Source organism: Aquibium carbonis, assembly GCF_003970795.1.
Classification (GTDB): domain Bacteria; phylum Pseudomonadota; class Alphaproteobacteria; order Rhizobiales; family Rhizobiaceae; genus Aquibium; species Aquibium carbonis.
The window spans coordinates 1-43,133 of sequence record NZ_RWKW01000007.1 but is presented as its reverse complement, the minus strand read 5'-3'; the positions used below and the strand labels follow the sequence as shown (position 1 = coordinate 43,133).

The 43,133-nt window shown below is 67.2% G+C and carries 42 protein-coding genes and 2 pseudogenes; 13 read left to right on the top strand and 31 right to left on the bottom strand.

What is annotated here, in order from left to right:
- Positions 1-192, bottom strand: a pseudogene (locus EJC49_RS26010) (uracil-DNA glycosylase); the annotation flags it as partial.
- A gap of 129 nt (positions 193-321) precedes the next feature.
- Between EJC49_RS26010 and EJC49_RS02995 the strand changes: the two are divergent.
- On the top strand, positions 322-693 hold the full coding sequence (locus EJC49_RS02995) for a DUF4258 domain-containing protein (RefSeq protein WP_126697979.1): 372 nt from the start codon (positions 322-324) through the stop codon (positions 691-693).
- On the top strand, positions 686-1,144 hold the full coding sequence (locus tag EJC49_RS02990; protein WP_126697978.1) for a helix-turn-helix domain-containing protein: 459 nt from the start codon (positions 686-688) through the stop codon (positions 1,142-1,144). Before EJC49_RS02995 ends, EJC49_RS02990 begins: the two co-directional genes overlap by 8 nt.
- A gap of 31 nt (positions 1,145-1,175) precedes the next feature.
- On the opposite strand, the gene EJC49_RS02985 is transcribed toward EJC49_RS02990, so the two are convergent.
- A complete protein-coding gene (locus EJC49_RS02985) occupies positions 1,176-1,829 on the bottom strand; it encodes a hypothetical protein (protein ID WP_245453239.1) in 654 nt (217 codons plus the stop codon).
- Positions 1,830-2,080: 251 nt separating this feature from the next.
- Between EJC49_RS02985 and EJC49_RS02980 the strand changes: the two genes are divergently transcribed.
- Positions 2,081-3,796: an electron transfer flavoprotein-ubiquinone oxidoreductase gene (locus tag EJC49_RS02980; protein WP_126697977.1), complete on the top strand. Its 1,716-nt coding sequence runs from the start codon at positions 2,081-2,083 to the stop codon at positions 3,794-3,796.
- A gap of 183 nt (positions 3,797-3,979) precedes the next feature.
- A complete protein-coding gene (locus EJC49_RS02975; RefSeq protein ID WP_170314586.1) occupies positions 3,980-5,152 on the top strand; it encodes a PQQ-dependent sugar dehydrogenase in 1,173 nt (390 codons plus the stop codon).
- Positions 5,153-5,168: 16 nt separating this feature from the next.
- Here EJC49_RS02975 and EJC49_RS02970 read toward each other — a convergent pair whose 3' ends face one another.
- From EJC49_RS02970 to EJC49_RS25540, 4 genes are all read right to left on the bottom strand, one after another.
- On the bottom strand, positions 5,169-6,146 hold the full coding sequence (locus tag EJC49_RS02970) for an endonuclease/exonuclease/phosphatase family protein (protein WP_126697975.1): 978 nt from the start codon (positions 6,144-6,146) through the stop codon (positions 5,169-5,171).
- A 66-nt stretch (positions 6,147-6,212) separates the two neighbouring features.
- Positions 6,213-7,712 carry an AMP nucleosidase gene (locus EJC49_RS02965; protein WP_126697974.1) on the bottom strand — a complete coding sequence of 500 codons (1,500 nt, stop codon included), beginning with the start codon at positions 7,710-7,712 and terminating at the stop codon, positions 6,213-6,215.
- 60 nt (positions 7,713-7,772) lie between these two features.
- On the bottom strand, positions 7,773-8,030 hold the full coding sequence (locus EJC49_RS02960; RefSeq protein ID WP_126697973.1) for a hypothetical protein: 258 nt from the start codon (positions 8,028-8,030) through the stop codon (positions 7,773-7,775).
- On the bottom strand, positions 8,030-8,197 hold the full coding sequence (locus EJC49_RS25540; protein ID WP_170314585.1) for a hypothetical protein: 168 nt from the start codon (positions 8,195-8,197) through the stop codon (positions 8,030-8,032). Before EJC49_RS25540 ends, EJC49_RS02960 begins: the two co-directional genes overlap by 1 nt.
- A 170-nt stretch (positions 8,198-8,367) precedes the next feature.
- Here EJC49_RS25540 and EJC49_RS02955 point away from each other — a divergent pair, with 170 nt between their 5' ends.
- Positions 8,368-9,090, top strand: a complete 723-nt coding sequence (locus tag EJC49_RS02955) for a glutathione S-transferase N-terminal domain-containing protein (protein ID WP_126697972.1) — start codon at positions 8,368-8,370, stop codon at positions 9,088-9,090.
- Between the two features lie 93 nt (positions 9,091-9,183).
- Here the strand turns inward: EJC49_RS02955 and EJC49_RS02950 are convergent, their stop codons facing one another.
- Positions 9,184-9,525 carry a DUF2147 domain-containing protein gene (locus tag EJC49_RS02950; protein ID WP_126697971.1) on the bottom strand — a complete coding sequence of 114 codons (342 nt, stop codon included), beginning with the start codon at positions 9,523-9,525 and terminating at the stop codon, positions 9,184-9,186.
- 428 nt (positions 9,526-9,953) lie between these two features.
- On the opposite strand from EJC49_RS02950, the gene EJC49_RS02945 reads away from it, so the two are divergent.
- Entirely contained in the window at positions 9,954-10,220 is a 267-nt protein-coding gene (locus tag EJC49_RS02945; protein WP_126697970.1) for an SEL1-like repeat protein, read from the top strand.
- A gap of 282 nt (positions 10,221-10,502) precedes the next feature.
- Here the strand turns inward: EJC49_RS02945 and EJC49_RS02940 are convergent, their stop codons facing one another.
- The 6 genes from EJC49_RS02940 to EJC49_RS02915 all read right to left on the bottom strand — a co-directional run bounded on the left by EJC49_RS02940 (position 10,503) and on the right by EJC49_RS02915 (position 16,124).
- Complete coding sequence (locus EJC49_RS02940; RefSeq protein WP_126697969.1) at positions 10,503-10,802, bottom strand: HigA family addiction module antitoxin; 300 nt, start codon at positions 10,800-10,802, stop codon at positions 10,503-10,505.
- Between the two features lie 4 nt (positions 10,803-10,806).
- Positions 10,807-12,762, bottom strand: coding sequence for an acetyl-CoA carboxylase biotin carboxylase subunit (locus tag EJC49_RS02935; protein WP_126697968.1), 1,956 nt, complete (start codon positions 12,760-12,762; stop codon positions 10,807-10,809).
- 136 nt (positions 12,763-12,898) lie between these two features.
- Positions 12,899-14,338, bottom strand: a complete 1,440-nt coding sequence (locus EJC49_RS02930; protein ID WP_126697967.1) for a class I adenylate-forming enzyme family protein — start codon at positions 14,336-14,338, stop codon at positions 12,899-12,901.
- Complete coding sequence (locus EJC49_RS02925; RefSeq protein ID WP_126697966.1) at positions 14,292-15,359, bottom strand: alpha/beta fold hydrolase; 1,068 nt, start codon at positions 15,357-15,359, stop codon at positions 14,292-14,294. The genes EJC49_RS02930 and EJC49_RS02925 overlap by 47 nt, the downstream gene beginning before the upstream one ends.
- A gap of 309 nt (positions 15,360-15,668) precedes the next feature.
- A complete protein-coding gene (locus EJC49_RS02920; protein WP_126697965.1) occupies positions 15,669-15,851 on the bottom strand; it encodes a hypothetical protein in 183 nt (60 codons plus the stop codon).
- Between the two features lie 66 nt (positions 15,852-15,917).
- Positions 15,918-16,124 carry a hypothetical protein gene (locus tag EJC49_RS02915; RefSeq protein ID WP_170314584.1) on the bottom strand — a complete coding sequence of 69 codons (207 nt, stop codon included), beginning with the start codon at positions 16,122-16,124 and terminating at the stop codon, positions 15,918-15,920.
- A gap of 524 nt (positions 16,125-16,648) precedes the next feature.
- Here EJC49_RS02915 and EJC49_RS02910 point away from each other — a divergent pair.
- Complete coding sequence (locus tag EJC49_RS02910; protein WP_170314583.1) at positions 16,649-18,232, top strand: outer membrane protein; 1,584 nt, start codon at positions 16,649-16,651, stop codon at positions 18,230-18,232.
- Between the two features lie 151 nt (positions 18,233-18,383).
- On the opposite strand, the gene EJC49_RS02905 is transcribed toward EJC49_RS02910, so the two are convergent.
- The 6 genes from EJC49_RS02905 to EJC49_RS02880 all read right to left on the bottom strand — a co-directional run bounded on the left by EJC49_RS02905 (position 18,384) and on the right by EJC49_RS02880 (position 23,102).
- Positions 18,384-18,752 (bottom strand): DUF2200 domain-containing protein, encoded by a 369-nt coding sequence (locus tag EJC49_RS02905; RefSeq protein ID WP_126697962.1) that lies wholly within the window; start codon positions 18,750-18,752, stop codon positions 18,384-18,386.
- A 31-nt stretch (positions 18,753-18,783) separates the two neighbouring features.
- Positions 18,784-20,391 carry a carboxyl transferase domain-containing protein gene (locus tag EJC49_RS02900; RefSeq protein WP_126697961.1) on the bottom strand — a complete coding sequence of 536 codons (1,608 nt, stop codon included), beginning with the start codon at positions 20,389-20,391 and terminating at the stop codon, positions 18,784-18,786.
- Positions 20,392-20,401: 10 nt separating this feature from the next.
- Entirely contained in the window at positions 20,402-20,785 is a 384-nt protein-coding gene (locus EJC49_RS02895) for a type II toxin-antitoxin system VapC family toxin (RefSeq protein WP_170314582.1), read from the bottom strand.
- Complete coding sequence (locus tag EJC49_RS02890) at positions 20,782-21,168, bottom strand: AbrB/MazE/SpoVT family DNA-binding domain-containing protein (protein ID WP_210211743.1); 387 nt, start codon at positions 21,166-21,168, stop codon at positions 20,782-20,784. The genes EJC49_RS02895 and EJC49_RS02890 overlap by 4 nt, the downstream gene beginning before the upstream one ends.
- A gap of 139 nt (positions 21,169-21,307) precedes the next feature.
- The gene (locus tag EJC49_RS02885) at positions 21,308-22,468 is read right to left on the bottom strand and encodes an isovaleryl-CoA dehydrogenase (protein WP_126697959.1); all 1,161 of its coding nucleotides are present in this window, start codon (positions 22,466-22,468) and stop codon (positions 21,308-21,310) included.
- A complete protein-coding gene (locus tag EJC49_RS02880) occupies positions 22,461-23,102 on the bottom strand; it encodes a TetR/AcrR family transcriptional regulator (RefSeq protein WP_126697982.1) in 642 nt (213 codons plus the stop codon). Before EJC49_RS02880 ends, EJC49_RS02885 begins: the two co-directional genes overlap by 8 nt.
- A 249-nt stretch (positions 23,103-23,351) precedes the next feature.
- Between EJC49_RS02880 and EJC49_RS02875 the strand changes: the two genes are divergently transcribed.
- Complete coding sequence (locus EJC49_RS02875; RefSeq protein WP_126697958.1) at positions 23,352-23,909, top strand: hypothetical protein; 558 nt, start codon at positions 23,352-23,354, stop codon at positions 23,907-23,909.
- 130 nt (positions 23,910-24,039) lie between these two features.
- Positions 24,040-24,408: a pYEATS domain-containing protein gene (locus tag EJC49_RS02870; RefSeq protein ID WP_126697957.1), complete on the top strand. Its 369-nt coding sequence runs from the start codon at positions 24,040-24,042 to the stop codon at positions 24,406-24,408.
- A gap of 18 nt (positions 24,409-24,426) precedes the next feature.
- Here the strand turns inward: EJC49_RS02870 and EJC49_RS02865 are convergent, their stop codons facing one another.
- The gene (locus EJC49_RS02865; RefSeq protein ID WP_126697956.1) at positions 24,427-25,536 is read right to left on the bottom strand and encodes a pyridoxal phosphate-dependent aminotransferase; all 1,110 of its coding nucleotides are present in this window, start codon (positions 25,534-25,536) and stop codon (positions 24,427-24,429) included.
- A 304-nt stretch (positions 25,537-25,840) separates the two neighbouring features.
- Between EJC49_RS02865 and EJC49_RS02860 the strand changes: the two genes are divergently transcribed.
- Together EJC49_RS02860 and EJC49_RS02855 are read left to right on the top strand one after the other, a co-directional pair.
- Positions 25,841-26,629, top strand: a complete 789-nt coding sequence (locus tag EJC49_RS02860) for a hypothetical protein (protein ID WP_126697955.1) — start codon at positions 25,841-25,843, stop codon at positions 26,627-26,629.
- Between the two features lie 178 nt (positions 26,630-26,807).
- Positions 26,808-28,379, top strand: coding sequence for a sensor histidine kinase (locus tag EJC49_RS02855; RefSeq protein ID WP_245453240.1), 1,572 nt, complete (start codon positions 26,808-26,810; stop codon positions 28,377-28,379).
- A gap of 21 nt (positions 28,380-28,400) precedes the next feature.
- Here the strand turns inward: EJC49_RS02855 and EJC49_RS02850 are convergent, their stop codons facing one another.
- The 7 genes from EJC49_RS02850 to EJC49_RS02820 form a co-directional block, all read right to left on the bottom strand.
- Positions 28,401-29,564: a serine hydrolase domain-containing protein gene (locus tag EJC49_RS02850; protein WP_126697953.1), complete on the bottom strand. Its 1,164-nt coding sequence runs from the start codon at positions 29,562-29,564 to the stop codon at positions 28,401-28,403.
- 119 nt (positions 29,565-29,683) lie between these two features.
- Positions 29,684-30,769, bottom strand: coding sequence for a porin (locus tag EJC49_RS02845; RefSeq protein ID WP_170314581.1), 1,086 nt, complete (start codon positions 30,767-30,769; stop codon positions 29,684-29,686).
- A 428-nt stretch (positions 30,770-31,197) separates the two neighbouring features.
- On the bottom strand, positions 31,198-32,289 hold the full coding sequence (locus EJC49_RS02840) for a porin (protein WP_126697951.1): 1,092 nt from the start codon (positions 32,287-32,289) through the stop codon (positions 31,198-31,200).
- A gap of 303 nt (positions 32,290-32,592) precedes the next feature.
- Positions 32,593-33,789 carry an efflux RND transporter periplasmic adaptor subunit gene (locus tag EJC49_RS02835; protein WP_126697950.1) on the bottom strand — a complete coding sequence of 399 codons (1,197 nt, stop codon included), beginning with the start codon at positions 33,787-33,789 and terminating at the stop codon, positions 32,593-32,595.
- 3 nt (positions 33,790-33,792) lie between these two features.
- Positions 33,793-36,156 (bottom strand): ABC transporter permease, encoded by a 2,364-nt coding sequence (locus EJC49_RS02830; RefSeq protein ID WP_170314587.1) that lies wholly within the window; start codon positions 36,154-36,156, stop codon positions 33,793-33,795.
- Between the two features lie 5 nt (positions 36,157-36,161).
- Positions 36,162-36,890 (bottom strand): ABC transporter ATP-binding protein, encoded by a 729-nt coding sequence (locus EJC49_RS02825; protein WP_170314580.1) that lies wholly within the window; start codon positions 36,888-36,890, stop codon positions 36,162-36,164.
- A gap of 77 nt (positions 36,891-36,967) precedes the next feature.
- Positions 36,968-37,657 (bottom strand): phosphoribosyltransferase, encoded by a 690-nt coding sequence (locus tag EJC49_RS02820; protein ID WP_126697948.1) that lies wholly within the window; start codon positions 37,655-37,657, stop codon positions 36,968-36,970.
- 215 nt (positions 37,658-37,872) lie between these two features.
- On the opposite strand from EJC49_RS02820, the gene EJC49_RS02815 reads away from it, so the two are divergent.
- Positions 37,873-38,643 (top strand): SDR family oxidoreductase, encoded by a 771-nt coding sequence (locus EJC49_RS02815; RefSeq protein WP_126697947.1) that lies wholly within the window; start codon positions 37,873-37,875, stop codon positions 38,641-38,643.
- A gap of 169 nt (positions 38,644-38,812) precedes the next feature.
- Here EJC49_RS02815 and EJC49_RS02810 read toward each other — a convergent pair whose 3' ends face one another.
- Positions 38,813-39,361: a DUF982 domain-containing protein gene (locus EJC49_RS02810; protein WP_126697946.1), complete on the bottom strand. Its 549-nt coding sequence runs from the start codon at positions 39,359-39,361 to the stop codon at positions 38,813-38,815.
- Positions 39,362-39,615: 254 nt separating this feature from the next.
- Here EJC49_RS02810 and EJC49_RS02805 point away from each other — a divergent pair, with 254 nt between their 5' ends.
- Positions 39,616-41,070 (top strand): protein adenylyltransferase SelO, encoded by a 1,455-nt coding sequence (locus tag EJC49_RS02805; protein WP_126697980.1) that lies wholly within the window; start codon positions 39,616-39,618, stop codon positions 41,068-41,070.
- Positions 41,071-41,162: 92 nt separating this feature from the next.
- Here EJC49_RS02805 and EJC49_RS02800 read toward each other — a convergent pair whose 3' ends face one another.
- From EJC49_RS02800 to EJC49_RS02790, 3 genes and pseudogenes are all read right to left on the bottom strand, one after another.
- Positions 41,163-41,765 (bottom strand): invasion associated locus B family protein, encoded by a 603-nt coding sequence (locus EJC49_RS02800; RefSeq protein WP_126697945.1) that lies wholly within the window; start codon positions 41,763-41,765, stop codon positions 41,163-41,165.
- A gap of 278 nt (positions 41,766-42,043) precedes the next feature.
- Positions 42,044-42,380: pseudogene (locus EJC49_RS02795) on the bottom strand (tyrosine-type recombinase/integrase); the annotation flags it as partial.
- Between the two features lie 101 nt (positions 42,381-42,481).
- On the bottom strand, positions 42,482-43,133 hold a 652-nt coding region (locus tag EJC49_RS02790; RefSeq protein WP_170314579.1), incomplete at its 5' end, for a porin.

Genomic DNA, 43,133 nt, shown 5'->3' with positions numbered 1-43,133 from the left:
CCCGTCGGCGGCAGCCCGGTCGCGGGTCGGTGGCCCCTCCTGCTGGAGCGCCCCGCCGGAGGCGCCGGCCGCCCGCCGCAGCGGCACGCTCTCGGCGAAGCGGTCGACGGGCGAATCCTCCAGCGCCTCGTCGGCGCCGGCATCGGCGTAGAAGAGCAAGAGTTCCCTGAGATCGGGCAGGCCGGAGTCCATCGCTGGGTTCTAGACGGTTTTGGCGAGCGAGGGAAATGGCTTCGCCAGGTCGAGCCGATGCCCGCACTTGACTACAAACTTCCATGAAAGTATCATGGTGATACACATAGGTGTGGGGGGAGGAGCATCGTGGCCATCCTGGAGCCATGGCTCCCCGACCGCGCAACGAGCAGGATCCGCTCCATCGCGCGCGATCCCAGGCTCAGCCTATCCTACAGGCTCCACGCGCGGGAGAGACTCGCCGAACGAGGGCTGGTGATTTCGGACATCCTGCATGCTCTCAAATTCGGGAATGTCCATCAGCCGCCAAAGCCTGCATTCGCTCCGGGAACGTACCGCTACCGGGTGGACTGCAAGACACCAAACAGCGGCAGCCGATCGATCGGAGTCGTCGTGATTCCCGCCGAGGCTGAGCACCTTCTGAAGGTGGTCACTGTCATGTGGATCGACGAGTTCGAGCGCAAGGCTGGCTCGATCATGGGAGTTGAAGACGATGAATAAGGCACATCACTACACGGAAAGCGGTCTGCTCAACGTCTACATCGAGGGAATTGCCGTCGAGACCGACGAAGATGGTGAGGAGATCGTGACGATCCCCGCCATCAACGAGTTGCATCGTATCATCGCGCTCGGCATCGTCAGCCATGCCCAGGGCATTGCGGGCGAGGAATTGCGCTTTCTCCGCACCGAGATGGGCCTGACGCAGGCGGAACTCGCTGTGCTCGTCCATCGCGACAAGCAGACCATCGGCCGCTGGGAGCGCAACGAGATCGAGATCGACAGTTCGGCGGAAGCGCTGCTGCGGCGCTTTGCGATCGAGAAGCTGGACCTGCCGACCGATACCGGGATCGACGAGTTGTCGCGTCGCAGCGTGCCGACCGCCAAGGAACAGCCGATCAAGATCCAGAAAATGAACGACGACGCGCGGCCCTACGAACTGGTTGCCGCCTGAACCGGCGGCCGAAACGGCGGGCACCGCGCCCTCACGAAGCGGGGATGCGCGGGTCCTGAACGAGGTAGAACTCGGCGACCGGCGTGAAGTCGGAAATCAGGAACTCGAAGCGGGCCTGTTTGCCCGGATCGACGAAGCCGTCTTCGAAGCGCAGCCGGTCATGGGGCTCGAAGGCGCGGTCGAAACGGGCGAAGGCATCGGACACGATGCTGTCGCCGTCGCGGCGGCGCTGGTCGAACGACAGCCCGTCGCTGTAGCCGCTGGGCGTGCCGAGCACTTCCTGCAGCTCGAATTCGAACTCGGTCCAGGCGAGGCCGCTGCGATTGACGGCGACCACCACCATGCGGATGAAGCCGTTGGCCACGCCCTCTTCATGGGCAAAGGCCCGGACCGGACCGATGGCGCGGATCGTCAGCGTCACCGGGCTGGCGGAGTGGAACGCCTGCACCAGCACGATCGGATCGCCGCGCGTGCCGCGCCCGGAGGCCGACAGGATGCTGAACCCGCCGAGTTCGTCGGAAAAGGCGTAGGCGCCGGCCTGCCACTGGCCGTCGTCGGTTCGCACCGCCGCCGCGGTCCTGCCGCCTGATGTGTTCTCGGCAGCCTGGCCGAGCGGCGAAGACGCCGCCATGGCGATCGCGATTGCGCCCAGCCTTGCCGCCAGCCCAGCCTGGGGGAACCACATCGCGGTGATCCTCCTTTCCCGTGAGTATGAAGCAGCGGGAAATTCCCGCAACCGGCGTTTTCGGGAAAGGGGAGGAATGCAATGTCGCATTGACGTTTACGTCAAGGTAAGTAATTTACCCTCTGCCGGGGCGGCCAACCGGCTGAAATTTGACGCTTGCGACACCTGTGCTATCGCAATCCGCAACCGTTGCAGTAAGACCGCCGAAGACAGATGCCATCCGGCGACGGCCGGAAAGCTGGAGGACGACGATGAGCGAAGTTGAACGCGAGAGCATGGAATTCGACGTGGTGATCGTCGGCGCGGGCCCGGCGGGGCTTGCCGCGGCGATCCGCCTGAAGCAGGTGAACCCCGAGCTTTCCGTCGTCGTGCTCGAGAAGGGCGCGGAGGTCGGCGCGCACATCCTGTCGGGTGCGGTGGTCGATCCGGTCGGTGTCGACAAGCTGCTGCCCGACTGGCGCTCGGAAAGCGACCATCCGTTCAAGACGCCCGTCACCGACGATCATTTCCTGGTGCTCGGGCCGGCAGGCTCGGTGCGCCTGCCCAACATGCTGATGCCGCCGCTGATGAACAATCACGGCAACTACATCGTTTCGCTCGGCAATGTCTGCCGCTGGCTGGCCGGCCACGCCGAGGCGCTGGGCGTCGAGATCTATCCCGGCTTCGCGGCGGCCGAACTGCTCTTTGACGACAAGGGCGCGGTGACGGGTGTCGTCACCGGCGACATGGGCGTCGAGCGCGACGGCAGCCGCGGGCCGGGCTACGCGCCAGGCATGGCGCTGATGGGCAAGTACACGCTGATCGGCGAGGGCGTGCGCGGCTCGCTCGCCAAGCAGCTGATCGCCAGGTTCGGCCTGTCCGACGGGCGCGAACCGCAGAAGTTCGGCATCGGCCTCAAGGAACTGTGGCAGGTGGCGCCCGAGAAGCACAGGCCAGGCCTCGTGCAGCACTCCTTCGGCTGGCCGCTCGACAACGCCACCGGCGGCGGCTCCTTCCTCTACCATCTGGAGGACAACCAGGTCGCGGTCGGCTTCGTCGTCCACCTGAACTACAAGAACCCCTACGTCTCGCCCTTCGAGGAATTCCAGCGGTTCAAGACGCATCCGACGATCAGGGACACCTTCGAGGGCGGCAAGCGGCTCTCCTACGGCGCGCGCGCCATCACCGAGGGCGGCTGGCAGTCGGTGCCGAAGCTCACCTTCCCGGGCGGCGCGCTGATCGGCTGCTCGGCGGGCTTCGTCAACGTGCCGCGCATCAAGGGTTCCCACAACGCCGTGCTGTCGGGCATGATGGCGGCCGAGCACGTCGCCGAGGCGATCGCGGCAGGCCGCTCGGCCGACGAGATTTCCGGCTACGAGGCGGCCTGGCGCGATTCCGAGATCGGCAAGGACCTGAAGACGGTTCGCAACGTCAAGCCGCTCTGGTCGAAGCTCGGCCTCTGGCTCGGCGTCGGGCTCGGCGGCCTCGACATGTGGATGAACTCGCTCCTCGGCTTTTCGGTCTTCGGCACGATGAAGCATGGCAAGACGGACGCAGCCTCGCTCGAGCCGGCCGCGCGCCACAAGCGCATCGATTATCCCAAGCCGGACGGCGTCCTGACCTTCGACCGCCTGTCGTCGGTGTTCCTGTCGAACACCAATCACGAGGAGAACCAGCCGGTCCACCTGCAGGTCAAGGATCCGGCGTTGCAGAAGGCGTCGGAATACGGCGTCTATTCCGGACCCTCGACGCGCTATTGTCCGGCCGGGGTCTACGAATGGGTGGATGCCGACGGCAATGCGCTGGCGGGCGGCCCCGGCGCATCGGCCAAGGGTGGCGAGGTCTCGCACAGCAATCCCGAGGCCCGCTTCGTCATCAACGCGCAGAACTGCGTGCACTGCAAGACCTGCGACATCAAGGACCCGAACCAGAACATCAACTGGGTGCCGCCCCAAGGCGGCGAAGGACCGGTCTACCCGAACATGTGAGGTGACGGGCTCCGTCTCGTCAGGGACCCGGCTCCGGCGGACGAAAAACCCTTCGGCGTGGCGTCTTCATGGCTCGTTCGTGGGGAGAAGATGGCGCGTCCGGGATCCCTCGGGAATTTCGGAACATCGTGGCCGGGACGCGGTTGGGCTGGGGTACAGCAACCAACCTGTCAGGAGAAACCCATGACGTTCCCGATACGCCTTGCCCTCGTTTCCCCCCTCGCGCTGGTTTTGGCATCGCCCGCGCTGGCCGAGTACGACCCGGTCTCCACCGAGCATTATTCCCTGTCGGTGGAGACCGTGGCCGAAGGTCTCGACCATCCCTGGGGGTTCGCCTTCATTTCCGATGACCGCTTTCTGGTCACCGAGCGCAACGCCGGCACCCTCCGCGTCGGTTCGCGCGAGGGTGGCGTCTCGGAGGCCATCTGGGAGGCGCCGGACCTCTTCCGCTACGATGGCGAGACCGGGCGAAGCCAGGCCGGCCTGTTCGACGTCGTCCTTCATCCCGAATTCGACGAAAACCGCTACGCCTATGTCAGCTACTCGCGCGAGACCGAGCGCGGGGCGGCGGTCGTGGTGGTGCGCGGGCGCGTGGTCGACGAGGACGGCGACATTCGATTCGACGACGTCGAGGACATCTTCGTCATGAAGGAAGACGACCAGGATTCGAGCGGCCTGCATTTCGGCGGACGCATGGCCTTCGATCCGGCGACCAGCCATTTGTATCTCAGCATCGGCGAGCGCCGGAATCTCGAGCGGGCGCAGGACGCCGCCGACCAGGCTGGCTCCGTGCTGCGCATGACCGACACCGGCGACGTTCCCGACGACAATCCGCAGTTCACCGCTGAGGAAGGAGAGCCTGATCGCTATATCTTCTCGATGGGAAGCCGCAACATCCAGGCACTGGGCGTCCATCCCACGACGAACGAGGTCTGGGCCGCCGACCACGGGCCTCAGGGCGGTGACGAGATCAATCTGATCATCGCCGGCAACAATTACGGCTGGCCGTTCATCACCGGCGGCGAAGATTACTCCGGGGCGCCGCTCGGCGTCGGCACGGCGATGGAAGGAAAGATCTCGCCGGTTCACATCTTCGAGGACACGCTGGCGCCTTCCGGCCTCACCTTCGTGGCCGACGGCTCCAGTTTCGGCGACTGGACGGGCGACATGCTGATCGGCGGCCTTCGCGGCGAGGGCGTCGTTCGGGTGACGCTTCAGGACGGTCAGGTGGTCAACGAGGAACTGATCGAGATCGGGCGGCGGATTCGCGACGTGAAGATCGGCCCGGACGGCGATCTCTGGGTGCTGACCGAGCATGGCGACGGCGAAGTCCTGCGCCTGAGCCCGCAGAGCTGACGACGGCGCAGCGCGCCTACCGCGCGGCGACCGCGAAGGTCTGCCGCGCGGGGGGCCGCTCCGGCTTCAGCATGAAGTCGACGAGCACCGGCAGATGGTCGGAGCCGACGCCGTCGAGGCGGCGGGCGTCGAGCAGCACCACGCCCGGCTTGGCGAGCACATGGTCGATCGGCAGGCCGATCCAGCGCCGCAGCGCGTCGGGCGCCGAGTAGACGAGCCAGGTCGGGCCAAGCCGCGGCGCAGCCGTAAACCCGCCTGCATCGGCAATCCGGCGCACCGTTGCGCTCCACTCGGCCGCGTTGAAGTCGCCGGCCAGCAGCGCCTTGTCGCCGAGTTCGGCCAGCGCCGGCGCCAGCGTTCGCACCTGGTCGGGCTGGGAAAAGGGCCAGGGCCACAGAAGGTGCAGGCTGGCGACCTCGACCGGATGGCCGCCGAAATCGACCGTCACGAGGCCGAAACGCCCGTCCAGCCCGCAGGAACCATGGTCGAGGAACGGCCGCCGCGACAGGATCAGCACGCTGCCCATCGACCGCGGGTCGGGGCAGGCGAGCCGATGGGGGTAGGCCGCCGAGATCGCTTCGAGGCTCTGCCGCCAGGCGGGATACGTCTCGTTCAGCGTGACCACGTCCGGACGTGTGCGCCCGATCAGCGACAGGACTTGCGCCGGCCGGGACGCGCCCAGGTTGAGGTGCAGCAAGCGGTAGCGCGGCGCCTCGATGGCGGTCGCGTCGGAATGGGCGAAGGCCTGCCCGGGCATGGCGCCGAGCGTGGTGGAAAAAGCGCCGGCGGCGAGCATCAGCCCGGCCGCCCCATGCAGCCATTGCCGCGTCGCCACCAGCAGCAGCGCGGCCAGCCCGAGCAGCACCGCCAGATGCGTGCGGAAATGCGAGAACGAGTCCAGCGCCGGGTGCATCCAGCCGAGGAAGCCGGCCACCAGCGGCAGCGAGATCGCAAGCGTGACGAGCAGCGCGAGGGTTTTCGCCAGGTTGGCCATGGCACGATCGGGAGACGGAGGCATCGCGCAGCGGTGCCTCCAAATCATGTCGGTTTCAAGAACCCGCTACTGGAACGCCGTCTCCGAGAAGCTGCGCAGCTTGCGCGAATGCAGCCGCTCGACCGGCATGGCGGCCAGCCGCTCCAGCGCCTTCATGCCGATGATGAGATGCTGGGCGACCTGGCGCTTGTAGAAATCGGTCGCCATGCCGGGCAGCTTCAGTTCCCCGTGCAGGGGCTTGTCGGAAACGCACAGCAGCGTGCCGTAGGGCACGCGGAAGCGGAAGCCGTTGGCCGCGATGGTGGCCGATTCCATGTCGAGCGCGATGGCGCGCGACTGCGACAGCCTCTGCACCGGCCCGCGCTGGTCGCGCAGTTCCCAGTTGCGGTTGTCGATGGTGGCCACCGTTCCGGTGCGCATGATGCGCTTCAGGTCGTAGCCGGACAGGCCGGTCACCTCGGCAACCGCTTCCTGAAGGGCCACCTGCACCTCCGCCAGCGCCGGGATCGGCACCCAGACCGGCAGGTCGTCGTCGAGCACGTGGTCCTCGCGCACATAGGCATGCGCCAGAACGTAGTCGCCCAGCGCCTGGGTGTTGCGCAGGCCCGCGCAATGGCCGAGCATCAGCCAGGCGTGCGGCCGCAGCACCGCGATGTGATCGGTGATGGTCTTGGCGTTGGACGGGCCGACGCCGATGTTGACCATGGTGATGCCGCCATGGTCGGGGCGGGTGAGGTGATAGGCCGGCATCTGCGGCATGCGGGCGATGGCGACCGGGTTCTCGTCGGGCTCGCCCGGCAGGGTGACGATGTTGCCCGGCTCCACGAAGCTGGCATAGCCTTCGCCGCCGCGCGCCATCATCGCGCGCGCCAGCGCCGCGAACTCGTCGATGTAGAACTGGTAGTTGGTGAACAGGACGAAGTTCTGGAAGTGCGACGGGCTCGTGGCGGTGTAGTGGGACAGCCGGTGCAGTGAGTAGTCGATCCGCTGGGCGGTGAATGGCGCCAGCGGCGTCGGCTCGCCGGGCGCCGGCTCGTAGGTGCCGTTGGCGATGTGATCGTCGGTGCCGTTCAGGTCCGGCACGTCGAAGATGTCGCGCAGCGGCCGCTTGATGCGGTCGGCGACCGAGGCCTCGACATGGGTTCCTTCCAGGAATGCGAAGTGGACCGGGATCGGCGTTTCGGATTCGCCCACCGTGATCGGAACCCCGTGATTGCGGATGATGTGCCTGAACTGCTCGACGAGGTAGCTCTCGAAGAGATCCGGCCGGGTGATGGTGGTGGCATACTGGCCCGGCGACGGCATGTGTCCGTAGGCCAGCCGTGTGTCGACCGAATCGTAGCTCGCCACGGTGACGCCGACCTCGGGGTAATAGGCGCGGAACCGTCTGTCCGGCGCGCCGGAACCCGACAGCCCGTTGAAGGCCTCGCGCAGGAAGGTGGTGTTGCGGTCGTAGAGCGACTTCAGCGCCGCCACGGCTTCTTCCGCCGTGGTGAAGCTCTGGCGGGCAAAGGGCTCCGGACGGTCGATCGTTTCGATGGGTCGAGGATAGATTCGCTTTTCCATGTCCCATTATAGGGGCACGATCATGACAGTGCGAGGGGGACCATGCAGGCTCGTCGTGGATTATCGCGCGCGCTGAAGGCCGAACATGATGACCAGGCCGGCCCCGTTCGACCGCTGGATCTCGGTGCCCACGAAATTGCCGCCTCCCGAGCCGTTGCCGGCCAGCGCCAGCATGGGGGCCGAGAGGATCAGCAGGACGAGCGCGATGCGGGCGAGCGCGGCGCCGAGCGCATGGGCTTGAAGGGGAAAGGGAAGGGCAGTCATCAGCATCGTCCTGATCGTCTTGCCGCTCCGGCGGCCGGTCTCGTTGGCGGGCATCAGTGCCTCGGCGGGCGGCAGACCAGGCCCTCTTCGAAGACACAGGGAATGTAGAGCCCGATCTCCCAGGATTCGGCGCGACGGCTGGTTTCGGCCACCAAAACGGTCACCGCCGCGCCGGCGGCGAGAACGGTCAGGCTGGCGATCGCGAGGCGTCGTGCTGGCATGGTCTGTCCCTCCATGCTGGCGTTTTCGCATGGCCGGGCTGAACCGCCTCTGAGGAGGCCGTTCATGTGGCGTTCAAACACGTTAAGATGACTGCTGGACCAGTCGAGCGGCCTTGCCTTCGCGAACGCGAACGCCTTTCTTGGCGCCGAATCCAACAACGGAGGGATGCATGGCCACCCAGACCACGCCGATCGATCTCTACTACTGGCCGACGCCGAACGGCTGGAAGATCACCATCATGCTGGAGGAACTCGGCGTTCCCTACGAGGTGAAATACGTCAACATCGGCAAGGGCGAGCAGTTCGAGCCCTCGTTCCTGGCGATCGCGCCCAACAACCGCATGCCGGCGATCGTCGACCCGGAAGGCCCGTCTTCAGATGGAAAATGGGGCGGCGAGCCGATCTCGGTGTTCGAGTCCGGGGCGATCCTGCAATATCTCGGCCGCAAATTCGGCCAGTACTACCCGGCGGACGAGCGCGCCCGCGTGGCGGTCGACGAATGGCTGTTCTGGCAGATGGGCGGCCTCGGGCCGATGTGCGGCCAGGCGCATCATTTCCGCCAGTACGCGCCGGAGAAGGTGCCCTACGCGATCGACCGCTACACCAACGAGGTGAACCGTCTCTACGGCGTGATGAACCGGCGGCTCGCCGACCGCGACTTCCTGGCCGGTGGCTATTCGATCGCCGACATGGCCTGCGTGGGCTGGGTGAAGCCCTACAAGAACCAGGGACAGGACATCGACGATTTCCCGAACCTGAAGCGCTGGTTCGAGACGGTGATGGCGCGGCCCGCCGTCGAGCGCGCCATGGCCGTCGGCCAGGAGCATCGCCGCAACCTCGCCGACGACAAGGATGCGCAAAAAATCTTGTTCGGACAGAAGGCGCGCGCCTGATCGTCACCGCGCCCCATGCTTCAGGAAGCCCGGGTGATGCCTTCGCGTCGCCCGGGCTTTGTCTTGCCTGGCCCGTGCCGGCCGGGTCGGGCTCTACAGTTTCGACCAGGTTTCGGATCGGCAGAAGATGGCCGCCACGCAGCCTTTCATCGTCAGCGAACGGCCTGCCACCTTGCCGGACCCGCTGTAGGTCTTGTCCTCGCTCGGGTCGGTGATGGTCCCCTTGTAGGCATTGGCGCCGTTGACGCCGAACTTGCCGATCTGCTTGCCCGCGTGCTTGCCGGTCTTCAGCTTGATGCAGAAATCGCCGCCGCAGGGCGCGATCACGGCAGTTTCGCCGGACGCCGTCTTCCAGTTTCCCTCGATCGGGTCCGCGAAGGCCGCACCGGCTGACAAGACCAGCGCCGCAATGCACGGTCCAAGAATACGCTTCATGATGTCCTCTCCCTCATCTGGCCGGACGGGCGTCCGGCGAAAGCTTACGCGAACGTCAACGTAATCCAAGGCGCCGGGGCGCGGAAGCAGTGCCGCAGCGGAAGTCGAGGGATTATTTTCGTGCCCGGATCGTCGTTTTCTCGTCCCGACGATCGGCCGCGCCATCGCCCGACCGTGTCGGGTGGTTAGCGAAGGGTTTTCGCGGCTCGATTGCATTTGACACGAAATTTCGTCGAATCCGCGGAATCCGGCCATTTCCATCCTTAACGAAATCTCGCCTTTACCTCTTGTTTTAGTTTTGTTTTCTCCAGGTTAAGCAAGCCATTTAACGACGGATTCAAGGCTTCCCGGCATCCTGTGAAGCATCGGAAGAGCGGCGGAAGACGAGAAAAACCGCCCCTTCCACGAGACCAACGGGGACTGGAACAATGGCACGCTTCGAAATGCTCGACGCCGGTTTCGGCGACATCGGAAACAACGCCCAGGCCGACATTCTCTTCGAACTCGGCATGATGTACGCCACCGGCCGCGACTGCGAGATCGACATGGTCGCCGCGCACAAATGGTTCAACATCGCCGCCATCAAGGGCTCGGATCGCGCCGCCCGGCTGCGCGGCGAGGTGGCCTCCTCGATGACCAAGCTGGAAATCGCCCGCGCCCTGCGCGAGGCCCGCGAGTGGATGACGATGCACTGAAGGCGTCGACCGTTCGCGCCGGGATCGGTGGTCTCTGCCGCCGCGGCGCGATGCCGACGAATTTATTGTCTGCGCCGACGCAATCTTAAGGATTGGGATACGGGCGGCGTCGGACAAGTGGGTCGGGTTAGGCGGGAGAAGACGGATCGTCGCGGTTGAAGGACAGCGCGACGGCCGCCGCCACCAAAACCGCGCCGGCTTGGGGAGGCCGGCGCGGTTTCGCTTTTCAATGGTCGTCAGCGTCGGTCTGACCGACCCGGGGGTGCGGAGCCGTTGCCCTCGTCAGGCCGCGTTCAGCGGCCGGATGCGTTTCTCGATCTCGCCCCAGTCGCGGGCACGCAGCACGCGCAGGTCGTGCGAAGCCTGCAGGTTGAGCCAGAGTTCGGGCGTGGTCCCGAAATAGCGTGCCAGCCGCAGGGCCGTATCGGGCGAGATACCGCGCTCGCCCTTGACGATCGCCGAGACGCGGCTCACGGGCACGTCGATGTCGCGCGACAGCTGGTTCTGCGACACGCCGAGCGGCTTCATGAACTCCTCGAGCAGGATCTCGCCGGGGGGGATGGGCGCCAGTTCTTTCGCCATGCCTTCACCCCTCCTTGAACCGTACCAGCACCGTTCCCTCGCTCACCTGAGCGCCTTCGGCGGCGATGGCATCGATCGTGCCGTCGTGCGGAGCGGCGATCGTGTGCTCCATCTTCATGGCTTCGAGCACCAGCAGCGCCTGGCCGCGGCGCACCGTGTCGCCCGCCGAAGCGCGCACGATCTTCACCAGCCCCGGCATCGGCGCGCGCAGGGCGTCGCCGCTGGCCGCCGCGTCTTCCGCCGCCTCGAACGGATCGGCGATGACGAAGCCGTGGCCGACGGGACCCTCGAAGACGGTGACATGGCCCGGCCAGCGTGCCACGCGTGCCGCCGACGCATGCGCCTCGTCCACCACCAGCGTTTCGCCGTCGTCGAAGGCCACCGCGTGGCGACCGTCGCGGCGCGCCGTGATGCGGGCCGACACGTCGTCGTCGCCGCGCTTCAGGTTGACGCGCTTGCCGACCGGATGGAAATGCGCGTAGCCGGCCAGCGCCTCCCAGGGATCAGATGCGTCGGAAGAACTGCGCGCGCCGGACGCCGCCAGCGCGGCCAGCGCCGCCACCTGGCGCGACGCGCCGGGCAGTGCCGTCAGGGCGTCCTGCTTGCGGCCGATCAGGCCGGTGTCGACATCGCCGGCTGCAAAGTCGTGGTCGCCGGCCAGCGCCACCAGAAAGGGGATGTTGACGACGGAGCCCGCGACCTCCGTCTCCGCCAGCGCCTGCGACAGCGCCGTCAGCGCGGCCGGCCGCGAAGGTGCCTTGACCACCAGCTTGGCGATCATCGGGTCGTAGAAGGGCGAGATGGCGTCGCCCTGGCGCACGCCGGTCTCGATGCGCATGTCGGCGCCCTCGGGGGCGCGCGACGGGAAGACGAGGTGGTGCAGCGTGCCGGTGGCCGGCAGGAAGCCGCGCGAGGCATCCTCGGCATAGATGCGCGCCTCGAAGGCGTGGCCGTCGAGGCGGATCTCCTCCTGCGCCAGCGGCAGCGTCTCGCCTGCCGCCACCCGAAGCTGCCATTCGACCAGGTCGACGCCCGTCACCATCTCGGTCACGGGGTGCTCCACCTGCAGCCGCGTGTTCATCTCCATGAACCAGAAGCGGTCGGGCCTCAGTCCCTCCGACGCGTCGACGATGAACTCGATCGTGCCGGCGCCGGAATAGCCGATGGCGCGCGCGGCCTTCACCGCCGCATTCGTCATCGCCGCGCGCATGGCGTCGGTCATGCCGGGGGCGGGGGCCTCCTCGATCACCTTCTGGTGGCGGCGCTGGGCCGAGCAGTCGCGCTCGTAGAGATGCACGGCATTGCCGAAATTGTCGCCGAACACCTGCACCTCGATGTGGCGCGGCTTGTCGACATATTTCTCGATCAGAACGGCCTCGTCGCCGAAGGCGGCCTTGGCCTCGCGTCGCGCCCCGCTCAGCGCATCGGGAAAATCCTCCGGCCGGTCGACCCGGCGCATGCCCTTGCCGCCGCCGCCCGCCCGCGCCTTGATCAGCACCGGATAGCCGATCTCGTTGGCCTTGCCGGCCAGCAGCACCAGCGCCTGGCCCTCGCCGTGATAGCCCGGCACCACGGGCACGCCGGCCTTCTCCATCAGCCGCTTGGCCGCGTCCTTCAGCCCCATGGCGCGGATGGAATCCGCCGAAGGGCCGATGAAGACGAGCCCGGCGGCCGTCACGGCGTCGACGAAGCCGGGGTTTTCCGACAGGAAGCCGTAACCCGGATGGATCGCCTGCGCGCCGGTCGCCAGCGCCGCCTCGATGATCCGGTCGGCCTTGAGATAGCTCTCGCTGACGGGAGACGCGCCGATATGCACGGCCTCGTCAGCCATCGCGACGTGCAGCGACGCGGCATCCGCGTCGGAATGGACCGCGACGGTCCTCACCCCCATGCGCCGGGCGGTGCGGATGACGCGGCAGGCGATCTCGCCGCGATTGGCGATCAGGATCTTGGAAAACATGGTTCCTCCCCGGCTGGCGATGCGGCAGTGTTAGCCGAGTTCGCCGCGCCGTCCAAGCGCGGGCCGCCATGGCGGGATGACCTTCGAGGCGATGTGTCGTGGTCCGGCGGGGCTGCTCCGGCCGGGTCGTTCCTCGTCACTCAAGGAGCTCCAGCAGCGCAGCCTTCACCACCTTGCCGGAGGCGTTTCGCGGCAGTGCATCTCGAAACTCGATGCGGGCCGGAACCTTGTAGGGCGCCAGTTCCCGGCGGCAGTGCCGGATCAGGTCACGCGCGTCGACGGGGCCGCTCGCCATCACGAAGGCCACCACGTCCTGGCCAAGCGTGGCCGACGGCGCGCCGACCACCGCGGCGTCCTGCACCGAAGCGTGGCGCCGCAGCGCCTGCTCCACCTCCTGCGCGTGGACCATCAGCCCGCCGCGCTTGATCAGGTCCGCGGCGCGGCCGTGCAGATGCAGGAGCCCGTCCTCGCCCAGGCTGCCGAGATCGCCGGGATAGTACCAGCCGCCGCGAAAGCCCTCCCGCTCGTCGGCGGCGCCGATCGCGCGCGTGCTGACCGCGGGACCACGGACGCGGATGTTGCCCGTCTCTCCGAGCGCCAGCGGCGTGTCGTCGTCATCGACGATCTCGACCTCCATGCCGAAGACCGGATGCCCGACCGCCGACGGCGCGACGATGTCCGCCGGCCTGGTGATCGCCGCGATCGGTCCGGTGCCCGTGCTGCCGTAATAGTCGATCAGCCCGGGTGCGACGCGCGCCAGAAGATCGGTGCGTTCCTCCGGTTGGAGCTTCGACGTGGCGGAGATCATCGTGCGTAGCCCGGGCATGAGCAGACCGCTGGCTGGCCGCATCCGAAGCAGCGCCCGCGTCGAATTGGGCGACATGATCAGCGCGGTGATGCCATTGGCGTTCACGTGATCGACGAGTTCCCCCGGCTCGAAGAGGGACGGGAAGATCACGAGCGTGGCGCCGAGAAGGATGACGCAGATGGCATGTTCCCGGCCGGCCGGATAGGCGAGCGGCAGGGTCGACAGATAGCGGTCGTCCGGGCGGAAGACGCCGGTGATGGTCCTCGCCGCGCAACGCGCATGCAACTGCTCGTGCGTGACGACCATGGCCTTGGGCGTGCCTGTGGTGCCGGAGGTGAGGCTGAGGCCCATGGGCGCGTTCTCGACCGGCGCGACGGGTTCCTCGTCCGGTTCGGCCTGCATCACATCCGCCAGGTCGGTCATCGCGCCGGCCAGCCCCGCAGGCGCGCCGCCATCCGTGAGGATGATCGCGGGGCCGAACTGCCCCTTCACGCGCTCGAACTCGGCTTGCGTGCCGCGCCAGTCGAACGGCAGGATGGCGGCGCCCAGCCGCATGACCCCGAAGAACGCGGCGACATGCGCCGGCGTGTCCTTGAGGCGAAGGCCGACGAAGTCTCCGGTGCCGACGCCGCGGCTTCGCAGACCGGCCGCGACACGGCGGGCCGCGACGTCGAGTTCGCGGTAGGACAGACTGTGCGACGTTCCCTCGATGGCCGCCTTGTCAGGCTGGGATCGCGCCAACTGCGCCAGACGGGTGTAGAGGTTCACGCGCGGGGATCTCCTTCAGCAATGGGGCGTCCCCGACCTCCTCGATGAACCCGGCGATCGCGGCGACGACATCGCCGATCGTGTCGACGAACATTTTTTCGTGCGCGACGTCGAGCGTGACGAAGCGTCCTCTGGGAAGCAGGGCGGGAAAGCCTCGCTCGGGGTGCATCAGCGGACGCTTGCGCGCTTCGGTGCAGATGAACAGTGTCGGGCAGCCGATCGGCTGCGGACGGTAGCGCATCACCGCCACGCTGATGGCCCTGTGCACCAGTCGCCGCCGCCGCTCCCCGGTGACGCCCGGGCTCACCGTCAGACGCAAGGCCAGCCGCGCCGCGCGCTCCCGGCCTTTCAGGTCGCGCCACGCCAGCGCGGCGCCGGTGGCGTGCAGGTAGGGCGCGCGACGGTCGGTCTCGGGATCGATGAGGATGAGCCCGGCCACCGTCTCGCCTCGCGCCATCAGCCTGCGGGCCATCTCGTAGGCCACGATCGAACCGCCGCAATGCCCGAGCAGCAGGTAAGGCCCTTCGCGTTGCACGCCGTCCCGGATGGCCGACAGGTAGAGCTCGGCCATGTCGCCGACAGTCGCTAGGGGAACCTCCCCATCCTGGAGGCCCCGTGCCCGCAAACCGTAGATCGGATTGTCCGTCGCCAGCCGTTCGGCAAGCCTGGCCGGAAAGGTCGAGGTGCCGTCACCGCCGTGGACGCAGTGCAGCGGAAGCCCGGCTCCGCGGGAGCGCGCGGTGAGCAGCACCGAACCGGCATTGCGGGCGAGCAGGCGCGCCACCACGTCCGCGAGGCGGGAGGGCGTGGCCGCTTCCACCAGCGCCGACACCGAAATGGTGATCCGGAAGTGGCGTTCGATCTCGATCATTAGGTTCTCGGCGGCGAGCGAATCGCCACCGAGCGCGAAGAAATCATCGGAGGCATCGACCCTGTCGAGGTCGAGCACCGAGGCAAAGAAACCACGGATGGCCGTTTCGATCGCAGCCTGATCTGCGCCGCCGGACGCTTCGTTTTCCATGGCACCCCCGCCATCCACGAAAAATGACCACGCAACGAGGTCGCAGTTTCCCCAAAACAACGAGCATGCGCGGCATTTCGATCCTGCTATCCGCCGACTTCGGCGTCAAGGATTGTCGGTGATGACGCTGATGATCTCTGCGGCTTTACTGGGCAGGGCGGCACCCTGATGCATTTACGGCGTTGCAGCCCCGCCTCGCATGCCTTGCCATGGTCCCGGTATGCGGACGCTCGGCCACCCGGGAACGCCTCGCAACGGCCAGGCTGGAGCAGGATCGGCCGTGTCCCGGCTGCGGTCGCGCATGTCTCGCTATGGAAACAGGTCGCCGGTCTTGGGGTTGACCTTGCGGCGCGCCGTTTTCGACGGACTGGTCGGACCGGCCACCTTGCGACCGGCGGGACGCGTCGCCGCAAGACGGAAGATGGCGACGGCGCCGCCGATGATCGCCACGGCAGCGACCAGTGCCAGAAAATTCACCCAACCCGCGTTCATCGGCCGCTTTCCCGTCCTCTCGGCAGAGCATAGGGAAAGGCGGCCGAGAGTGGAAGTCCGGCGCGGCTAGCTCCGGTCGTCGCTCTTGCTCGCTCGCTCGGCGGCGCGTTCCGTTTCCGATTTTTCGCCGTCGTCGCTGGCCATGGCGCTGGCCGCCACACCATAGCGACCCGCAAGGGAGGTCCCCTGGCGATGGCTCCCGGACTTGTCGTCCGCGCGGCTGATGCTTTCGTTGGCTTTCCTGGTCTCTTCCGGCGTTTGCTTGGTCATCATGCGTCTCCTGTTCCTGGTCCACGGCAAACGGCGGGGCGGGCCAGGTGTTCCCAAACGGGGCGGAGATGTCGCGATCCCGCTTTTCACGCGCAGCGGGCGGGCATGCGCCGGTCTCGTTCGCCATCTTGGGTTGTCTCTCCTGTTTCCCCGCTCGGGCGCGATACCACCGGGCTGTACAACCTGAGGCGCATCGCGCTGGTTCGAGGGTGCCGCCGAAGGTCCGGCGCGCGGAGGCCCGATCGATTCCGGCTTGCTGCCGATCGACTCTCGATGCCGGAAGGATGCTGAAAAATGGTCTGAAAGACGACAGTATACGGTATTGTTCTTTCTTGCGCGCCTGTTTGAGAAGATTGCCGCGCCGATCACGAGAGCGCAACCGAATGTTGCATTATGGCAACGGCAACCGGTTTGCAGGCTCGAACCGTGGCGGATCTGTGGTGATTCCAGGTTGTATTAGCGCTCTGGCGGAGACTAAAAGTGCCCCCACGTCACGACGAGTGCGGAAGACCACGGGGAGATCGAGAATGCGTTCCAGGAAAATCACGGCGGCGATCATGTTCGCCATGGCGAGCAGCACGGCCTACGCGGCCGACCAGATCGTCTACGCGCCGCCGGCGGCCTATAACTGGACGGGCTTCCACGTCGGCGTCGGCGCCGGTCTCGGCGGGGTTTCGCACGATGCGGGCGCATCGATCTACGACTACGACACCGGCGGCCTGATCCAGGTCGGCCCGATCGACCTGTTCTCCGTCGGCGGCATGCTGGACCTCGGCGGCGACGGCGCGCTCGGCACGATCGAGGCCGGCTACGACCACCAGATCGGCGAGCGCTTCGTCATCGGCATCCAGGGCGACTACACCTGGTCGAACTTCAAGGCCGGCGGCGGCCTGGGTGCGGACGTCTGCTACGAAAATCCCGATGGACCGGACAATTGCGACATAGGCGAGATCGACGATTCCATCGGCCTGAACTATTCGCTCACCGCCAAGAGCAGCTGGAGCATCCTCGGCCGCGCCGGTTACGTCGCCAATCCGGGCGCCCTGACCTATGTGCTCGGCGGTTTCACCCGCACCAAGCTGGAGGGCGATCTGACGCTGAATTCGGGCCTCGGCGGCTCGACCACGATCGCCGCCTACGACTACGAGCGCGACGGCTGGACCTTCGGCGGCGGCATCGAGGCGCCGGTCACGGGCGCCATGTCGCTGAAGATGGAATACCGCCGCACCCAGTGGGAGAACGACACCAACATACCCTTCACGGAGACAGGTGGCATCAGCACCTGGGACGACGCCGTGGTGCAGTCGATGCGCGGTGTGCTGTCTTGGCGCTTCGGCGGCGACAATGCGGCCCAGCAGGCTGCGGTCGACGCCATCCCGGCTGTCAACTGGACGGGCTTCTACGTCGGCGCGGCCGGCGGGTTCACCACCGCGCGCCACAATGCCGGGCTCGACCTGTATGACTACACGACCGGCGGCCTGATCCAGGTCGGACCCGTCGACATCTTCTCGATCGGCGGCGATCTCGACTTCGGCGGCGAAGGCATGGTCGGCCGTCTCGAGGCCGGCTACGACTTCCAGGTCGGCCAGCGCTTCGTGGTCGGCGGCTTCGCCGACTATTCCTTCTCCAACACGAAGTCCCAGGTCGGCCTCTTCGGCGACTACTGCGTCGAGGGCTTCCCCATCCCCGGCGACGATGACTGCGACAACGGCGTCGTCACCGCCAGCGGCGACCTGACCTACACGCTGAAGACCGGCGACTCCTGGTCGATCGGCGGCCGCGCCGGCGTGCTGGTCAATCCCCAGACCCTGTTCTACGGTCTGGGCGCCTATACCCGCCAGAGCCTGAACGCCGACCTGACGCTGAACACCGGCTTCGCGCCGATCGGTTCGCAGGAAGTCCTGTCCTACGACTTCAAGCGCGACGGCTGGACCTTCGGCCTGGGCGTCGAAACCAAGCTGACCGACCGCCTGTCCACCAAGCTCGAATACCGCAACACCCAGTGGAACGAGAGCGAGATCATCCTGGGCGATGCCGAAGTCGGCCTGCGCCGCCTGGAAGACTCCACCGTCCAGAACTTCACGGTCGGCCTCTCCTGGAAGTTCAACTGATCGAGCCATCGCGCGACGCAATTTCGCGCCGCATCGAGCATCGAGGCCCGGCCCAGCGCCGGGCCTTCGCCGTTCTGGCGCCCGGCGAGTGGCAAGGCCGCGGCTGGGCCTTCACATCTCCGGCCCGGCCTCGCCGGCGCCCGGCGCGAGATCAATCCGCGCCGCGCTCCGGGGTCCGCAGGATCTTGTCCATCGCCTTGCCGCGCGCCAGTTCGTCGACCAGCTTGTCGAGGATGCGGATCTCGCGCATCAGCGGTTCCTCCACGTCCTCGACGCGCACGCCGCAGACGACGCCCTTGACCATGGACCGGGTCGGGTTGAGAGCCGGCGCCTCGGCAAAGAACGTCTCGAAATCGGTCTTCGCATCCATCACGGTCTGGAGACCGTCGCGATCGTAGCCCGTCAGCCAGGCGATGATCCGGTCGACCTCCTCCTTGGTACGGCCCTTCTTCTCCGCTTTCGCGACGTAGTGCGGATACACGCTGGCGAAGCTCATCGTATAGATCCGGTGTCTGGTCATGCGTCCTCCAGCCGGCCTGGACCGCGCGCTCCTACATCCTGAACAGGCCGAACTTGGTGTCCTCGACCTCCCGGTTCAACGCCGCCGAGAGCGACAGCGCCAGCACCTCGCGGGTCCGGGCCGGGTCGATGATGCCGTCGTCCCAGAGCCGGGCGGAGGAATAGAGCGGGTGGCCCTCGCGCTCGAACTGGTCGAGGATCGGCTGGCGGAACGCCGCCTCCTCGTCGGCCGACCAGGCGCTGCCCTTGCGCTCGATGCCCTCGCGCTTGACGATGGCGAGCACGGTGGCGGCCTGCTCGCCGCCCATCACCGAAATGCGCGCGTTCGGCCACATCCACAGGAACCGCGGCGAATAGGCCCGCCCGCACATGCCGTAATTGCCCGCGCCGAACGAGCCGCCGATGATCACGGTGAGCTTCGGCACCCGGGCGGTGGCAACCGCCGTCACCAGCTTGGCGCCGTCCTTGGCGATGCCGCCGGCTTCGTATTTGCGGCCGACCATGAAGCCGGTGATGTTTTGCAGGAAGATCAGCGGGATCTTTCGCTGGCAGCACAGCTCGATGAAATGCGCGCCCTTCTGCGCGCTTTCGGAAAACAGAACGCCGTTGTTGGCGATGATGCCGACCGGCATGCCGTGCAGGTGGGCAAAGCCCGTCACCAGGGTGGTGCCGTAATTCGCCTTGAACTCGTCGAACTCCGAGCCGTCGACCACGCGTGCGATCACTTCGCGCACGTCATAGGGCTGGCGCGTGTCGGCGGGGATCAGGCCGTGGAGCTCGGCCGGGTCGTGCAGCGGCGGTCGCGGCGCCTGCAACTGCAGCGATTGGGGCTTCACCCAGTTGAGCGAAGCGACGATGCGGCGCGTGATCGCCAGCGCATGCTCGTCGTTCTGGGCGTAATGGTCGGCCACCCCCGACAGCCGCGTGTGCACGTCCGCGCCGCCGAGATCCTCGGCCGAGACCTCCTCGCCGGTCGCCGCCTTCACCAGCGGCGGCCCGCCGAGGAAGATCGTCGCCTGGTTCCTCACCATGATGGATTCGTCGGCCATCGCCGGCACGTAGGCGCCGCCCGCCGTGCACGAGCCCATTACGCAGGCGATCTGGGCGATGCCGGCGGCCGACATGTTGGCCTGGTTGTAGAAGATGCGGCCGAAATGCTCGCGATCGGGAAACACCTGGTCCTGGTTGGGCAGGTTGGCGCCGCCGGAATCGACGAGGTAGACGCAGGGCAGGTTGTTCTCGGCTGCGATCTCCTGCGCGCGAAGATGCTTCTTCACCGTCATCGGATAGTAGGTGCCGCCCTTCACCGTGGCGTCGTTGACCACCACCATCACCTCGCGGCCCTCCACCCGGCCGACGCCGGCGATCATGCCGGCCGACGAGATGTCGCCGCCGTACATGTCCCAGGCCGCGAACTGGCCGATCTCGAGAAAGGGCGAACCGGTGTCGAGCAGTTGCGCCAGCCGCTCGCGGGGCAACAGCTTGCCGCGCGACACATGGCGCTGGCGCGCCTCCTCCGGCCCGCCCCGCTCGACGATGGCGGCCTTGTCGGCGAGGTCGGAAACGAGCCCGCGCATGCGCTCCGCATTGGCGCGGAAGGCGTCGGAGGTAACGGAGAGGGACGTGCGCAGGACGGGCATGGCGGGGATCCTAGCGGATGAGTTCGACGGGGCAGGGCAGGTCGAGGTCGGCCCAGATACGGTCGGCGGTAACGACAGTGGCGTTCAGGCGGATGGCGGTGGCGATGCAGGCGCGGTCGGCGAAGGAGAGGCCGGCCCGTTTGGTGGATGGGCGCAACAAGGCGGCGCTCACCGCGAGTTCGTCGTCGAATGGAACCATCCGCACTTCCTGCGCCGCGAGAAACTCCCGCATCAGGCCGAGCGGAATGCCCTTCTCGACGCCCCGCATGAGCGCTTCGCTTGCGTTGACTGTCGACATCAAGGCTCCCGGGATGCGGGCGCTGGCCGCTGCTGCGCCAATCTCGTCACGGATGATCGCAAGAAGGACCGATGCGTCGATGACGACCGCCGTCACGTGCGGGACCGGGCTGGAACTGGCCCGCGCCCCTCTTTGGCAAGGCGATCGTAGCGCTCGTCCTCCCGCCGCGCTTCTTCCCGCCGCTCGGCGATCAACTCGTCGACGACGCTCGGCTCGTCCGGATGCTCGGCCTTCCACTTGCGCGCGAAAGCCTGGACGCGCTTCAGCGCCACGTCCGGCGAGACGATCCGGAACTCGCCATCCTCGACGCGCGCCGTGACGGTGTCTCCCGGCTTGATCATCATCGCGGCCCGCATCTCCGCAGGGATCAGGATGCGCCCGGCACTGTCGATCTTCAGCCGCACGTAATCGACCGACCGCAGGCCGGTCTCTTCGGCCTCGAAGCGGCGAGGTTCCTCGGCGAATCCTGACGTCGACATGGCGACCCCTTCTGCCCCGGTTCGATCCTAAAGTGGCAGATATAGTGCTTTCTGGCAATTGACGGCTCTCCTGACAGTCTGGGCCGACGTCCATCGCACGAAGGCCAGATCGCCGCCTCGGGGCCATCCACCTCGCCTCTCACCCCTCCGCCATCATCTCCCGCCCGATCAGCCAGCGCCGGATTTCGCTCGTGCCGGCGCCGATTTCGTAAAGCTTGGCGTCGCGCAGCAGGCGGCCGGCGGGATAATCGTTGATGTAGCCGTTGCCGCCGAGCAGCTGGATGGCGTCCAACGCCGCCAGCGTCGCCTTTTCGGAGGCGTAGAGAATGCAGCCGGCGGCGTCCTTGCGGGTCGTTTCGCCCCGATCGCAGGCGGATGCCACCGCGTAGACATAGGCCCGGCAGGCGTTCATCGTCGTGTAGAGATCGGCGAGCTTGCCCTGCACCAGCTGGAATTCGCCGATCGCCTGGCCGAACTGCCTGCGCTCGTGGACGTAGGGCATGACGACGTCGAGGCAGGCGGCCATGATGCCGAGCGGCCCGCCGGCCAGCACCACGCGCTCGTAGTCGAGCCCCGACATCAGGATCTCGACGCCGCGGCCTTCTTCCCCCAGCACGTTGTCGAACGGCACCTCCACGTCCTGGAAAACCAGCTCGCCGGTGTTCGACCCGCGCATGCCGAGCTTGTCGAGCTTCTGCGCCACCGAAAAGCCCGCAAAGCCCTTCTCGACCAGAAAGGCGGTGATTCCGCGCGAACCCCGGTCGGGATCGGTCTTGGCGTAGACCACCAGCGTGTCGGCGTCGGGCCCGTTGGTGATCCACATCTTCGAACCGTTGAGCACGAAGCGGTCGTTCTTCTTCTCCGCCTTCAGCCGCATCGACACCACGTCCGAGCCCGAGCCGGGTTCGGACATGGCCAGTGCGCCGACCGCCGCGCCGGAACAGAGCGCCGGCAGATATGTCGCCTTCTGCTCCGCGGTGCCCCAGCGGTTGATCTGGTTGACGCAGAGATTGGAATGCGCGCCGTAGGAGAGCCCGACCGAGGCCGAGGCGCGGCTGATCTCCTCCACCGCCACGACATGGGCGAGATAGCCCATGCCCGAGCCGCCGAAGTCGGGATCGGCCGTGACGCCGAGCAGGCCGAGCGCGCCGAGTTCCGCCCAAAGCCCTGCGGGAAACTCGTTCGAGCGGTCGATCTCGGCGGCGATCGGCGCGATCCGCTCCTGGGCGAAGCGGCGCACCGTCTCGCGCAGGGCGGCGACGTCCTCGCCGAGGCCGAAATCCATCACATGGTCATACATCGAGCCTCTCCCTGGGCTGGTTCGCAGCGCCTCGCCGGCGCATCGGTTGTGCGCCGACGAGGCGCATGGTCATGGCGTGGTAGGTGGCGGCGACCTCCTCGACCGACAGCCGCTCGTCCGGCCGGAACCACACGATGACGCCGGTGATCATCTGGATGATCGCCATGGCCGTCAGCGTCGCGTCCTCGACGGCGAAGTCGCCCGCCGCCGCGCCCTCGCGCAGGATCTGGCGCAACACCTTCTCGTAGGCCGATCGCAGGCGCAGCATCGCCGTCAGCCGCTCGGGCGCCAGGCTCCTGAGCTCCATGTTGGACACATGGGTCGCGTGGCGCCGCTCGACGTGGAAGACGATGTGGTTCTCCACGAAGGCGGCCAGCCGCTCGCGTGGCGGGCCGCCGGGATCGGCGGCGTTCCAGGCGGCGATCAGACCTTCCATGTGCTCGCGCATCAGCGTGAACAGCAGGTCTTCCTTGGTCGGGAAATAATTGTAGAGCGCCGCCGCCTGCACCCCGATCGCCGCCGCCAGCCGCCGCATCGACACGGCCTCGTAGCCGTGCCGCGCGATCAGCTCCACCGCCGCCTCGCGCAGCGCCGCCTCGGTCTTCTCGCCAAACGATCCGGTCGTGCGTGCCAGGGGTTGGTTCCTCCTGGGCCAAATGAATAAAACGAACGGCCGTTTCATTCAAGAGGGTGTTGCCGACTTCCCGGCGGCGAACGGTTGCCTGCGCCGCTTCGGCTCTCGCCGCCTGTCTGATTGCGCCCAACGTGAATACTGCGCATCTCTAGTCGAGTCGCTTTACTGCGACCTTAAAACTCTCAATGAACTGGTATCTTCCGCAAAAGCATGTAAGTATCGTCGACATTATCGTCCGGAGTCATCCGTATGAGCGGATTTTTTGTTTTCCTGAAAGCGCATCGACAGGAGGTCATTCTTCTCCTCCTCACCTTCGTCGTGTTCATGGGGCTGGTCCAATGGGCGAGTTGGATCGCCGGATGGGGCCGATTCCGGCCGCAGGCGGATTTCAAGCCGCCTTCGCAGGGCGGCATCGCGGAACGGCCGATCCGATTCGTGTTCGCCGAACTGTTTGCGAAGCTGGTGAACGATTTCCGTCACTTGTTGGCGCTCATCGTGATGCTGGTCTTTCTCTTCTCGGTTGCCTATGCTCTCTGGGTGGCCGGCACCAATGTGGAGGACATGAACAAGGCTTTGCAGGCGGTCACGGGTTCTCTCAGTGGTATCATCGGCGTCATCATCGGCTACTATTTCGGCGAGACCGTCGCCCGCACCGGCGGCGCGAGCGATACCACGCAGCCATCGGGAACCGCTCTTCAGGGCGGCGCGCCCGAGCAGAAGAACGGCGGAGCGGATGCGCAAGGCGGCGCGGCGCCCGAAGCCGCGCCTCAGGTCGCACCGCGGCCAGCCCCGGAGCCAGGAACCTAGCGGCGTACGAAGGGAATTGTTCGATCCGGCCTGACGTCTTTCGAACGCGCTTGGAGTTCCCGCCAGCCGGGACTATCTTGGAGATGGCTGATCGTGCGTGGGGAGCGAGCGGCAAGCATGGAGAGAGGTCATGGGTCTGAACATCGTGGTCAAGGACAGCCTGAAGAACCCTTATGACCCTTCCGGGGCGCCCGAAATGCGCGCGCAGCCTGGAAAGAGCCCGTTGTACAAGGTGCACATCTATCTCGACGGGAACGACGTGCTCTTCGTCAATAGCGCGACCTACCACCTCCACCAGACATTCGATCAGCCCGTCCGAACCATATCTCGTTCCATCCGCAATCCGAATTGTAGCCTGGCAATCTGGACCTGGGGGATTTTCACGGTCAAGGTTATCGTCGAGGACAAGAGCGGCCAGAAGTATGAGTTCGTTCACCCGCTTACCTACGGCTCCGAAATAGAGCGAACCCCACAGTCGGTCTTCCGGCAGGCGTCCTGACCCTCCTGCGAGTTCAGCCTACGCCCTTGCCGCCGCCAACGCCTTGGGCAACGCCTCCGCAAACATGTCCAACTCGTGATCGAGGCCGACCGAGACGCGGATGCAGCGGTCGAGGCCGGGCGCCATCGGCTTGCGGATGAAGACGTCGCGCGCCAGCGTCTCCTGCAGAACCTTCAACGCAAAGGCGCCGTCGCCGCCGCAGTCGATCGTCACGAAGTTGGTCGCGGAGGTGATCGGCGACAGCCCGTTGTCGCGGGCTATCCCGGCGATGCGCTCGCGCCCGGCGGCGACGCGGGCCACGACGTCGTGCAGATAGGCCTGGTCGGCCAGCGCTGCCCGACCGGCCACCTGCGCCATCCTGTTGATGCCATAGTGGTTGCGAACCTTCTCGAAGCCGCGAATCACCTCGGCGTCGCCGAAGGCATAGCCGCAGCGCAGGCCGGCCAGGCCATAGGCCTTCGAGAAGGTGCGAAGTCGCACGAGGTTGGGCCGCGACAGGTCGATCCGCGGCTGCGCTGACGCCGGTCCTGTCTCGCCATAGGCCTCGTCGAGCAGGATCAGCGTCGTCGCGGGGATCGAGGCGACGAAGGCCTCGATCTCCGACGCCTCCCACCACGTGCCCATCGGGTTGTCGGGGTTGGAGAGATAAACCACCTGCGCAGCCTCGCGCTTCACCGCGTCGACGAGGCCCTGCAGGTCTTCCCGGTCGTCGCGATAGGGGACGGTGACGAGGCGCGCGCCAAAGCCTGCCACATGGAAGTTGAAGGTGGGATAGGCGCCGAGCGAGGTCACCACCGTGTCGCCCGGACCCGCATGGAGGCGCACCGCCAGTCCCAGCAGCCCGTCGATGCCTTCGCCGATCACGACGTTGGAGGCGCCGATGCCGAGATGGTCGGCGATCGCGGCTTTCAGGTCGAAATTGTCGGGGTCGCAGTATTTCCACATCTCGCCGGCCGCGTCCGCCATGGCGGCGATCACCGAAGGCGCCGGACCAAAGCCGCTCTCGTTGGCGCCGATGCGGGCACGGAACGGCGCGCCGCGGCTCCGCTCCTGGGCCTCTGGTCCGACGAAGGGCACGGTCGAGGGCAGGGCGGCTGCCAGCGGCGTCAGGCGGGGATAGACAGGCATGTTCGGCGATCCGGGGCGGGAAAATCCGCGCGGACACTAAGCCGATAAACACGGCGATGAAAAGGGGCACGCCGCGTCGCGGCAACGCCCTTTGCAACCCAGGATAACCAAGACTGGCAGGCCCGTGCCAACCAGAAGCGGCAGGCGCCGGAAACGGCGCACGGGATCCACGCCCAAGGCGGGAACTTCGGCCACTTTGCGGCATTGTTTCGGCAAGCTGGTGTCCGACGCACCCTGCCGACCATCACCAACGATGCCACATGCCCGCCGCGCCTCGTGCGGCGGGAAAGGGAGAATTTGCACCATGATACCGCTTTGGATGAAACCTCGGGCATCCTTCGCGCGGAAGAGCCTGCACGCCTTCGCCGTCGTCCTCCCCGCGCTGGCCGTCATGCCGGCCACCACGTCGGCTTCGGCGGCCTCCGGCATCTGCCAAAGCATCGAGGCCCGGTTGGCTTCGGTCGCGGCGGCGCCCCGCCACGACACGAGCCGGCTCGACCGCGCCGTCCGCCAGTCGCGCGCCGCGGGCTGCGGGCCCACGGGTTCCGCATCGCCGCACGACACGCATTGCCGCGTGCACGCCCAGCGCATCCATGATCTGCGGCACTCGTCGGCCGGGGCCACGGGCCGTGCCGGCAACGAGCTGCGCCGCGAACGGGCGAGGCTCACGTCCGCCTTGCGCGTCAATGGCTGCATGGAACGGTCCGCCCCCCGAGCAGTTCAACGCCAGGCGGCAAGGCCCGCCCGCGTCGACGCGCCGGTTCTCACAGCCGACGGATCCATCCCCGTCCCCACGCCGCGTCCGCCCTCGGAGGCCGAAATCTACCAGGCGCGCTATGTCGAGCTCGCCGCGAGCCGGCAGGCCGCGCTCGATCTCGCCCGCATGGAAGAGCTCGCCCGGTCCCGCACGATGCCGGCCTGGCGGCAGGACGTTCGCGTCGTCGGCGGCAGGTTCCTCGCCGAGCCCGATTCGGGCATGGATTTCGCCACCATCGCCGCCAGGAGCGAAAGCCCGGCCAACGAAATCCTCGTCAGCCTTCTCGCCGTGCTCAAGGGCACCCTCGTGTCGAGTGCCATCGCCGCCGAGCGCTGACGGGCCGCATGTCAAGGCTCGCGGGGCGCCGGACGTCTGCCCGGCGCCGTCGCACCCCCGTCCCGGCGGCGGGTTTTGGGCCGCGTTCGCGGCATGTTGTACACAAGGGTTGTTGCCTGGGTTCCGGGTGTCCTAGAATGTGCGGAGGGAATGGCGGACGGAGGTAGGCTTGGCTGAGGTGAACGGGGCTCGCGCCCCGACGGGTTCGCGAACGCTGCGGGCCGCGACCACGTTGATCGTGCTGATGTTCGCCCTGTTCGTGGTCGTGCTGACGGTTTCGCTGTTGCGCGAACGCGAGGCTGCGCAGCTGTCGGCCGAGGCGCGTGCCGTCGCCGCGTCGCAGGTGGTCGCCACCAATGTCGGCTGGATCACCGAACTGTCGCGCCAGGCCCTCGGGCGGATCGACGATGCCCTGGGTCTCGACATCTCCGAAGGGTCGGGAAGCGTGGCCGAGCGGATCCGCGGCGCGGTGGATCGACTGCCCGGCAACGTCAAGGCCTATGTCGTGGCGGCCGACGGCTCGACCCTGTTCTCCACCGATGCCGGCGTCCAGCCGATCGACATCCGCGACCGCGAATATTTTGCGGCTCCGGCCGCGGGCGCCAGCTTCCACGTCTCGCCGTTGCTGGTCAGCCGTCTGGACGGCAGGCAGATCTTCGTGTTCAGCCGCCGGCTGGAGCGTGGCGGTGCCTTCCAGGGCGTGGCGATCCTGTCATTCGAGGTAGAGCTGTTTCGCGCCATCTGGCGCTCGCTCTCGTTCGATGCCAATTCCACGGTGAGCGTTTTGCGCGAGGACGGCCAGCTCGTGGCGCGCTACCCGCTGGCCGACGGCCCGCTCGACCTCTCGAACTACGAACTGTTCACGCAGCACCTCGTGGAAAGCGACGAGGGCACCTATCCGGCGATATCCCCGGCAGACGGCGTCGCGCGCGTCGTCGGATATCGCCGCATCATGGGGACGCCGCTGGTGGCCTTGGCGAGCGTGTCGACCGAGACCGCCTTCGCGCAGTTCCGGCGCAACACGACCATCACCCTGGCCTTCGCCGTGCCGACAGCGCTCGGACTGCTCTTCGCGACCTTCTTCATCCTGCGCCTCCTGCGCCGCGATCGGGATCGCCAGCAGCGGCTGATGGAAACGCTCGAGCTCAACCGCATGCTGGTGCGCGACACGCATCACCGCGTGAAGAACAATCTCCAGTCGATCATGTCGCTCGTCCGGCTGCACGGCCTGCCGCACCAGCTCAAGGCCGACCTGCAAGGCCGCATCACGGCGATGACCGCCGTTCACGAGCACCTGTACAGGCTCGACCAGTTCGCGGAAGTGAACGCCGACACCTTGATCCCGGCGATCGTGACGCCCCTCAGCGACGCCTTTGCCCAGCCCGTCGAGATCGACTATGACATCGACCCCGTGGTGCTGCATCACGACCAGGCCACGCCGCTGGCGCTCGTCGTCAACGAGGTCGTCACCAATGCGCTGAAATATGCCTTTCCCGAAGGGCGCGCGGGCAAGATCCGCATCGCCTTCAAGGCCAGGGGGACCGACCAGGCCGACCTCACGATCGGCGACGACGGTGTCGGCTTCGACCCCATGCTGGCCACGAGCGGTCTTGGGGGCCGCTTGGTCAGGGCATTGCTGATCCAGCTGGACGGCAGCGAACCGGTCTATTCCTTCGAGGGCGGCACGCGCTTCCACACCGTGATCACGCTGACGCAGCAGGACGTCGAACACGCCAGGGCGGCCGAGTAGCGGACGCCCGTCAAGGCATCGTCAGATCAGCCGCGCGATCTGGCGCAGGACCGATTTTTCCCGCAGCGTGGACGGTTCGTGGCTGGGTTCCGGCCGCGACGACAGCTTGACCAGCACCACGCGGCGCGTCGGGTCGATCCAGATCCACTGCTCGTGGATGCCGATCGCCGCCAGGCTGCCATGGTCGTCGCCCGTGTCGTACCAGCAGGACCGGTAGCGGCCCTTGCCGAACAGGCCGGCAAAGTCGCCCGCAACCCATGCCTGGCGGTCGCCCTTGGTGCGGATGTCCTCGACCCAGTCGGCGGGCACCACCTGCCGGCCGCCGGCCGCGCCGCCATCGAGCATCATCTGGCCGAGGCGGGCCAGGTCCCGTGCCGTCACCGAGATGCCGCCGGCCGCGCGTGCGGTGCCGGCGCGGTCCACCGTCACGTTCGCGGCCCCGCGCCCGCCGAGATGCCGCCAGAGACGATCCCGCAGATAAGCGTGAAAGCGCGTGCCGGTCGCCCGTTCGATCACCAGGCCGAGCAGATCCGTGTTCGGCGAGGCATAGTGGAAGCGCGTGCCGTGCGGATGCGCGGCCCTGGGCAACGACACCAGCACCTCTTCCAGCGTTTCGTCCTGTCCGGCCTCGTGCTCGGGGTTCCACAGCATGGCGCGGCGATAGCGGTCGAAGTCGCTCTGCCGGTCGAGATAGTTTTCCTCGAACGAAAGGCTGACGGTCATGTCGAGGAGATGTCGCACCGTGGCGTCGTGATAGGCGCCGCCCGGCGGCACGTCCAGATAGGTCGTGATCGGCGCATCGGGGTCGAGCGCGCCGTCGGCCGCGGCAATCCCGGCCAGAAGCCCGGTCACCGACTTGGACACCGAAAAGATCAGGTGCGGCGCGTCGGGGTCGGCGTGCGGCGCATGCCATTCGGCGACCAGCCGGCCGTCCTTCATCGCCACGAAGGCGTCGCCATGCGATTGCGCCAGGTGGTCGAGCGCGGCGATCCGGCTGCCGTCCGGCAAGGAGAGGTCGAGGCCGGGAAGCGGGCCGGCGCCCGGCGATGCCTCCGTCTCGCCGCGCGCGGCCGCGATTTCGACGGTCGGCACGATTTCGCGCACGTTCTGGAACGTCCAGCGATTGAACGGATGGGTTCGCCAGTTGGCGAGGCGAACGTCGCTGCGGGAAAAGGCGTCGGACATGCGAACTCGGCTCCGGATGGCGTCGTGTCCATCCATAGGTGCGCCTCGCCCTCCCGCGCAACGAAAAACCCGGCGGTTGCCCGCCGGGTTTCAAAGGCCCCCGCCTCAGGAAGAGCGGATCAGAAGAAGCGCGTCAGGCGCAGGAAGCCCGAAGGTGTTCCGTCCAGGTCGTCGACCTTGTCGTAGTAGATCTCGGAGCGGATCTCGAGGTTCTCGACAGGCGTGTAGACCAGGTTCAGCTCGGCGCTGTAGCCATCGATGCCGGTGCTGATGTCGGTTCCCGTCAGGTAGAAGTCGTTGAAGTACTGGAAGCCGACCGACGCGCCGAACTTCTCGGTGAACTGGTGGTAGTAGGAGGCCAGCACCGAGTACTCGGAGTTGCCGCTCGGGCTTCCCACGCCGAAGACGTTGTCGCTGTCGGCGTAGTAGCCGATCAGGCGGAACGACGAGCCTTCGAAGCCCGGAATGTTGTAGTGCAGGCCGAGCGTGGCGCCGAAGCCGTCCATGCTCTCGTCATAGCCGACCTTGCCCCACACGGCGCCCCAGCTCTGGTTGTAGCTGGCCGCGAGCACGACGTCGGGCATGTAGCCGTCGCCTTCGAGATCGTCGTTCTCGAGCGCGATCGTCGCGGCGAAGGCCTGGTCGGAACCGTAGCTGTAGGAGATGCCCTGCACCTTGCGGTAGCCGTAGCTCATCGAGCCCCAGGAATGCGAGCCGTAGGACGCCACGCCGGCGCCGATCGAGTCGTTGAACACCGTCTCGGTGTAGCCGACGCGCAGGCCGCCGAGCTGGACGATCGCGTTGTCCATCACGTAGCCGGCATCCGTGTTGTCGCCGCCATCGGCCTGCACGCGCATCATGGCGCGCAGCGTGCCCCATTCGGTGCTCGAACGGGCATCGACCTGCAGGCGGGCGCGGGTCGTCGGCAGCCAGCCGCCCGAACCGGGGTTGGAGGCGTAGGTCAGGTAGTCCGGGCTGTCGCCCTCGTTCCGGTAGCCTTCGGTGCCGACCTGGAAGAAGATCTCACCCGAGAACTTCAGGCAGGTCTCGGTGCCGGGAATGTAGAAGAAGCCCGCGCCGTACATGTCGCAGACGCGCACGTACTCGACCGGCTCCGGCTCGGCGATCACGATCGCATCGGCCGCATAGGCGCTGCTGCTCACCAGAGCCGCAGCCGTTCCAAGGAGGAAATTCTTGATCTTCATGTCGCGTGTCCCAAACCGCTGAATCATCCGAAAGCCGGTCCGCCGTTCCCGTTTGCGCGAACTGCACGCTGCCCCGTGAACCCGTCTCGATCGTCGCCTTCGGGTTGAAGATCGCTTAGTCGGATTAGCGGGGCAATCGCAATTCGAGGCGATCGGTGCGGTGCAACATCGAATGTGGCCGAATGTTGCAAGAATGTGACGAAAAGCGGGCCGCCCTCCGTTCGGCCGCGGGCGATGCTGCAATGCGAAAGAGCAATCGCCCATTCGCTGGGCAGGGCCAATCCTGGGTGGAATCGTCGACCCAGGCTGATTCGCGCCGCAAGGCCGAATCAGGTTGTACCCGGCACGGCTCGAGGCGGGTCGTGGCGCAAACGAAAAGGCCCGCGACACGGATGTCGCGGGCCCCAGCCTTGGGAGGTCAGGCTTGATCAGAAATAGCGCGTGAAGCGCAGGAGGCCCGACCAGGTGTCGTCGTCCTCGCCGTTGAGGAGGTTTTCCTCGTTGGCGTACATGCCTTCCAGGCGGACTTCGAAGTTGGTCACCGGCACCCAGATCACGGCTGCCTGCAGCAGGTAGGCGTTGTCGCCGCTGAACTCCTCGAAGTACTGGCCGCCGACGGTCGCGCTCCACTGGGCGTTCAGCTTGTGCAGGTAGGAAGCGGCCACCGACCACTCCACCGTGCCCTGGTCGCTGGAACCGCCGCCGCTGACCGGCATGTCCAGCGCGTACATGTTCACGCCCGAGGCGTAGAACACGCCGAGGCGGATCGACGAGCCCGGCAGCGACGGAATGTTGTACTGCGCGCCGCCGACGAGGCCGAACTCCTCGGCCGATTCGTCGTAGCCGACCTTGGCCCAGGCGCCGCCCCAACCCTGGGAGACGCCGATGACGCCGACGACGTCGGGCATGTAGCCTTCGCCGCCGAGCACGTCGTCTTCGAGCGTCAGAGAGCCGAAGAGGCCGTTGCCGCCGTTGAAGGCATAGCCGATCTGCTGGCGCTGCTGCGAGGCGTACTGGCCACCGTCATCGGTGTGCAGGATGCCGAAGCGCGAAATGCCCGGCAGGCCCCACGGGGCAGCGAAGGCCGAGTCGGTGTAGCCGACGTAGAAGCCGCCCAGCTGCACCATCGCCTGATCCATGCCGTAGGCGGCATCGGCGTTGCTGGTCGCGTCGGCCTGGATGCGGATGAAGCCGCGCAGCGTACCGAGTTCGGTCTCCGAACGCGTGTCGACGTTCAGGCGGGCGCGCGTGGTGAAGCGCCAGCCTTCGGCATAGTCGCCTTCGTAGTTGCCGAGGTCATAGTCGCTGCCGCCCCGTGCGCCGATCTGCATGCGGACGTAGCCGTCGAAGCGCAGGCAGGTCTCGGTCCCGGGGATGTAGAAGAAGCCGGCGCCGAACGCGTCGCAGACGCGCACATATTCCACCGGCTCGGGCTCGGCGATCACGATCGCGTCCGCCGCATAGGCTGTGTTGACGGTCATCAGGGCGGCGACCGACCCGAGGGCAAGTTTCAGGTTCATCTGTGTGTTTCCTGGTTCGTGTTTCGAAAGCGGGCCGCCCCTTGTCCCGTCGGCTGCCCGAATGCGGCGGCAACCCGCTCTCCCGGTTGTGGTGCTCCCGGCCCGAACGCTAATCAATAAAAATCGAGTTTCTAAATGATGGTCGCCCGCCACATTTGCGGGGTGCGTTGCAAAAATGCAACGACAGCGCCAAAACTCGAAATAATTCCACTAATATAAGAAATCGATGGAATTCATGCGCTCCATCGGCCTCAGAAAGTCGGGGCGCCCCGGCAAGTGAGAGCGACCGGCCTGCGGCTGGCCTCAGTTTCGAGGCTGCGCGCTGCCGCCGTCGGCCAGCGTATCGCCCGGATGCAGCACGATCCTGTCGCCCGCCGCAAGCCCGCTCAGCACCTGCGCAACCTCGTCGTTCATGCGTCCGATCCCGACCGGCGCCTGCCGCAGTCGATCATTTTCGAGCACGAAGACGTTCCAGTCGCCGCCGCTGCGAAACAGCGCCGGAACCGGCACGGTGAGGCAGAGATCGCAGTTCCAGACCGTCATCTCGGCAAAGATCCGGTAGCCATGGCCGAGCCGCGGGTCGCCGGCCTCGAGATCCAGCACCGCGTTGACGCGCTGTTCCTCGATGCCCAGCGCGGAGACCTTGGTGAAGGCGGCCGGGTCGACGCGCCGGACCACCGCCGGAAGGGCCGCGTCGCCGCCCCAGCCGGTGATCGCCGCTTCGGTCCCGGGGGTGATGCGCACCGCATCGGAGGAAAGCAGGTCGACCACCACTTCGAGCCGTGACGTGTCGCCCACGTCGGCGATGCGGGTTCCCGGCGTCACGGCCTGCGCGCTCTGCGCGTGGACGGCCAGCACGGAACCATCGATCGGCGCCATCAGGCTGACGCAGCAGCTGTCCTCTCCTTCGCCTCGGGGCGAGGGCATCAGCAGGCGGGCCTCCGCGCTCGCCAGTTCGGCGCGCCGGAAGGCGACGGTGGCGCGGGCGGCCTCCACGGCCGCCTTGTTCAGGTCCACCTGGTTCTGCGCTCTCTGCAGCGCGCTCTCCGAGATCACGCCCGGCCCGAACAGCCTTATCGCCCGCGCCAGTTCGTCCTCGGCGAGCTGCAGTCCCGTCTCGACGCGCTGCAGCTCGCTTTCGGCGATGCCCACGCCCGACTGTGCCGCATCGCGCGCGGCCTGCAGTTCCGCTTCCGTGCGCCGGTCGATCAGCGGCGGATCGAGCGGGTGGATCGCGGCCACGATCGTCTCGCCCGCCACCACCGCGTCGCCTTCCTCGAGAACCGTGCGCGACAGATGCCCGGCAATGGGCGCCGAGACGGTGTAGATATCGCGAACGCGGGTGCGGCCTTCCTCGCGGATCGTCACCCGCATCGGTCCCTCGGCGACGGTCGCGACGTCGACGAGCGCCGGCGGCTCGCGCAGCGCCCAGGCAAAGACGGCGGCGATCGCGGCGACCGCCAGCGCGTAGCCGAGCCTCTTCATCCACACGGCATTCATGCCCTACTCCCTTGTCTTGAGAACCCGGACGAGGTCCAGCCGGTCGATGCGCCGGCGCACGATCAGCGCCGAAACGACCGCGACCGCGAGCACCACGAGGCTGGAGATCGCGAAAGTCGCGCGCTCGACCACCAGCGGAATGCGAAACAGGTCGCTTTCGAAGCCGCGCACCACGGCCCATGAGAAGCCATAGCCGAGCGCCCAACCCAGCGGCTGCGCCAGAAGCACGATCACGCCGAGCTCGATCAGGAGCACGCTCGACACCTCGCCCCGCGTGAAGCCCATCACCCGCAGGCTGGCCAGTTCCCGCGCCCGCTCCGAAAGCTGGATGCGGGCCGAGTTGTAGACCACGCCGAAGGTGATGATGACGGCCAGCAGCGTGTAGACGGTCGTCATGATGGTGATGTTCTCGCCGATCGTCTCGCGGAACCGGCCGCGCGAGACGCCTTGCAGCGCGATCGAGGCGACGGCGGGCGTTTCCTTGACGGCGGCATAGAGATCATCGAGCTTCGCCCGGTCGATCGAGACCCGCACGCCCGACAGCCGGGGTCCGTCGCCCACCAGCCGGTCCAGCGCGTCGAGGCGCATGTAGACGGCAAGTCCCACATAGCTCTGCACGATGCTGGTCACCGGCGCCTCGACGATCCGGTGCCCCTTTTCCAGGAGTTCGATCTCTACCCGGTCGCCGATCGACAGATGCAGCAGCCGCGCCACCCGCTCCGACACCATCAGCCCGGTCGCGGGCGGCTCGACCGGCAACAGATCCTCGTCGAGCACGCGGGCGAGGTCGGGGGAGGGCATCACGCCCTGGATCGCCAGGCGGCGCTCGCGGTGCCCCTTGCGGAGCACGACGGGCGCGGCGCGAAAGCCCTCGGCCCGAATCACGCCGGGCATCGCCGCCACCGCCTGGAGCGCCCGCGGCGAGCGCTCCAGCCCGAAGCTGATCGTGGCGTCCTGCCGCTCCGTCCGGAAGAACACGGTGTCGATCATGAAATCGATGGAATCGAAGGAAAACAGCGCCGTCACCAGCAGCGCCACCGCCATCGACGTGCCCAGCGTCGTCATCAGCATGCGCACCGGCCAGCGGATCAGGTGGCGTAGCGCCATGATCGTCAGTTGCGAGAAGACCGTCGCCAGCCCGGCCGATCCGGCAAACAGCGAACGATACTGCGTCGGCGCCGGCGGGCGCATGGCCACTGCCGGCGGCAGGCGCACGACGCTCCAGATCGCCCGGCCGGCGCCCGCCAGCGCTGCCGCCGCGCTCACCCCCGCCGCGATGACATAGAGGTCCAGGCTCTGGCGGAAGATCAGGAACGGAAAGGAAAAGAAGGTGGCATAGAGGCGCGTCATCCCGCGTCCGAGCCAGTTGCCGGCCAGCGAGCCGATGATGATGCCGATGATCGCGATCAGCAGCGTCAGCTTGGCATAGTGCCAGGCGACGTCGAGCGAGGAATAGCCGATCGCCTTCATCAGCCCGACCTGTTCGCGCTCCAGCGCGATCAGCCGCGTCAGGATCATGTTCACCAGGAAGGCCGACACGAACAGGAAGATCGGCGGGATCACCACGGCCATCGCCCGCAGCTGCATCAGCTCGTTGTCGAGAAAGGCATGCGAAATCTGGTCTTCCCGGTCGTGCGTGCCGGTGCCGCCATAGGGTTTCAGGATCGCGTCGATCCGGTCGGAGACGACGTTCAGGTCGGCGCCGCGCTGGGTGCGCGCAACCAGGTCGTTGAAGGCGCCGTTCATGTCGTAGATGCCGGCCAGCGTCGTGCGTGGCATGTAGAAAACGCCGAAGCGGCGCTGGTCGGGTACCATGTCGCCCGGGCCGATGGCGTAGATGTACTCCGGCGACAGCACGATGCCCGTCACCGTCAGCAGCCGCTTGCGGCCGTTGAGGATCGCCGAGAAGGTCGAGCCGGGCGTCATCCGGTGCGCCTTGGCGAAGGGCTCGGTCACCGCCACTTCGCCGGTCCGGTCTGCCTCGGGCAGGCGCCCCGAGCGCAGGTACAGCCGGTTGACCGCCGGTTCGCCGCGGTCGGGAATGGAAATGGCGATGCCGGTCGCCGGCTCCGCCATGCCGGGCAGGTCCAGCAGCGCCGCCTTGACGATGCGCAGGTCCACGCCGCTCACGCCGGGAATAGCAGCAAGGTCCTCGCGCAGGTGCAAGGGTGCGCGCGTCAGCCCGGAAAACACGCTGGCAAAGCGATAGCGCTCGTAGAAGGCGGCCCGCGTTTCGTCGAGCGAGCGGTAGGCGCCGACGGCGATGACGATGGTCATCACGCCGCAGGCCATCACCAGCGCGATCGCCAGCACCTGCGCCCACAGCCGCGCCAGATCGCGCGCGAGCTTGCGGTCGAGCACCGACAGCGCGGTCACCACGTCACCGTCGACGGCTTGGCGCGGGTCTCGTTGACCGTCGCCTCGGCTATGCGTCCGTCCCGGAAGGAAAAGACCCGATGGGCGATCTGCTGGATGCCGGCATTGTGGGTGATGATCGCCATCGTCGTGTTCAGTTCCTCGTTGATGCGCGATAGCGCCTCGAGCACGAGGATGCCGGTCTTGGAATCGAGCGCGCCGGTCGGCTCGTCGCAGAGCATCACCTCGGGTCGCTTGGCGATGGCGCGGGCGATCGCCACGCGCTGCTGTTCGCCGCCGGAAAGCTGGGCGGGGAAGTGGTGGATGCGGTCCTTCAGCCCCACCATTTCCAGCGCCTCCTCCGGCTTCATCGGATGGGCGGAAATCTCGGTCACCAGGGCCACGTTCTCCCAGGCCGTCAGGCTGGGAATCAGGTTGTAGAACTGGAAGATGAAGCCGACATGGTCGCGCCGGTAGGCCGTCAGCTGGCGCTCCGAAAAGCGGGTCAGCTCCTCGTCGCGAAAATGCATCGTGCCGGAACTCGGCGTGTCGAGCCCGCCCATGATGTTCAGCAACGTCGACTTGCCGCTTCCCGATGGCCCCAGAAGCACGGCGATCTCGCCCTCCGCGAGGTCGAGGTCGACGCCGCGCAGCGCATAGACCTCGACCTCCCCGGTGCGATAGACCTTGGTCAGGCCGCGCGCCGAAAAGATCGGTCGGTCAATCTGAGGTCGAGGGCTCGCCATGACACCCCTCTAGGGTGATCGCGGGGGCGATGCCTTGACGCGCATCAAATCGGCCGGGCCGAGCGGGCCGGCCACCCTCAGTCCGGCTTCGGCTGCCCCTTCTTCCAGCCCTTGAGCACGGACCTGCGCCGCCGCGCCGCCGCGTGCAGAGCCTGCGTCACCTCTTCGTCGGTCAACTGGTGAAAATCGCGGTAGTGCAGGCTGAGCGCCCGAAACTGCGCCGGCTCCGTCAGGCAGATCACCAGGTCCGCCTCCAGCCGCAACTCCTTGACCGTCTCGGGCGGCGCCACCGGCAGCGCCACAACCACCGCGTGCGGCGACCGCCGCCGCATCGCCCGGATCGCCACCTTCATCGTCGTGCCGGTGGCAGCGCCGTCGTCGACCAGGATCGCGGTCTTGCCGGTCACCGACAGCGCCTTGCGGCGGCCGCGATAGGCCGATGCGCGGCGTTCGAGCTCCGGCCGCTCCCGCTTCACCCGTTCGTCGACGTCTTCTTCCGACAGGTCGTAGGCCTCCACCATCTCGCGGTTGAGCACGACGTCGGGCGGGTTTCCGTCCACGATCGCCGCCACCGCCAGTTCCGGATTGCCGGGCGCACCCACCTTGCGCACCACCACCAGGTCGAGCGGCGCGTCGAGCGCTGCGGCGATCGGGTCCGCCACCGGCACGCCGCCCCTCGGCAGCGCAAGCACGACGGGATCGTGCAGCCCCAGCTCGGCGATCCGGGCCGCGAGCAGGCGGCCGGCTTCGGCTCTGTCCTTGTACATCCTGTTCTCCGCCTCGGTCCGCGCGGTCTCCCGGCTTTCGTGCCCGCACAACCTTGGGCCGCGCGGCCACGTTCCGCCTTGACCCGGGTCAAGCCGGCACGGTGCCCAGGTTTGTCGGCTCGATTGAGCCGGATCAAGGCGGATGGTGCGCGCATGGCCGAGGGTGGCGGTGACCAATCGCAACCGATCTTCCTGCAACCATGAGGAGACTGTCCATGGGCATCCTGTCCGGAAAAACCGCGCTGATCACCGGCGCCAGCGCCGGCATCGGCCGCGCCACCGCCTTGAAGATGGCCGAGGCCGGCGCGAAGGTCGTCGTGTCCGACATCGTCGTCGAGGCCGGCGAAGAGACCGCGGCGATGATCCGCGCCGCTGGCGGCGAGGCGATCTTCGTCCGGGCCGACGTGGCGCTCGCCGACGATGTCGAGGCTCTGGTGGCGAAGGCGATCGACACCTACGGCCGGATCGACTGCGCCTGCAACAATGCCGGCATCGAAGGTCGGATCGCGCCGCTGGTCGACCAGCCGATCGACAATTTCGATCGCATCATGGCCGTCAACGCGCGCGGCACCTTCCTGTGCATGAAGGCCGAGATCGCCGCCATGCTGAAGACCGGCGGCGGCTCCATCGTCAACATCGCCTCGGTGGCGGGCCTGATCGGCTTTCCCGGTCTGTCGCCCTATGTCGCCTCCAAGCACGCCATCAACGGCATGACCAAGAACGCGGCGCTCGAATACGGCAAGGCCGGAATCCGGGTGAATTCGATCTGCCCCGGCGGGGTCGACACGCGCATGCTCGATTCGCTCGCCGACCAGGCGACGGGCGGCACCCGGTCGTCGGCGCAGATGATGGACCCGATGCATCCGATCGGCCGCATCGGCAAGCCCGACGAAATCGCCGAGGCGATCGTCTGGCTGTGCTCGCCGGCCGCCTCCTTCGTCACCGGCATCAACATGCCCGTCGACGGCGGCTTCGTCGCCCAGTAGCACGGGCCGGCGACGGGCGTGTGCTGCCGCGCCCGCAACGAAAGACGCCGACCCTCCGGGGGGAGAGGGTCGGCGTTCAGGTCGAAGTCGGCGGCGGATCGAAGCGGGGGGGCGTTGTCGATGCCGTCGCCATCGACATAACTGCCGAGGCTGGGAAAGGTTCCAGCCCTCAGTCGGAAACCAGCACCCCGGCCTGGCGGGCCGCATCGACGAAGCGGGCGCAGGCATCCGACGCCGGAACCGTGCCGTCGAGCGCGGCCTGCACGGCATTCAGCGCGTCTTCCTGGCTGGCGCCGTTCGGCCAGGTCACATTCTGTAGATAGTCGCGTGCGTCGCGCACCGACACGATTTCGATCTTTCCGACCGAGTCCGAGACCGTGACGGCCCTTTCGAACGGCTTGTCCTCTGTCGGGACCTTGGTGACGTCCTTCTTCATGTCGATGATCTCCGGCAAGGCTGTGCCTTCTGCGAGGATGTCCGCCTCGCGTGCCGCCTCCGCGAAAGCGCGGCGGGCCAGCACGGGCGGCTTGAAGCCCTTGAGAACGGCCAGGCATGCCAGGCGAGCGGCGCGGTGGCTCCCGCTCCATTCGTTCGGCCAGCGGTGAAGCAGGATCTCCGCCGCCTGGCGGGTGTTGGTCACGTCGTAGGCTCGAGCCGCGGCGGCATCCATCACCTTCACCGGGGCATCGAACCAGCCACTTTCCAGAACGTTTTGCATGCAGGTCACTCCAGGGACGCTATCGAACGCATGGCCGCTGCCATCGTTCCGGCCATTCTACCGGCCGCTCGTTATCGAAGAATTAGGGCTATACGCCGGAGGCGCGGCGGCGAGGATGTGTCCAGACGAAGGATGCGCCGGGCCCCTGACCGACCTATATGTCGGTCATGACCGATGCTCAGCACGACTCGCACGACGCCACCCTCGCCGACGCCTCGAACCCGGCCGGGTCGACGTCGCTCCCCCGCTTCGGGATGAGCTACGCGGAGTTGCCGGCCCGCTTTCATGCCCGGCCGGGCCTGTCGCCGGTGCTGGAGCCGCGTCTCGTGAAGCTCAACGAAGCCCTTGCGCGCGACATGGGCCTCGATCCGGACGCGCTGAAGACGCCCGAGGCGGTGCAAATGCTCGCCGGCAGCCGCGCGCCGAACGGACCCCAGCCGATCGCCCAGGCCTATGCCGGCCACCAGTTCGGAAATTTCGTGCCGCAGCTCGGCGACGGCCGCGCGATGCTTCTCGGCGAGGTCGTCGATGGCCGTGGCCGGCGCCGCGACATCCAGCTGAAGGGCTCGGGGCCGACGCCCTTCTCGCGCGGCGGCGATGGCCGGGCGGCGCTCGGGCCGGTGCTGCGCGAGTACATCGTCAGCGAGGCGATGGCCGCGCTTCGCATACCCACCACCCGCAGCCTGGCCGTGGTGACGACGGGCGAGAAGGTCTATCGCGACTGGCCTCTGCCCGGCGCCATCCTGACGCGCGTCGCCGCCAGCCACATCCGCGTCGGCACCTTCCAGTATTTCGCCGCCCGCGGCGACACCGACGGCGTGCGCGCGCTGGCCGACCATGTGATCGCCCGCCACTATCCCGACATCGGGTCCGGCGAGGGGCGTTACCTGGCGTTGCTCGACGCCGTGATCGCCGCCCAGGCCAGGCTGGTCGCCTCCTGGATGCTGGTCGGCTTCATCCACGGGGTGATGAACACCGACAACATGACCGTGTCGGGCGAAACGATCGACTACGGCCCTTGCGCCTTCATGGACGACTTCGAGGCCGACAAGGTGTTTTCCTCGATCGACCGCGCGGGCCGCTATGCCTATTCCAACCAGCCCCATGTCGCGGTCTGGAACCTCGCCCGGCTGGCCGAGACGCTGCTGCCGCTCATTGCCGACGACCAGACCGAGGCGATCGCCCTGGCCGAAACGGCGCTGCGCGGCTTCCAGGCCCGCTACGAGCCCGTCTTCCACGGCGGACTGCGCGCCAAGCTCGGCCTGTTGACGTCCGAAGACCACGACGTGCAGCTGGCCAGCGACCTGTTTGCTCTGATGGCCGCGCATTCTCCCGATTTCACGCTCACCTTCCGGGGCCTGATCGCCGAGCTGGACGCGCCGCTGGGCGAGGGGCCAGTGCGCGCGCTGTTTGCCGAGCCCGCCGCCTTCGATGCCTGGTCGGTCAAATGGCGCGACCGGCTGTCGCGCGAATCGGGACGGGATGCGGAGCGGCGCGAGTCCATGCGCCTCGCCAACCCGGCCTACATCCCGCGCAACCACCGCGTCGAGGAGGCGATCCGCGCCGCCGAGGACCGGGACGACTTCGCACCCTTCGAAACGCTGGTCGAGGTGCTGCAAAACCCCTTCGACGACCAGCCGGATCGGGCCGCCCATGCCTTGCCGCCGCAGCCGCACGAGCGGGTGACGAAGACCTTCTGCGGCACCTGACGGTGTCCCGCCGGTCCGGCGGATCGGACGAGACACGCTTTAAGGTCGCGAAGGCCGCGCCCGGCCGCTCTCCCGCCCGTCGGCCGTTGCGGTCAGGACTGCTTTTCCAGCGCGGCGAGCGCCTGGTCGAGGCCGCGCCAGGACACCGGCACCGAAATGATGCGGCCGCCGGCATCGGCAAAGCGGATCTGCCCGGCCTCGCCAGCGCGCAGCGGCCGCAGGCTGCCGTCGTCGGGGCGGGTGTCGGCGAAGCAGGAGCCGCCGGCGCAGCGCCGCCACTCCAGGATGATCGCGCCGTCCGCCGGCGCCTTGGGATCGACGATAACCCCGACCTGGCCGGGCAGCGAGATGTTGACCGGCAGCACGGCGGTCATGATCAGCTGCTCGCTGTCGGGCAGCCGGCCGATGGCCAGCTGTGCGATCGGCTGCGCCTGTCCCTGCACCTTGATGGTCTGGACCACCTCGCAGGTCTGGGCGGTGAGACGGTCGCTCTTCTGGCCGGCCTCGCCGGCGGGCGCCGGCTGGCGCACGCAGCGCAGCAGCCAGTCGCCGAAGGTGGCCGTCGTGACCGCCGGATCGGCCGGAACCTCCGGGCGCGGCGCCGGCACCGGGGCCGTCTGGGCGAGGGCGGCGGTGACGGAAAGCAGGGCAGCAAGGCCGACGAGGGCGCTGCGGAAAAGGGGGGAGCGGTGCATCGTGCGTGTCCTGGTGGCGCCGGAAGGATGTGACGGATGCCCTGCGGTCGATCGCAAGGGGACGTTCCCGCCAGATGCGGAACACGCCCAAGGATTGCATTACCAGAAATGAGGGCCGCGCTGCAGGCAAAATCGTCAGCCGGGCAGGGGCGATCTTCGCGCGGCCGGGTGTTCGTCCGCTTCATGCCCGAGCGCATGCCGAAGCGAGGGCCGGTCGTTGGTCCGGTCGGCACCGCCCGATGACGGGGCGGCCGGCGGCTCGGGGGAGGGTCGAAACCTCAGCGCCGCTCGAGGATCGGCACGCACACGTCCAGATCGTTGGTGGCGAGATGGGCGTAGCGCATGGTCATCGTCAGGGTCTGGTGGCCGAGCCAGGTCTGGACGCGGCGGATGTCGATGCCGCCCTGCACGAGGCGCGAGGCGCAGGTATGGCGCAGCACGTGCGGCACCACGTCCTCGTCGGTCCCGAGGCCGATCCTGCACGATGCCGGAGAAGGGACCGCCGCGACGGCCGGCCTGTGCGGCGACCACGGCCACGGCGCGCTGGGTGAGGGGGATCGAACGGCTGCGGCCGGATTTGGTGATCCAGAAGCTGACACGGGCCTCGCCGATGTCGCCAAGAGGTCGCTTGGACCAGCTAAAGAACACACCTGTTACAAATGCACCGGGCCCGCAATTGAAACAATTGCGGACCCGGGTTCTAGATGATCAGGCGCTTAGAAGTAGCGCGTGAAGCGGAGGAAGCCGTTCCAGGTGTCGGCGTCTTCGCCGAAGAGCACGTCGTCTTCCTGAGCGTAGCTGCCCTCGAGACGGACTTCGAAGTTGGTGACCGGAGCCCAGACCGCAGCGGCCTGAATCATCCAGGCATTGTCGCCAGCGAAGTCTTCGAAGTACTGGGCGCCAACCGTCGCGCTCCACTGAGCGTTGAACTTGTGGTTGTACGAAGCAGCGACCGACCACTCGACGAAGTTTGCACCGAGGGCGCCGGAAACCGGCATGCTCAGGGCATAGGCGTTCGGATCGGAAGCGTAGAACACGCCGGCGCGGAGGTTGGAACCAGCCATGTTCGGGATGTTGTACTGCATGCCGATCATGGCGTTGAACGCCTCTTCGGACTCGTCGTAGGCAACCTTGCCCCAGACGCCGCCCCAGCCCTGGCTGATGCCAAGCACGCCGACCACGTCGGGCATGTAACCTTCACCGCCGAGCACGTCGTCTTCGAGGACGATCGAGCCGAACAGGCCGTTGCCGCCCGAGAAGGTGTAGCCGATCTGCTGGCGCTGCTGGTAGGCATACTCGCCGCCGACGTCGGTGTGCATGATGCCGAAGCGGGAGATGCCCGGCAGGCCCCACGGGGCAGCCCAAGCG

Bases quoted from the DNA above. Each gene is read 5' to 3' on its own strand.
- EJC49_RS02990 (WP_126697978.1), top strand. From the start codon at position 686: ATGAATAAGGCACATCACTACACGGAAAGCGGTCTGCTCAACGTCTAC.
- EJC49_RS02985 (WP_245453239.1), bottom strand. From the start codon at position 1,829: ATGTGGTTCCCCCAGGCTGGGCTGGCGGCAAGGCTGGGCGCAATCGCG.
- EJC49_RS02980 (WP_126697977.1), top strand. From the start codon at position 2,081: ATGAGCGAAGTTGAACGCGAGAGCATGGAATTCGACGTGGTGATCGTC.
- EJC49_RS02975 (WP_170314586.1), top strand. From the start codon at position 3,980: ATGACGTTCCCGATACGCCTTGCCCTCGTTTCCCCCCTCGCGCTGGTT.
- EJC49_RS02970 (WP_126697975.1), bottom strand. From the start codon at position 6,146: ATGGCCAACCTGGCGAAAACCCTCGCGCTGCTCGTCACGCTTGCGATC.
- EJC49_RS02965 (WP_126697974.1), bottom strand. From the start codon at position 7,712: ATGGAAAAGCGAATCTATCCTCGACCCATCGAAACGATCGACCGTCCG.
- EJC49_RS02960 (WP_126697973.1), bottom strand. From the start codon at position 8,030: ATGCCCGCCAACGAGACCGGCCGCCGGAGCGGCAAGACGATCAGGACG.
- EJC49_RS25540 (WP_170314585.1), bottom strand. From the start codon at position 8,197: ATGCCAGCACGACGCCTCGCGATCGCCAGCCTGACCGTTCTCGCCGCC.
- EJC49_RS02955 (WP_126697972.1), top strand. From the start codon at position 8,368: ATGGCCACCCAGACCACGCCGATCGATCTCTACTACTGGCCGACGCCG.
- EJC49_RS02950 (WP_126697971.1), bottom strand. From the start codon at position 9,525: ATGAAGCGTATTCTTGGACCGTGCATTGCGGCGCTGGTCTTGTCAGCC.
- EJC49_RS02945 (WP_126697970.1), top strand. From the start codon at position 9,954: ATGGCACGCTTCGAAATGCTCGACGCCGGTTTCGGCGACATCGGAAAC.
- EJC49_RS02940 (WP_126697969.1), bottom strand. From the start codon at position 10,802: ATGGCGAAAGAACTGGCGCCCATCCCCCCCGGCGAGATCCTGCTCGAG.
- EJC49_RS02935 (WP_126697968.1), bottom strand. From the start codon at position 12,762: ATGTTTTCCAAGATCCTGATCGCCAATCGCGGCGAGATCGCCTGCCGC.
- EJC49_RS02925 (WP_126697966.1), bottom strand. From the start codon at position 15,359: ATGGAAAACGAAGCGTCCGGCGGCGCAGATCAGGCTGCGATCGAAACG.
- EJC49_RS02920 (WP_126697965.1), bottom strand. From the start codon at position 15,851: ATGAACGCGGGTTGGGTGAATTTTCTGGCACTGGTCGCTGCCGTGGCG.
- EJC49_RS02915 (WP_170314584.1), bottom strand. From the start codon at position 16,124: ATGATGACCAAGCAAACGCCGGAAGAGACCAGGAAAGCCAACGAAAGC.
- EJC49_RS02910 (WP_170314583.1), top strand. From the start codon at position 16,649: ATGCGTTCCAGGAAAATCACGGCGGCGATCATGTTCGCCATGGCGAGC.
- EJC49_RS02905 (WP_126697962.1), bottom strand. From the start codon at position 18,752: ATGACCAGACACCGGATCTATACGATGAGCTTCGCCAGCGTGTATCCG.
- EJC49_RS02900 (WP_126697961.1), bottom strand. From the start codon at position 20,391: ATGCCCGTCCTGCGCACGTCCCTCTCCGTTACCTCCGACGCCTTCCGC.
- EJC49_RS02890 (WP_210211743.1), bottom strand. From the start codon at position 21,168: ATGTCGACGTCAGGATTCGCCGAGGAACCTCGCCGCTTCGAGGCCGAA.
- EJC49_RS02885 (WP_126697959.1), bottom strand. From the start codon at position 22,468: ATGTATGACCATGTGATGGATTTCGGCCTCGGCGAGGACGTCGCCGCC.
- EJC49_RS02875 (WP_126697958.1), top strand. From the start codon at position 23,352: ATGAGCGGATTTTTTGTTTTCCTGAAAGCGCATCGACAGGAGGTCATT.
- EJC49_RS02870 (WP_126697957.1), top strand. From the start codon at position 24,040: ATGGGTCTGAACATCGTGGTCAAGGACAGCCTGAAGAACCCTTATGAC.
- EJC49_RS02865 (WP_126697956.1), bottom strand. From the start codon at position 25,536: ATGCCTGTCTATCCCCGCCTGACGCCGCTGGCAGCCGCCCTGCCCTCG.
- EJC49_RS02860 (WP_126697955.1), top strand. From the start codon at position 25,841: ATGATACCGCTTTGGATGAAACCTCGGGCATCCTTCGCGCGGAAGAGC.
- EJC49_RS02850 (WP_126697953.1), bottom strand. From the start codon at position 29,564: ATGTCCGACGCCTTTTCCCGCAGCGACGTTCGCCTCGCCAACTGGCGA.
- EJC49_RS02845 (WP_170314581.1), bottom strand. From the start codon at position 30,769: ATGAAGATCAAGAATTTCCTCCTTGGAACGGCTGCGGCTCTGGTGAGC.
- EJC49_RS02840 (WP_126697951.1), bottom strand. From the start codon at position 32,289: ATGAACCTGAAACTTGCCCTCGGGTCGGTCGCCGCCCTGATGACCGTC.
- EJC49_RS02835 (WP_126697950.1), bottom strand. From the start codon at position 33,789: ATGAATGCCGTGTGGATGAAGAGGCTCGGCTACGCGCTGGCGGTCGCC.
- EJC49_RS02825 (WP_170314580.1), bottom strand. From the start codon at position 36,890: ATGGCGAGCCCTCGACCTCAGATTGACCGACCGATCTTTTCGGCGCGC.
- EJC49_RS02820 (WP_126697948.1), bottom strand. From the start codon at position 37,657: ATGTACAAGGACAGAGCCGAAGCCGGCCGCCTGCTCGCGGCCCGGATC.
- EJC49_RS02815 (WP_126697947.1), top strand. From the start codon at position 37,873: ATGGGCATCCTGTCCGGAAAAACCGCGCTGATCACCGGCGCCAGCGCC.
- EJC49_RS02810 (WP_126697946.1), bottom strand. From the start codon at position 39,361: ATGCAAAACGTTCTGGAAAGTGGCTGGTTCGATGCCCCGGTGAAGGTG.
- EJC49_RS02805 (WP_126697980.1), top strand. From the start codon at position 39,616: ATGAGCTACGCGGAGTTGCCGGCCCGCTTTCATGCCCGGCCGGGCCTG.
- EJC49_RS02800 (WP_126697945.1), bottom strand. From the start codon at position 41,765: ATGCACCGCTCCCCCCTTTTCCGCAGCGCCCTCGTCGGCCTTGCTGCC.